The sequence below is a fragment of the Wenzhouxiangella sp. XN24 genome (assembly GCF_011064545.1).
In the GTDB taxonomy this organism is placed as follows: Bacteria; Pseudomonadota; Gammaproteobacteria; order Steroidobacterales; family XN24; genus XN24.
Map to the genome: position 1 here is coordinate 114668 of NZ_JAAMFG010000035.1, position 57671 is coordinate 172338.

Consider the following 57671-nt stretch of genomic DNA (forward strand, 5'->3'; position numbering starts at 1 on the left):
TCGCCATGGCGGGCACGATGTGCTTCAAGACAGCATTCGTCGCAGGAGACCGGGCCGTTTCCGATTGACCTTGCGAGGTGCGCTTGTTATAAATCGCAGTCTTTCACGGCGCTCGATCGAATGGCCCGCCGCATCGGCGGGCCAATCAGTTTAGGGACGAGGAAAAAGGCGCCACCCGGATCCGCAGTGCGACAAGGCAGCGAGATTCCGGCGGGGGGAGAAACGGGGACCGCCATGCGGTTCGTGGTCACACATACAGAATTTGAAGGTAACCTGATGAACAAGGGCGAATTGATCGAGGCCGTGGCGACCGCCGCCGACCTCACCAAGGCTGATGCAACGAAGGCCGTGGAAGCGTTTGTAGACACCGTGACCAAGGCACTGAAGAAGGGCGACCAGGTCGCGATCGTCGGTTTCGGCAGCTTCTCGGTGAAATCCCGCGCAGCCCGCCAGGGCCGCAACCCGAAGACGGGCGATCCCATCAACATCCCCGCGAGTCGCGTCCCCGGTTTCAAGGCTGGCAAAGCCCTGAAGGACGCAGTAAACTAGCGCGCCCTCCCGGGGAGCGCGGGTGCTTAGCTCAGCTGGGAGAGCGTCGCCTTTACACGGCGAAGGTCGAAGGTTCGATCCCTTCAGCACCCACCAGGTTGAGTTCAGGAGCGGTAGTTCAGTTGGTTAGAATACCGGCCTGTCACGCCGGGGGTCGCGGGTTCGAGTCCCGTCCGCTCCGCCAATGAACGAAAGGGCGCCCGCGTGGCGCCCTTTCATTTTCCGGGTCCGGCCGCCGCCGGATCCGACCGGATAGCCGAGACAGTTCATGCTGCAGAAAATCAGAGAGAAGATCACCGGCTGGGTCGCCTGGACGATCGTCATCACCATCGGCCTCGTGTTCGCCGTCTGGGGTATCGACCTGAGTTTCACTCCCCGTCCCGTCGCCGCCAAGGTCGAGGGCGTGGAAGTGCCGGTCGAACCGGTGCGTCGTGCCTACCAGGAGCAGGTGAGCCGTTTTCAGCAGGCGTTCCGCGGCGATGTGCCCGAGGAGATCGCCGGCGAGATCCGCCGCGGCGTGATCGAGCAGTTCGTCAGCCGCACGCTGCTCCAGCAGCGGGTGGAAGCCCAGGGTTATCGCATCGGCGACGGTGCGCTCATGGACTACATCCAGGGCATCGAGTTTTTCCAGGTGGACGGCCAGTTCAGCATGGACGCCTATCGCGCCGCGCTGGCCGGCGCCGGCTACACCGCGCCGATGTTCGAGGCCGAGCAGCGCAGTCTGCTGCAGGTGCAGCAGTTGCAGGATGCCGTCGTGCTGTCTTCTTTCGTCACCAGCGATGAAATCGAGCAGCGCGTGGCGTTGCAGCGCCAGTTGCGCGAGGTCGAATGGGTCGCCTTGCCGCTGGAGCGCTTCCTCGAGGAAGTCGAGGTCACCGACGCCGAGGTCGAAGCCCGCTACGCGGAAAGCAGCGAGCGCTGGATGACGCCGGAGACCGTGGACCTTTCCTATATCGAGGTGAAACTCGACGAGCTCGCCGCGGACATCGCGGTTTCCGACGAGCGGTTACGCGAATTCTACGAGACCGAACGGGCGCGCGAGCCGGAGCGCTACAGCGGCCGCGAGCGCCGCAAGGCGGCGCACATCCTGCTGGGCCCGGGTGACGACGCCGAAGCGCGGCTCGAGGCCCTGCGGGAGCGGCTGGCGGCCGGCGAGGACTTCGCCACGCTGGCGGCCGAAGTGTCGGAGGATCCCGGCTCGGCGCGCGCCGGCGGCGATCTCGGCTGGGTCGAGCGCGGCATGATGGTGCCGGCCTTCGAGGAGGCGCTGTTCGCCCTCGAGGAGGGGACGATCAGCGCGCCGGTGCGCACCGAGTTCGGCTGGCACCTGATCCGTGTCGACGAGATCGAAAAACTCGGCGGCACCACGTTCGAGGAGGCGCGCGAGGAGTTGCTGGCCAACTTCCGGCGTCGCCAGGCGGAAGACCGCTTTTACGACGACGCGGAAGAGCTCGCCCGTATCGCCTTCGAGAATCCCGGCAGCCTGGTGCCGGCGGCGACCGAGCTCGGTTACGAGATCCGCACCGTGGAGGGCGTGAGCCGCGCGGGCGGGCCGGGGATCGCCGCGAGTCCGGAAGTCATCGCCGCGGCCTGGAGCGAGGCGGTGCGCACGGAAGGCGAGAACAGCGAGCTGCTCGAGCTCGCCGACGGGCATGCCGTGGTCCTGCGGGTCGCCGATACGCATCCTGCCGAGCTGCGCCCGCTGCAGGACGTCGCGGAGCAGATCAAGGCCGAATTGCAGCGCGAGAAGGCGGCTGCTGAGGCGCGCGAAACGGGTGAGCAGGCCCGCGCCCGCCTGGCGGCCGGCGAGCCCGTCGCCGACGTGGCGGAGTCGCTGTCGGCCGATTTCGTCGCGGGGATCACCGTGGTGCGCGACGACGCGACCGTCCCGCCGGCTGTCGCCCGCGCTGCGTTCGAAGCGCCCGCGCCGTCCGGCGACGGCGCCGCCGTGGTGGCCACGGAGGGGGCCAATGGCTACTTCGTCGTGAAGGTATTGTCGGTGACCCCGGGCGGGATCGACCTGCTGCGACCGGAGGAGCTCCAGGAGTTGCGCAACCAGGCGCGGGGCGCGCGCGCTTCGCAGGAGCTGCAGTCCTATCTCGAGGACATGCGCGAGAACGCGGACGTCACGATCTTCGAGAGCGCCCTGGAGTAGTCCGGTCGCGCCGCGCGCGCGTCGATCCTGATAACATTCGGCGATGCGCAAGCTGCAGCTTCACTGGCAGATCCTCATCGCGATCCTCGTCGGGATCGCCGCAGGCTGGCTGAGCGGCACGGAGGCCGGGCTGTTCGGCGTCAGCTTCTTCAGCGTCTACGACTTCGTCGGCACGCTGTTCATCAACGCGCTCAAGATGCTGATCGTCCCGCTGATCGTCTCCTCGATCATCGTCGGCGTCGCCGGCATCGGGGGCGGCGGCAACCTCGGCCGGCTCGGCGGCAAGACGCTGGTGTTCTACGGCCTGACGTCGATGTTGGCGATCCTCGTCGGCCTCGTGCTCGTGAATCTCGTGCAACCGGGGATCGTGAACGGCGAGCCGGCGCGCGACCTGCTCGCGCTGGAGAGCAGCACGCGGGCCGTCGCCGAGAGCGTCGGCGCCGCGGCGGGCGCGGGCGGGGGCGGGCAGCTGGCGCAGATGTTCCTCAGCATGGTGCCGCCCAACATCATCGCCGCCGCCGCCAACGGCCAGATGCTGGGGCTGATCTTCTTCAGCATCGTGTTCGGTTATTTCATGACGCGCGTCGGCCACGAGCACGGCGACACGATGTACCGTTTCTGGGACGCCCTGTTCGCGATCATGATGAAGATCACGACCTGGGTGATGGCTTTCGCCCCCATCGGGGTGTTCGGCCTCGTCGCACGCACCGTGGCGCAGACCGGCTTCGACGCCGCGCGGCCCTTGGTCATATTCAGCCTGACGGTGCTGGGCGCGCTGGCGGTGCACGCGCTGCTGACGATCCCGCTGCTGGTGCGACTGGTCGCGCGGGCCAGCCCCGTGGCGCTGTACCGCGCCGCCGCCCCGGCGCTGCTGACCGCGTTTTCCACGGCCTCGTCGTCGGCGACGCTGCCGATCACGATGGACGCCATGGAACGGCGCGCGGGCGTGTCGAACCGCGTGTCGAGTTTCGTCCTCCCGCTGGGCGCCACCATCAACATGAACGGCACTGCGCTCTACGAGTGCGTGGCGGCGATGTTCATCGCCCAGGCCTACGGGCTGGAGCTGTCCTTCGGCATCCAGTTCGTGATCGTCGTCACCGCGCTGGTCACGTCGATCGGCGTCGCGGGCATTCCCTCGGCCTCGCTGGTGGCGATCGCCATCATCCTCGCGGCCGTCGGCCTGCCGGTCGAGGCGATCGGCGTGCTGTTCGTCTTCGACCGCATCCTCGACATGGCGCGCACCGCCATCAACATCCTCGGCGACTGCACCTGCGCCGTGATCGTCGCGACCCTGGAGGGCGAGGAAGGGGTGTTGAAAGGCGAGACGCCGGAGCAGCCGGCCCGGGCCTGAGAGGACGGTAACGAAGATCCCGCGCAGGCTGTCGCGCTGCGTCTCGCCTGCAGATGGACCGTGCGGAGCCTGGCGCCAGCCCGGCCGTCAGATCGCCAGCGCCGCCGGATCGACGGCGGGCTCGGCCGAGGCCGGTGCGGGCCGCGTCCAGTACACGTCATGGGTGGCGCCGCTGGCCAGCAGCGCGGCGCGATCCACCGGCGTCACGCCGCCGTCGCGCAACACCGCGGGCGAGAAGCCCAGTTCCACCAGCAGGTCGAGCATGCCCGCCGGATGCACATCGAGCTGTTCGAGGCGCGCGGGCGAAAACTCGGTGAGCAGCGCCTTGCAGCGCCCGAGAGTCTCCAGCGCCCCGCGCAGGGCGAAATACTCGAATCCCTCGACGCCGATCTTGATGAAGCCGACGGGCTGATGCTCGAGGCCGTGGCTGCGGCAGTAGTCGTCCAGGCTGACCATCTCGATCGGCAGCGGGGCGGTACCCCGGCCGCCGAACAGGGCGGCGCCGGTGCGGCGCCGCGCCCCGTAGCGATGCAGCACGGCGGTGCCCGAGCCTTCGCCTACGGCGGCGCCGACGACCGTCACGGCATCGGCGCGATTGCGGCTCGCGTTCTCCTGCAGCAGCCCCCGCGCCCAGGGATCCGGCTCGAAGGCATGGATGCTCGTGCCGCGGGGCGCGATGCGTGCGAGAAGGAGCGAGTACCAGCCGATGCTCGCGCCGATGTCGAACACCAGCTCGTCGGGCTCCAGTTGCAGGCGGGTCGCCAGGAGGTCGATGACCTCAGGCGCGTGCATCCGGTCGGCATAGAGATGCCGCCCGACCGGGTCGTCCGCCGGCACTCGCAGTTCGAGGTCGAATTCCGGGACCTGGGCCAGCAGCGTGCGCCGCCCGAGCATGAAGCGTTGGACGAGGAAGGCGGCCGAGCGAAGCGGGTTGGACATGGCTGGCGGCAGTTTGCGACGGGAGGCGTGGAGAATCCGGAGTGCGGGAGGGCAGACGCGCGGCCGGCCGCTCAGTCCTCGGGCAGCGACATCCCCACGTGACTGTAGCCGCCGTCCACGTAGAGGATCTCGCCCGTGATGCCCGCGGCGAGATCCGAACAGAGGAATGCGGCGGCGTTGCCCACGTCCTCGATCGTCACGTTCCGCTGCAGGGGGGCGATGCGCGCCACCTGGCCGAGCATCTTGCGGAAGCCACCGATTCCCGCGGCGGCGAGCGTCTTGATCGGGCCGGCCGAGATGCCGTTGACGCGCAGCCCTTCCGCGCCGAGGTCGGCGGCCAGGAAACGCACCGTCGCCTCGAGGCTGGCCTTGGCCGGGCCCATCACGTTGTAGTTTGGCACGGCGCGCACGGCGCCGAGGTAGCTGAGCGTGAGCAGCGATCCGCCGCGCCCCTGCATAAGCGGCAGGCCGGCCTGGGCGAGTGCCGCGAAGCTGTAGGCGCTGATGTCGTGGGCGATCTTGAAGCCCTCGCGGGTGACCGAATCGACGAAGCGACCGCTCAGCTGCTCGCGCGGCGCGAAGCCGACCGAGTGGACGATGCTGTCGAGCCCGTCCCAGTGACTGCCCAGCGCCTCGAAGGCGGAGGCGATCTGGGCGTCCTCGGCCACGTCCATCGGACAGGTGAAGCCGCCGCCGAGCTGTTCGGCCATGGCCTCGACACGCGGCTTGAGCTTGTCGCCTTGGTAGGTGAATGCGAGTTCGGCGCCCTCGCGGTGCATTGCCTGCGCGATGCCCCAGGCGATGGAGCGCTCGCTCGCGAGGCCGACGATCAGTACGCGCTTGCCGTCAAGAAATCCCATCGAAGCTCCTTAACCGCCGGATTGCGCGGTGACGTCAACGTGCAGGACCAGACGTTGGCCCGGCTGGAGATAACGGTCCCGGTCCAACTGGTTCCAGCGGCGGATATCCGCCACAGAAACGCTGAAATTGCTCGCGATTCGCGACAGCGAGTCGCCGCGCCGCACAGTGTAGTGCACGCGGCGGATGGTCGGCTGTGCCTGGGGTACGGCGCCCGCTGCCGCGCCCGTCGCAGCGCCCGCCGCAGCGCTCCTGCCGTCGCCGCGCGCCCAGACGACCAGTTCGCGTCCGACGGACAGCGTGTCGCCCGGCGCCATGCCGTTCCACGCCGCGAGTTCGCGCACGCCCACGCCGTGGCGGCGCGAGATCACCCAGAGCGATTCGCCGTTGCGCACCGTGTGCGTGAGGCGGGTGCGCCCGGGCCGATTGCGTTGCTGCGTGTCGGCGAGGCGGTTGTCGGCGCTCAGCGGATAGTCATTGATGCTGCGCGTGGAGGTCGGGATCATCAGGTGCGCGCCGAGGCGGATGTTCGTGCCGGATAGGCCGTTCACGGACTGCAGCACCGCCACGGTCGTCTTGTAACGTTGCGCGATGCCGCCGAGCGTGTCGCCGGGACGCACTTCATGGCGCTGCCAACGGACTCGCTCCGCGGCCGGCAAGGCGGCGAGTGCGGCGGCGAACGGCGCGGCGCGCTCCACCGGCAGATGCAGGCGATGCGGCCCCGCCGGATCGGTCGCCCAGCGGTTGAAGCCCGGGTTGAAAGCCTGCAGCGCCGCGAGCTCCAGCTCCGCGAGTTCCGCGGCCACGGCCAGGTCGATCTGGCCGTCGAGCTCGATGGTCGTGAAGACGGGTTCGGGCGGGATGAGGGGCAGCGACAGGCCGTGGGCATCGGGATCGGCAAGCACCGCGGCCAGGCCCAGGAGGCGCGGCACGTAGTTGCGGGTCTCCCGGGGCAGCGACAGGTCCCAGAAGGTCGCGGGGCGGCCGGCCCTCAGGTTCTTGTCGATGGCGCGGCCGACCCGGCCCTGCCCGCCGTTGTAGGCCGCCAGCGCCAGCAGCCAGTCGCCGTCGAAGCGCTCGTGCAGTGACTCGAGATAATTCAGCGCCGCCTGCGTGGAGTCCACGACGTCTCGCCGGCCGTCGTACCACCAGTTGCGGCGCAGGCCGATGTGCGTCCCCGTGGCGGGCACGATCTGCCAGAGCCCTGCGGCGCGCCCGTGCGAATAGGCGAAAGGATCGTAGGCGCTCTCGATGACCGGGAGAAACGCGAGTTCTCCCGGCAGGCCGCGCGCCTCGATCTCGGCCGCGACGTGCGCCAGGTAGGGCCGCGCGCGTTCGAGGACCCGCTCGAGGTACGCGGGGTTGCGGGCGAACCATTCGACCTGGGTGGCCACTTTCGGGTGGCTGACCGGGGGCAGGGCGAAGCCGTCGCGGAGGCGGGCCAGCAGGTCCGCGGGCGGGGGCTCGATTGCGGGGGCCGGGGGGAGTGCATCTTCGGTGGGCGCAACTTCGGTGGGCGCAACTCCGGAGGATGGGGTGATCGCGGGAGAGGGGTCTGCGACGGCCAGCTGGCGATCGGCGGCGACGGTCGATAACAGGGCCGCATCGCTGGTGGCGTTTGCGGCCTCGAGCGCGTCGTCCTGCATGGTGTCGCGCGGCACGGCACAGGCCGCGAGCGAGACCGCGAGGAGCATGCCGGCGAGGCGCTGACCCAGGCCGGCGAGCTGACGCAGGCCCGTGAGGCGCTGACCCAGGCCGGTGAGGCGCTGACCCAGGCCGGCGCGTCGCCCGTGCGCCTCAGGAGAAGCCATCTTTCCAGCGACGCACGGCGGCGAAGACTTCGACGCGCGAAGCGAGGTCGTGACCTGCCTGTTCGCGGGCGGCGCTGGCCACCGTCGGCTCGTCGCAGCGCAGGAAGGGATTGATGCGTTTCTCCACGGCGAGCGTGGAGGGCAGGCTGGGGGCGTGCTCGCGGCGCATCGCGGCAACCTGCTCTTCGTGGGCCGCGATGTCGGTGTTGTCGGGCTCGACGGCGCGGGCGAAACGCAGGTTGGCGCCGGTGTATTCATGACCGCAGTAGACATGCGTCTCGTCCGGCAATGCGGCGAGCGCATCGAGGGAGGACAGCATCTGCGCGGGGGTGCCTTCGAAGACGCGGCCGCAGCCGGCGCTGAACAGGGTGTCGCCGCAGAACAGCGCGCCGTGCCCGTGGAAGGCGACGTGGCCCGCGGTGTGACCGGGGATATCGATGACGTCGAAGGCGAGGCCGAGTTCGGGCAGCTCGACGCGGTCTCCGCCGGACACCACCGAGGTCATGCCGGGCACCGGTTCGTCGGCGGGGCCCCAGGCGGGGATATCGAACGCGGCCCGCAGCGCGGGGATGCCGCCCGAGTGATCGGGGTGGTGATGAGTCAGCAGGATCGCCACCGGCGTGAGGTCGCGCTCGGCGAGTGCGGCGATGACCGGCTCTGCATCGCCCGGATCGACGATGGCGACGCGGCTCGGGTCCTCGCCGTGGATGAGCCAGATGTAGTTGTCGCGAAATGCTTCGACAGCGGTAACTTTAAGCATGCGGGGATTCTACGGGCGGAAGTGGCCGGCAGCCAACCCGGTGCGGCGTGGCCCGCGGCCGACGTGGCGCGGCCGATGGGCGACGTGGCGCGGCGCGGCCCTGTTGCCGGGGCGGTGCAGCCGTTATCCTTGCGGCCATGCCGGTATACCCCACTGAGCTGTTGGATTGGCTGGAGACCCCGACGGGCCAGCGCCTGCGGGCCGCCGAGCAGGCGGTGGTGGCCGAGCCGCTGCGCCGCGTGTTCGGGTCGCAGCTGCTGCAGGTGGGCGCGTGGGGCGCGCCGGATGCTTTCATCGGTCTCGCGGGGACCGTGCGCAGGGCGGTGTGTTCCGACATCGCCGCGCCGGGCGTGAGTTTCATCGCCGAGGACTGGCAGTTGCCGGTGGCGAGCCACTCGGTGGATGCCGTGCTGTTGCCCCATACCCATGAGCGCTCCAGCGAGCCGCACCAGTTGCTGCGCGAATGCGAGCGGGTGCTGACCGGCGGCGGGCGGTTGATCGTCATGGGCTTCAATCCCTGGAGTGTGCTGGGCGTGCGTCGCCTTTTGACGCGGGGCGCCTGGCCGCCGCAGGTGCACCAGCTGTATTCCGAGCGGCGCCTGCGCGACTGGCTGTCGCTGCTGAATTTCGACGTCACGTCGGTGTCGCGGTATTTCCCGGCGTTTTCGGAAGCCGACGGGCGGGGGCACCACGCGCGCGGGTTGCCGGGGTATTACGGCGGCTACCTGCTGGTGGCGGTGAAGCGGGTGCACGCCGTCACGCCGTTGCGACGGCTGTGGCGCCGGCCGGAGCGGGTGCCGACCGGGCTTGCGGAGCCGACGCGGCGGAATCCGCTATGAGCGGGGCGGGCGAGGCGGCGGAGGCGGTGGGCGAGTCGGCCGGGGCGATGAGTGCGGTGGAGGCCTGGACCGACGGCGCGTGCCGGGGCAATCCCGGTCCGGGTGGCTGGGGTGCGTTGCTGCGTGCGGGCGGCCGGGAGCGCGAGCTGAAGGGCGGCGAGTTGCTGACGACGAACAATCGCATGGAGCTGATGGCGGCGATCATGGCGCTGGAGGCCTTGAAGCGGCCGTGCAGCGTCGATATCTACACGGATTCGCAATACGTGCGTGGCGGGATCACGCAGTGGATGGCTGCGTGGAAGCGCAATGGCTGGCGCACGTCGGGGCGCCAGGCGGTGAAGAACCAGGACCTGTGGATGGCGCTGGAGGCGGCCGCGGCGCGGCACGAGATTCGCTGGCACTGGGTGAAGGGGCACAGCGGGCATCCGGAGAACGACCGCGCCGATGCGCTGGCGAACGAGGCCATTGATGAACTCATGGAGCGGGCGGCGCCGGGCGCCTGAATCGAGCGGGAGCGGACGGCAATCGAGCGGGAGCGGACGGCATGAGACAGATTGTTCTTGATACGGAAACGACCGGGCTGGAGCCGGCCGAGGGGCACCGGGTGATCGAGATCGGCTGCGTGGAAATCGTCAACCGGCGGCCGACGGACCGGACTTTTCATTACTACCTGAACCCGGAGCGCGAGATCGACCGCGAGGCGGAGAACGTGCATGGCCTGTCCAGCGCGTTTCTCGCGGACAAGCCGAAGTTCAGTGACATTGCGGGCGAGTTTCTCGCGTTCATCGAGGGCGCGGAGCTCGTGATTCACAATGCGGCGTTCGACGTGGGGTTTCTCGACGCGGAGTTCGCCCGGCTCACGCCGCCGGGGCCGGCGGTGGCGGGTGTGTGCGGGGTGCTGGATACCTTGATGCTGGCGCGCCAGTTGCATCCGGGGCAGCGCAACAGCTTGGATGCGCTGTGCAAGCGCTTCCAGATCGACAACTCCAACCGCGAATTGCACGGTGCTCTGCTCGATGCGCAGCTGTTGGCGAACGTCTACCTGCTGATGACGGGCGGGCAGGCGGAGCTTGTGTTGGCCGCGGAGGAGACGACTTCGTCCGGTGCCGAGAGGCGCAAGCCGAAGCAGGTGCGGCGCAAAGGGCTGAAGCTGGTGGTCCAACGCGCCAGCGAGGACGAGCTGGCAGCCCACGAGGCGGCGCTGGACCGGCTGGACAATGCGGTCGGTGGTCCGTGCATGTGGCGCCAGGCGATGCCTGAGGCCCTGGCCAAGTCCTAGTCGCAGCCCGCCAGCCCGGCGATCCACGCGCTGATGAGCGCCAGCCCGTCTTCGTCCACTGCCAGGCTGCCGATCGGTGGCATCGCGTGCGTGTCGCGCAACCCCATGCGCAGCCAGATAAGCGAGCGGCCCGGGTCCCCCGGGCTCAGCAGCCGGGCGTTCTCGATACCCAGGTTGCTGCCCGTAATGCCAGGGACATCGCATGTCGCGGTCTCGCCGAGGGTTACGTCATAGCGCAAGTCCATGGCCGAGGGCGTCGGCCCGCCCGGCCGGTGACAACCCGCGCAATTGGTGTGCAGGTAGGCACGCGCCCGTTCAGCCAGCGCAGCGCTGCCGAAGGGATCCGGCAGGGCCGATAGCTCGGCGGGTTCGGCAGTCAACGGCGGATCGAGCAGTTCGATCGCGTTCAGGGTGAGTAGCTGGTTGGCGCTGCGACCGGTCTGGGGATAGAGCAAGTCGCCGTTGAGCTGCGCGATCTCCAGGCCCAAGGAGCGACCGGCTGCCGCCGTGTGGCATTGCAGGCATTCGACTTCACTCGGGAACAGCCAAGGGCGCCCGGAGATATCGACGAGTGCCCCGCCGACGACCCGTGTCGCATCGGTCTGTGCTTCGTTCCAGGCGTAGGTGTAGCCCGCCCATACGCCGTCGGGATGGCGCATGAAAAGTCGCGTCTCGATCAGCCGGCCCTGGCGCCGGAAGCTCTTCATCAGCACGGCGCCCGGCGGGAAGTCGAAATCACCCTCCGGCGTGAGCGCGACGCGCGTTGCCTCGGGGAGCGCGAGCCAGCGGTCCTTCTCCGCGCCGTCCGACCAGAAGGGCGCGTTCGGCGCATAGGGAATCAATCCGGCGGCAGCTTGGGTGGGCTCGGCGGGCGCCACGCAGCCGGTGTCCGAGAGCCGATCGGGTATCGTGTTCGTGGCGCCGCCGCCCGCTGCCTGCAGCGCGTAGATACCGCCGCCGTAATCGACGATGAAAAGCGTACCGTCCTCCGCCTCGCCGAAGGACGCGATGTTGCGGCCGGTCTCCGCCAGTAGGGTCTTGCCATACTGTCCGGATTCATCCGCCTCGAGCACCCACAGGCGCCCGGAGACGAAGTCACCGAACAGGTAGCGTCCCTGGAACTCGGGCAGCGCCGGCCCGCGATAGACGTAGCCACCGGTCACGGAGCTTCCCTCGCTGTGGGGATAGTCCAGCACAGGATCTATCAGCCCCGCGGAAGGGCAGCCGGTCGCAGGGTTGTAGCAGACGAAACCTTCGCGAAAACGCCAACCGTAGCTGCCGCCGCGCTCGATGATGTCGATCTCCTCGCGCGCGTTCTGGCCGACGTCCCCGGCCCATAGGCGGCCCGTGGCGCGATCGAAGCTGAAGCGCCAGGGATTACGCAGGCCCCAGGCGAAAATCTCCGGGCAGTCCGTTGTGCCCTGGCCGGTGGCGCAGCGCGGATTTCCGGCGAAGGGGTTGTCGGGCGGAATCGTGTAGTCACCGCCGCCGGAGACGTCAATGCGCAATAGGGTGCCGAGCAGGTTAGTCGTGGTCTGGGCATTGTTCAGCGGATCGCCGCCGGAGCCGCCGTCGCCGATGGCGATGTACAGCAAGCCGTCGGGGCCGAAGCTGATGCCGCCGCCGTTGTGGTTGTTGAAGGGTTGGTCGATGGTGAGCAGCACTTGCTCTGATGCGGGGTCCAGAGAAAGTCCGCTATCCGTGCTCTGGAATCGTGAGATCACCGACTGCATTCCGCCCGCGGGGGGCGTGCGTGTATACGAAACGTAAGCGGTGCGGCTGCTGGCGTAATCCTGTGCGAAGGCAAGGCCCAGCAGGCCGCCTTCGGACGCAGTGTTGACGACTCCGGAAAGATCCAGGAACAGGCGGGCGCTCGATGCGTCCGGCTGGTTCTCGAAGCTATATGCACGCCCCGTCTTCTCCAGGACGTACCACCGTGACGCGTCGCCTGGAGCCTGCAGCATGAACAGGGGTTGCTGGAAGCTGAGGGCGGGGAAAGCGCGCTGCACCGAAAGCGCCAGCGTGCTGACCGGGCGGGGCGGCGCGATGCAGGTGGTATTCGCCGGCCGCGCGTCCAGACCGGGTGGTGGTGCCGGATCCGGGTCGTTGTCGTCACCGCCACCATCATCAGGCGGCGGAGGCGGTGGAGGAGGCGGCGGAGGTGGAGGTGGTGGGTTGCCGATGTCGCCCGATGGGGGTTCGCTCGATGATCCGCCGCACCCTGCCAACGGCATCGCCAACGCCAGTAGCAGGGTGATGGCTATACCGCCCTTAACTGATGCGGTTGTACTTTTGAAACTACCCATACCTACCCCTAAATCGGCTACATGGAGCCCTGAGGCCGTCGATCACCAACAAGAATTGTGCTTCGTCGCTGGCCGAGTCAAGGAAAGGTTTCCAACCGGATCGGGTCGGACCGGCTTAAAGCATTGAAAAATATTGGTTTGGGTGTGAGAAGTCGGCTGATTCGGGCCTTAGGTGACACAGAATCCCGAGATTGCTGTCACGTAAAGCTTAGACAGCTGCGCTTACGCGACACGAAATAAGGGCGATCGTGTAACGTAAGGCGCTCGGGATGCTAGGAAACCGCAGTCTAGTTTATTAAAAACAATAACTTAACCCGGTCCGACCCGCCGTCAGGCGTAGCGGGCAATCATGAAGCCGGCGAGCAGGACGGCAACCCAGAGCAGCATACTGCCGGTCGGCCAGGCGCGGGCCAGCACGCCCTCGGCACCGTGGTGGCGCATCAGCTCCCGGTTGATGCGCTGGAGCAGGCCGGTAGAGAGCGCAGCCAGGCCGACGCGCAGGCGGTTCAGCCCGCGCTCGACCAGACGGAACAGCTCCACCCAGGCCACCCGCCAGAACCAGTCGAGATCGAGGCTCACGGTCAAGGTGCGCTTCATCATCGGCAGCATCACGAAGAACGCCAGTCCCGCGAACAGCAGCAACTGTAACTGCGTCACCACGTGGTCCGGCGTGTACGGCACGTACTCCACCGGGTACGGCAGCAGCCCGTACAGCAGTTGCGGGAACACGCCCAGCCCGATGCAGATCACCGACATCAGCACCATCGCCGCCTGCATGTTCCACGGCGGATCCTTCGGCCGCAGCCCTGAATCCTTCTGGAAGAACACGAACCACGGGAACTTGATGCCCGCGTGCAGGAACACCCCGGCCGACGCCGCGACCAGCATGAACCACACGAACGCCATGTGCATGTCAGCCGCCGCCGACACCGTCATCGACTTGCTGATGAAGCCCGAGGTGAGCGGGAACGACGAGATCGCCAGCGCGCCGATGGTGCCGCAGATCGTGGTCAACGGCATGCTCCGGTACAACCCGCCGAGTTCGGAACACTTGTTCTTCCCGGTCTGGTAGATCACCGCGCCCGCGCTCATGAACAGCAGCGCCTTGTAGAAGATGTGCGCAAACGCATGCGCCGCTGCGCCGTTGAGCGCCAGCTCCGTGCCGATGCCCACCGCCACCACCATGAACCCGACCTGGTTGATGATCGAGTACGACAGGATGCGCCGGATGTCGTTCTCCAGCAGCGCGTAAATGATGCCGTAGAACACCATCCACAAGCCGATCCAGATCAGCAGCGGCTGCCCCGGGAACAGCAGCATCATGGCCAGCACGGCCGTCTTGGTGGTGAACGCCGAAAGAAACACCGAGCCCGTCGGCGAGGACTGCGGATAGGCATCCGAAAGCCAGGCGCTGACCGGCGGCGCCGCGGCATTCACCAGGATGCCGATGAACACCAGCCACGTATCGAAGTTGTCGAGCGCCAGCGGACGGATCTCCACGGAGCCCGTGTGCACCATGATGCCCTCGATGCCCACCTTGAGGATGATGCCCCCGAGCAGGTGCATGATGATGTAGCGGATCCCGGCGCGCTTCGAACCGAAGGTCCCCCCGGCCCACACCACGATGACCGAAAACAGCGCCATCAGCTCCCAGAACAGGAACATGACGATCAGGTCGCCCGCGAAGCTCACCCCGATGGCGCCGGCGGCATAGGCCATGGCCGCCGCGAGTTCGTACCACTTCGCCTGGCGGAAGGCGAACAGGATGCCGCCGAAAGCCATCATCGCGAACACGGTGGCGAACAGCCGCCGCTCCGGCCCGCCCTCGACTACCTGGACCTCGTAGCCGAGGAACGTGGCGGTCAGCTGGATGCCGTCGGGAACCTGCCAGATGGCATACAACGTGACCAGCGGCGCCGCCAGCGCGATGACCGGCCGCAATCCCCGCCGCGAGACCGCGACGAGGAACGCCCCGATGAGCATCACGAAGGCCGGCGGCAGGACGAACTCAAACATTGCGGTCCTCGTAATAGGACTCGGGCCGCTTGACGAGATAACCCAGCAGTTTCGCCACCACGACCATCACGACGCAGGCGAGAAACCCGAACCACGCGTTGAAGCCGAAGGTGCCGTCCACCCCGAAGTAGCCGTGCGGCTCGATGAACCACTGCGCCGCCACGGTCAGGGCGAGCACCACGCCGAAGATCCGCCACAGCCAGCGGATCGTCGCCGGGCGCACCAGCCAGTGCTGCGCCTGGTCTTTGTCCTGGGGTTCGTTCATCCGGGCCCCTTGAGAATGCCGTACTCGAGATCCACCACCGGCCCGTTGAAGACGAAGAACAACAGCGTCAACGAGGCCGTGGTGACGAGCGCCACGACCATCGGCCACGGCGCTTCACGATGGTCCTTCTTCGGCGGCACGTCCTCCGTGTCGAAGAAGGCGCGGAAAATGATCGGCAGGAAATACCCCGCGTTCAAGGCCGTGGCGATGATCAGCACGGCGAGCACGAAGTAATTGTCGTTCTGGAAGGCCCCCGCGATCATGTACCACTTGGAGACGAAGCCCGCGGTCGGCGGCACGCCCACCATCGACAAGCCCCCGATGGCGAAGGCCGTCATGGTCCAGGGCATGCGCCGGCCGATGCCGGACAGTTGCGGGATGTCGGTCTTCTTCGACGCCACGTAGATCGCCCCGGCGGCGAAGAACAGCGTGATCTTGCCGAAGGCGTGCGCCACGATGTGCACCGCCGCGCCGATCTCCGACAACGGCGCGAGCACCAGGGCCGCCAGCACGATGTAGGACAACTGGCTGATCGTCGAATACGCCAGCATGCGCTTGAGGTTGGTCTGGCGCAGCGCGACCACCGACGCCACGATGATGGTGAAGCCGACCAGGTACACCAGGATGCGCTCTTCCGGCACCTCCACGAGGAAGTCGAGCCCGAAGATGTAGATGATGATCTTGGTGATGGCGAACACGCCGGCCTTCACCACCGCCACGGCATGTAGCAGCGCGGACACCGGCGTGGGCGCCACCATCGCCGCCGGCAGCCAGCGGTGCATCGGCATCACCGCCGCCTTGCCGATGCCGAGCACGAACATCAGCAGCATCAGCGTCGCCAGCCCGCCGCTCATGTGACCCTCGAGGATCCCGCCGGGGGTGAAATCGGTCGTGCCCGCCACCGACCAGGTCCAGATGATCGCCGGCAGGAACAGCCCGATGGAGGTCGCGATCAGAATGCCGAGGTAGGTGCGCGCGCCTTTTTTCGCCGCCTCGTCACCCTTGTGCGCGACCAGCGGGTAGGTGGACAGCGTCAGCACCTCGTAGAACACGAACAGCGTCAGCAGGTTCGCCGAGAACGCCACGCCCATGGCCGCCGACAGCGCGATGGCGAAGCAGGCATAGAAGCGCGTCTGGTGCTGCTCGTTGTTGCCGCGCATGTAGCCGATCGAGTAGACCGAGGTGACGATCCACAGGAAGCTCGCGATCAGCGCGAACAGGATCGACAGCGGCTCGGTGTGGAACGCGATGCTCAGCCCGGGCAGCATCTCGATGAGGGTGATCTCGATGATCTCCTCGCGCGTCAGGCTCCACAGGATGCGCAGCACCACCGCGAACAGCGCGATGGCGGTCGTGAGGGTGATGGCCTCGCGCAGGTTCGGCCAGCGCCCCGCCAGCACGATCAGCACCGCGCCGACCAGGGGGACGAGGATCGCGATCTCGAGGGCCGTGGAGGCGCTGAGGATCATGGCGCCACCCCGGTGAGCAGCGCCGCCGCCTGTTCGGCGAGGCCGACCGTGAGCCGCGTGTCGATGCCGAACCAGAAGTTCGCCAGCACCAGCACCCAGGTCGGCAGCAGCAGCGACAGCGGCGCCTCGCAACGCGTCATGTTATCGGCCTGCTGGAAATAGGCGACCTCGACGACCCGCCAGATGTAGATCACCGCCAGCAGCGAGCCGATGATGATCACCGCGACGATCGGCCACCAGCCGAGCTCGATGGCGGCCAGCACCAGGTGCCACTTGCTGATGAAGCCGACCGTCAGCGGCACCCCGATCAGGCTGAGCCCGCCGGCGACGAACGCCGCCATGGTGAACGGCATGCGCCGCCCCAGGCCGCGGAACACATCGATGCGCGACGTGCCGAGCCGATAGGCGATGCAACCCAGCGCCATGAACAAGGCACCCTTCATCATCGCGTGGTTGAACACGTGCAACAGCGCCGCGGTCAGCCCGGCGCTGGTGGCCATGCCGATGCCCAGCACCATGTAGCCGATCTGCGCCACGGAGGAATAGGCCAGCATGCGCTTGATCTTGTCCTGGCCGATGGCCACCACCGAGGTGCTCAAGAGGCCGACCACCGCCAGCGGCACCAGCAGGTACAGCGTCGGCATCTCGCCGAAGGAAAACTCGGGCCCGAACACCGTGTAGACGAAGCGCACCAAGACGTAGATCGCCACCTTGGTGGCGGTAGCGGCGATCAGCACCGTCACGGCGCTGGGCGCGTAGGTGTAGGCGTTCGGCAGCCACAGGTGCAGCGGGAACAGCGCCAGCTTCAGGCAGATACCCACCACGATGAAGGCGTAGGCCGTGTGCACGGTGCGCGTCTGTGCGACGTCCGGGATGCGCGCGGCGAGGTCCGCCATGTTCAGCGTGCCGGTCATGGCATACAGCAGGCCGACGCCGATGAGAAAGAAGGTCGCGCCGACCGTGCCCATGATCAGGTAGGAGAACGACGCGGTCAGCGCGCGGCGGTCGCGGCCGAGCGCGATCAGCGTGTAGGTCGCCAGCGACGAGATCTCGAGGAACACGAACACGTTGAACGCGTCGCCGGTGACGGCGATGCCCATCTGTCCGGAGAGAAACAGCAGCATCGCGGCATACAGCCAGGGCGTCTTCTCGACCGGGATTTCGTGGCCGAGGCTGCGGCCCGCGAAAGGCATCACCACCGCGGCCAGCCCCGCGATCAGCAGCGCCAGCAGCGCGTTCGCCGCGTCGAGCCGGTACTCGATGCCGATGGGCGGCATCCAGGCGCCCATCCAGTAGCTCAGCACGCCGAGTTCCAGCACGTCCGCCGCCAGCGCGGCGGCCGCGAACAACATGAACCAGCTGACCGCCGTCGCCCACAGCCAGGGCAGCCGGCCGGCCGGCAGCAATGCCGCCACGGCCGCGCCCAGCAGGGGCGCGACCACGATCAGCGGGAGCATGTTGGAGGCGGCGTTCAGGGCAGGTCGTCCTGTGCCTGGACTTCGTCCTCCTCGACCGTGCCGTAGGCCTCGCGGATGCGGACCACCAGCGCGAGGCCCAGCGCCGTGGTGGCCACGCCGACCACGATGGCCGTGAGGATCAGCACGTGAGGCAGGGGATTCGAGTAGTTCTCCTGGCCCGCCTCGAGAATCGGCACGGTGCCGCCGTCCAGCACGCCGATGCTGATGAACAGGATGAACACCGAGACCTGGAAGATGTTCAGCCCCGCGATCTTCTTCACCAGGTTGGTGCGCGAGATCATCGTGTAAAAGCCGATCATCGAGAGCACGATGGCGAGGTGGTAGTTGTAATGCTCGAAGAAGCTCATGCGCCGGCCTCTTCGTCGCCGGTGCGCCGCCCGCGCCCCCGCTCCGCGAAGCTGAAATAGAACACCAGCATCGAGGACGCGACGGTCACGCCGACCCCGATCTCCACGAGGATGATGCCGATCTGCTGGGCGAACTTCGGGTCCTCGGCGAGCTGGTTGTAATCCAGGTAGTTGCCGCCCAGCAGCATGGTCGCGAGGCCCACCCCGCCGAAGATGAGTGCACCGATCGCCGGGAGGCGGTTCAGCCACGCCGGCGGGATCACCTTGCGCGCGGCCTCCAGGTCGAACACCAGCGCATAGAGAATGATCGCCGCCGCGAAGATCACGCCCGCCTGGAACCCCCCGCCCGGGCTGTACTCGCCGTGGAACTGCACGTACAGGCCGAACAGCAGGATCACGGGGACCACCATCTTGGCGATGATCTTGAGCACGTCGTGCTGCTCCATCGCCACCGACCCCGCCGTGACCCCGGGCGGGCGGCGCCGCAGGCCGATCAGCGACGTCACGCCCACCACCGCGGCGAACACCACGAGGACCTCGCCGAGCGTATCGAAGCCGCGATAGCTGGCGAGCACGGCGGCGACGATGTTCGGGATGCCGATCTCGTCCGGGGATTCCTGCAGGTAGTGCGGCGCCACGTGGTTGTGCGCGGGGGCGTCCGGGTCGCCGAAGGCCGGCAGGTCCGCCGTGCCGTAGATCAGCACCGCGCCCGTGACCCACACCACCGCGAGGGGCAACAGCACGCTGCGCTTCGGTCGATGCACCTCGCGCCGCGCCGTCTGGGCGAGGGTCGTGAGGATCAGGATCGTCGAGATGCCGGCGCCGACCGCGGCCTCGGTGAAAGCCACGTCGGGGGCGTCCATCGTGGTGAACAGGCCGGCGGTGATCAGGCTGAACAGGCCGAACATCATGGCCATGGCGAACAGGTCGCGCAGCCGCAGGATCGAGATCGCGCAGACCGCGAGCAAGGCCAGCAGCACGATATCGACGAGCACATCCATCAGCCCTGGCGCTCCTTGCCGGTATTCCCGTCGTAATGCTTGCCCGGCTCGAGGCCGCTGTGCAGCGCCGCCTTGGCGAGCGCATGCGAGGCCGTCGGGCTGGTGAGGAACAGGAACACGATGAGGAACAGGAGCTTGACGGTGACCAGCGTGAAGCCCGACTGCAGCATGAATCCGGCGATGATGCAGGGCGCGCACATCGAGTCGGTCACGCTCGCCGCATGGATGCGGCTGAAGAAATCCGGCAGGCGCAGCAGGCCGATCCCCCCGATGATGCCGAAGGCGCCGCCGACGAGGATCAGCACCCAGCTGAGCAGGTCGATCGCGACGGCCATCACTCGCCCTCCGGGCGCGTCGCCGCGTCGCCGTCGTACTCGAAGAAGCGCAGCACCGCGATCACGCCGATGAAGTTGATCAGCGCGTAGGCGAGGGCGATGTCGAGAATGTCCGGCCGGCCGCTGAGAAAAGCCAGCGCCGCGATCAGCAGCACGGTCTTCGTGCCGAACACGTTCACGGCGAGGATCCGGTCGTAGACCGTCTTGCCGAGCAGGGCCCGCGTCACCGCGAGCGCCATGGTGATGAGGATCGAGAGAATCGCGGCGACGATCATGACGCCCCCGCTTCGCCGGGCCGGGGCACAGGCAGGCGCCGCTCCGCACGGCTCACCCGCCGGTCCATCTCGCCCTCCAGCAGCGCCTCGACGGTGTCGCGCGACAGCGCATGCACGCGCAGGCGCTGTCCTTCCACGTCCAGCGTCACGGTGCCGGGGGTCAGGGTGATCGAATTGGCATACACGACCCGCCCCACGGTGGTCGTCTGGCTCGCATCGAGCTCGAACACCGTCGGGCTGATCGGCATCGAGGGCGACAGCACGCGGCGCGCCACGTCGAAGCTCGACTTGACGATCTCGATGCTCAGCCACGGCCAGTAGGGGACATAGCGGATGCCCGCCCAGATGGGGTTGGTGTACGCATCGAGGATGTTCATGCGCCACGTGAGCAGCAGCGTCAGCAGCACCGAGGCGGTGCCGAGACCCAGCAGGATGGGCTTGTACAGGCCGGACAACAGCAGCCAGATGGCCGCCAGCAGCAGGCCCATCAGCAGGAAATTCACGAGTGGCTTGTACACCGGCTGTCCTGTTTCCTTGGGCCCGGGGGATCGGATCTCGGCCAGAAAAAACCCGGGCAGGGCGCCTTGCGCGACCCGCGACGGGATTTTCGGGCAGCGGCAATAATAGACGGCCGGGCGAGCCGCGCCAACAACGGGCCGGCTGGTAATGGCTAATGTGACGGTGTTCGAGTCATTCCGGGGCGCCGGCTCACATATAATGTCGCGTTGACGCTTTGTCGTGGCCGCGCCCGTGGCGGGCCGGGGCGAACCGCAGGGCATCCAGCTCGTTTTGCGCGAGCGCCACCGGAACCGAGGAGAAGACATTGAAGCTGCCCACCATGGACGAGGTGAAGATCGGCATCATCGGCCTGGGATACGTCGGCCTGCCGCTGGCCGTCGCGTTCGGCCGCCGTTTCGCGACGGTCGGTTTCGATCTCAAGGCCGAACGGATCGCCGAGCTCGAGTCCGGCCGCGATTCGACCCTCGAGACCTCGCCCGAGGAGCTCGCCTCGGCCGTCCACCTCGGCTTCACCGCCGAACCCGACGGGCTGGCCGGTTGCAACGTCTATATCGTCACGGTCCCGACGCCGATCGATTCGGCCAAGATCCCCGACCTCTCGCCGCTGAGGAGCGCCAGCCGCACGCTGGGCCAGCTCGTGAAGCCGGGCGACACCGTGATTTTCGAATCCACGGTGTACCCCGGCGCCACCGAGGAGGTGTGCATCCCGATCATCGAGAAACTGACCGGCCTCGAGTACAACAAGGATTTCTTCGCCGGCTACAGCCCGGAGCGCATCAACCCGGGCGACAAGGAGCACCGCGTCGAGAACATCCTCAAGGTGACCTCCGGCTCGACGCCCGAGGTGGCGGATTTCGTCGATGCGCTGTATGGCAGCGTGATCACGGCCGGCACCTACAAGGCCTCGTCGATCCGCGTCGCGGAAGCGGCCAAGGTCATCGAGAACACCCAGCGCGACGTCAACATCGCGTTGATCAACGAGCTGGCGATGATTTTCAACCGGCTCGGCATCGACACCCTCGAGGTGCTCGAGGCCGCCGGGACCAAGTGGAATTTCCTGCCCTTCCGGCCCGGCCTGGTCGGCGGACACTGCATCGGCGTGGACCCCTATTACCTGACGCACAAGAGCCAGGAGATCGGCTACCACCCCGCCATGATCCTCGCGGGGCGCCGGCTCAACGACAACATGGCGATTTACGTGGCCAACCGGATCATTCGCCTGATGATCAAGGCGGGCCAGACGGTCAGGGGCAGCCGCATCCTGGTGCTCGGGCTGACCTTCAAGGAAAACTGCCCGGATATCCGCAACACCAAGGTCGTGGACATGGTCCGCGAGCTCGAGGACGTCGGCGCCCGGGTGGATATCTGTGATCCGTGGGTGGATGCGGACGAGGCCCGCCACGAGTACGGCATCGAGCTGGCGGCCGAACCGCAGCACGGGGCGTACGACGCCGTGGTGCTGGCGGTGGCCCACGACCAGTTCCGGGCCCTGGGGGCCGCCGGGGTGCGCGGCTATGGCCGGGCCGACGCCGTGGTCTACGATATCAAGCATGTCTTGCCGGCCGATGCGGTGGACGGGCGACTCTAGGGACTGGGACTGCGCGCGCCAAGAGCTGCTCCGAAGCAGCCGCGCCTGACAAGAAGGAAGAAAACAATGAAAGTGCTAGTCACCGGCGCGGCCGGGTTCATCGGTTCCCACGTGGCGAAGAAGCTGCTGGCCCGGGGCGACGAGGTCGTGGGGCTCGACAATCTCAACGAGTACTACGATCCCACCCTCAAGCGCGCCCGGCTCAGCCGGCTGCAGAACGAACCGGAATGGCGCTTCCGCAAGCTCGACCTGGTCGATCGCAGCGGCATGATGGAGCTGTTCAAGACCGAGCGCTTCGACCGGGTCGTGCACCTCGCGGCCCAGGCGGGGGTGCGCTACTCCATGGAAAACCCGATGGCCTACGTCGAGAGCAACCTGGTCGGCCAGACCAACCTGCTCGAGGGCTGCCGCCACGGCGGGGTGCAGCACCTGGTCTATGCCTCGACCAGCTCCGTGTACGGCGCCAACACGAAGATGCCGTTCTCGGTGCACCAGAACGTCGATCACCCGCTGTCGTTCTACGCCGCGACGAAGAAAGCCAACGAGCTGATGGCGCACACCTACTCGGCGCTCTACCAGCTGCCGACCACGGGCCTGCGCTTTTTCACCGTGTACGGGCCCTGGGGAAGGCCCGACATGGCGCTGTTCAAGTTCACCAAGGCGATCCTCGAGGGCCAGCCGATCGACGTGTTCAACTACGGCAACCACCGGCGCGATTTCACCTACATCGACGACATCGTCGAGGGCGTGGTCCGCTGCCTGGACAAGGTCGCGACGCCGAATCCCGACTGGGACGCCGACGCGCCCGACCCCGGCACCAGCTTCGCGCCGTATCGGCTTTACAATATCGGCAACCAGGGCCCCATCGAGTTGATGCGCTACATCGAGGTGCTCGAGGAGCGCCTCGGCAAGACCGCGGAAAAGCGCATGCTGCCGATGCAGCCCGGCGACGTGCCCGATACCTGGGCCGACGTGGAGGCGCTGGTGAATGATGTCGGCTATCGCCCCGCGACCCCGGTCGAGGAGGGCATCGCGCAGTTCGTGGACTGGTACGTGTCTTATTATCGTAACGGGCAGGGATGATGATGCAGGGCTGTCGATCCTTTACAGGACATCGCGCATGGGGAGCAGGGACGTGAGCTGGCCCAAGGGCCTGAAGTCCTGGCGGGCGCTCAGGACGCACTACCGCGAGGATCTCGCGAAGCGTCACCTGCGCAGCATGTTCCGGCGCGACCCCGAGCGCTACACGCGGTTCTCCGCCGAGTTCGAGGGGATCCTGGTCGATTACTCGCGCAACCAGGTGACGCGCAAGACGATGCGCCTGCTCAAGCGCCTCGCCCGCGAGACGGGCGTCGAGGCGATGCGCGAGCGGATGTTCGCCGGCGAGCACATCAACAACACCGAAGACCGCGCCGTGCTCCATCCCGCTCTAAGAGCCGATCGAGACGACCCTTATTTCGACGGCGATTTCGACGCGACGGCCGCCGTCCACGAGGTGCTCGACCGCATGGACGCTTTCGTGCGCGCGGTGCACTCCGGCCAGTACGCGGGCCACGCCACCGGGCGCAAGTTCACCGACGTGGTGAACATCGGCATCGGCGGCTCCGACCTGGGCATCGCCATGGCCGTGGACGCGCTGGCCGGATATGCGGTGCCGGGCATGAAAGTCCACTGCGTCTCGAACATCGACGGCGTCGGGCTCGCCGACGTGCTCGAACAGGTCGAGCCGGGCACCACCCTGTTCGTCATCTGTTCCAAGACCTTCACCACCCTCGAGACGCTCACCAACGCCCATGCCGCGCGCGAGTGGTTCACCGAGCGGATGGGGGCCGAAGCCGTGGCGACACACTTCGTCGGCGTGTCCACCAACCACGACGCCATGGACGCTTTCGGCATCTCGCCGACCAACCGCTTCGGCTTCTGGGACTTCGTCGGGGGGCGCTACTCGCTGTGGTCCGCCGTGGGGCTGTCGATCGCGCTGGCCGTGGGCATGGACAACTTCCGCGCGCTGCTGGCCGGCGGACGGATCATGGACCGCCATTTCCGCGATGCGCCGCTCGACGACAACCTGCCCGTGCTGCTCGGCCTGCTCGGGGTCTGGAACACCGCCTTCCTCGGCTACGAGAGCCTCGCGGTGCTGCCCTATGACAGCCGCCTCGCGCGCTTCCCCGCCTACCTGCAGCAGCTGCACATGGAATCCAACGGCAAGCGCGTCCGGCGCGACGGCAGCCGCGTGAGCGTCGGGACCGAGCCGGTGCTGTGGGGCGAGCCGGGCTCCAACGCACAGCACAGCTTCTACCAGTTGCTCCACCAGGGCACGCGCAAGGCCTCCGTGGATTTCCTCGCCCCGGTCCAGGCCTCCGGTCCCTCGCAGGTCCAGCACGATCTCGCCCTCGCCAACCTCCTCGCGCAGGCCCGCGCGCTGTCCGAGGGGCTCGACGAGGACACGCTCAAGGCGGAACTGGGCGACGACCACCCGCTGGTGCCCCACAAGGTGCACCCGGGCAACCGGCCCAGCACCACGATCCTGTTCCAGAAGCTCGACCCCGCGACGCTCGGCAAGCTGATTGCGCTTTACGAGCACAAGGTGTTCGTCGAGAGCGTGATCTGGGGCATCAATGCCTTCGACCAGTGGGGCGTCGAGCTCGGCAAGAAGCTGGCCGGCGAACTCGCCGGGGCCGTGAGCGATCCCGACGGTTTCCAGGGCGGAGATGCGTCAACGCGCGGGTTGCTGGACGCGATCGCGCGCTGGCGTTGAGCGGGGTTTGCGGGCCGCGCTCTCGGCGGGAAGCCGGGTAATAAAGAATAAAACGGGCGATCCCGCCTTTCGCGGGATCAGCCCGTACTTACCGGATCAGCCCGTAATTACCCGTAATTAAAGTAATTCCGGTAATTACTCGCCGGCGACCCAGCTTTCGACGACCTCGGAACCGTGTTCCGCCTTCCAGGCCTTGAGCACGCGGTGGTTGCCGCCGCGCGTCTCGACTTTCTCGCCGGTGTGCGGGTTCAGGTAGACCTTCAGCTTGCGGCGCCGGCGCTTGCGCACGGGGGCTTTGGCCGCCTTGGCGCCGGCGCGCTTGCGCCCGCGGGCCGGGGCCGGGCGCAGGTCGAACAACACGGCGAGATGTGAGACCGGGCGACCATGTTTTTTCAACAGCGCCTCGATCTCGTCGCGCAACTTGATATCGCTCTTGAGTTCCTTGTCGTTCTCCAACGCCTTCAACTCCTCCGTGAGCTTGGCGAGCAACGCTTCCTTGTTGCGCAATTCCTTTAATTTTGCAGACATGTTTAATAGGCCTTGTTATGTCGATCAAATATAAGAAGCAGGCCGTTAAACCATAACTCCCGAATTAATAAGTTGCAATAATAAATTAATAATACATTCGCCGGATATTCAGCGCGGACGAAAAATATCGTGCCGGAATAATTGGAAAACCCATCAAGTTGCGCCTGGATCGAAGCGGCGGGTCGCGCCGGGTGCGGGTCGCAATCTCCCGCGCGGAACCGATTGATAATCGCTCGCGTCGGTTATGCTGCAATGCGATAAACTCGGAGGGAGCCCAGCGAACCGGGACCATCGTGAACATGCACAGGATCGTCATTGTCGGGGGCGGCGCGGGCGGCATCGGCACGGCCACCCGCCTCGGGCGCAAGCTCGGGCGCAAGGGAAGTGCGCACGTCACCCTCGTGGACCGGGTCGAGAGCCACGTGTGGAAACCGCTGTTGCACGAGGTCGCGACCGGCGCGCTCGACACGGGCATCGATGCGGTCAGCTACCGCGGCCATGCGGCGGCCAACGGCTACCATTTCCAGCAGGGCCGGCTCGCGGGGCTCGACCGGGCCAACCGCCGCGTCGTGCTGGCGCCGATCTATGACGGGGCCACGGAGTTGTTGCCGGCGCGCGACCTCGAGTACGACTACCTCGTGATCGCCATCGGCAGCGTGGCAAATGACTTTGGCATCCCGGGCGTGAAGCGCCATTGCCTGTTCCTCGACGACACCGAGCAGGCGATGGGGATCCGCAAGATCCTGCTCAATCGCTTCCTGCGCTACGCCAGCCACGAGCAACGCCAGGAACGCATCAAGGTGGCGATCGTCGGCGCGGGGGCCACGGGCACCGAGATGGCGGCGGAGATGCACCATGCGGTGGACCAGTTGCGTGGCTACGGCTACAAGATCGACACATCGCTGCTCGACGTCACGCTGATCGAGGCGGATGAACGGATCCTGCCCAAGGTCGGCCGCGACAAGATCTCGGACTCCGTGGCGCGGGAACTCGAACGGATCGGTGTGCAGGTGCTGACCAACACGCGCGTCGTCGAAGTCACCGACCGCAATATTACGTTCCAGGGCGGCTATGTCGTGGCGGCGGACATCGTCATCTGGTCGGCCGGGATCCGCGGGCCCGACGTGCTGAGGGAGCTGGGCGGTCTCGAGACCAACCGCATCAACCAGCTGGTGGTGCGGCCCACGGCCCAGACCACGCGGGACGACCGGGTGTTCGCCATCGGCGACTGCTGTGCCTGTCCGCAGGATGACGGCAGCTGGGTCCCGCCGCGCGGCCAGGCTGCCCGCCAGCTGGGGCACGTGGCGGCCGACAACATCATGTCCATGATGCGGGGCGAGGCGCCGGACAACGTTTATGTTTACAAGGACCTGGGGTCGCTGGTGAACCTGTCCAGGTTCCATACCGTGGGGAACCTGTTTTCGTTCCTCGGCGGCGGGGTGATGGTCGAGGGGCGCATTGCGCGGTTCACTTATTTGAGCCTTTACCGGCGGCATCTCATCGAGTTGTATGGGCCGGTGCGGGGGGTGTTGATGATCCTGTTGAAGAGTTTGCACCGGGTGATCCGGCCGCATTTGAAGTTGCATTGATAGAGGCGGTGGCATCGCCTGTACCGGGTTGCCAATGTCGCCGGAAAGGCATACATTAGGCATCCATACGATGAGGCTGGCTCATGAAATTGGTTGCATGGGACCCGGACAAGAATCTCAGGCTGAAGCTGGAACGCGGAGTCTCTTTCGAGGAGGTTCTTTTTCACCTCGAGGCGGGCGATGTGTTGGATGTGGTGGATCACCCGAATCCGGAACGCTACCCGGGTCAGAAGATCTACGTCGTCCTGGTCGACGGGTACGTGTACCTTGTGCCGTTCGTGGAGTCCGAGGGTGAAATCTTCCTGAAAACCATCATCCCGAGCCGTAAAGCCACGCGATTATTCCGAGGTGTGCACGATGAATGAATTGAGCCGCGAAGAACAAGACATCCTGGAGGCATTCGAGGCCGGTAAGCTCAAGTCTACGCGCGGAGCGAAGGAGTTGATCGCCCGGCATCAGGGATATGCGCGCGCCGCCTTGAAAAAAGATGCGCGTATCAATATCCGGATTTCCTCCCAGGACCTGCGCTCCCTGCAGAAGCGCGCATTGGAAGAGGGCATGCCGTACCAGACCCTGATCGCGAGTGTGCTGCACAAGTACGTGGAAGGCCGTCTTCGGGACACAACGGCTGCGCCTGAGAATCAGACCCAGGGGACCGGTCGACGATAGCGCGAGCTTGGTTTTACGCTAGCTGTGTCGGCTCCTAGGCCGCCGATTCGCGATCGACGTCCCAGCCCGGAAACACCAACACCGCCGGATGGCAATGAAGTGCCCGCGCCAGGGTCTTCGCCCGCTCGACGCCGAGATTGATCCGGTCGCGCTCGATGGCCGAGATGGTCGATTGCGGAATCCCTGTGATTGCTGCCAGCTCGTTCTGGCTGAGCTCCTGGAGTTCGCGCATGATGCGGACGGACTCACCGATCGAGACTGAAATGCGCTGTCGGGCCCTCCGATAATCACTCATCTTATTTCCTCCGGTAGTCATGTGCATTTATGTCCACGACTTCTACGATCACTTGGTCCCGCACAATCCTGTAGATGATTCTATATTGCTCGTTAAGGCGCGAAGAGCGATGCCCATTCCAGATCCCTGACAGGGATTCGTCTCGGAATCCCCTGATCGCCCGAAGCCCGAATGGCCCCGACATGCGAACCACGTCTTTCCATTTTTCATATCGTTTCAGGATTCTTGGAGGGAGCTTATCCAGCTGGCGTGCCGCGCGACGATGCTCAAGTATTTCCCACATTCCGAGAGCATAGATATACTAAATATAGTATGTCAAAGGCAGTTTATGGGCAATGCCCTCGGATTCTCAAGCCGATGGCAAGTCACATTCGAGCGAACGGTGAGATGCCAGTCAGTGTCTCTGAGTGAGGGCAAAGAAACCGGCTTAGCTGCCGCGCGACAACTTATGTGTCACCAGCCGATTCAGACTGATCCCCGATTCCGCGGCCTGGGTCGCGAGGCTGCGGTGCAGATCGGGAGGCACGCGCACAACGAACCTCCCGCTAAAACGCCGGGTCGATAAAGGCTCCGGCAGGGGCTCCCCTGATCGCTCCATGTCGGCGACACTGTCTTGCACAAGCTTGCGTATGCCACCAAGAGCCCGCTCGGGCGCCGCGTCCAGCCAGCTCAGGGCCTGAAATTCTGCGCAGGTAGCGACGAACTCGTGATCTTCGTCGGACCAGCTGACCCGATAAGTGTAAAGATCAATGTGGCTCATTTGGTCTGTCCAACCTCTCAATCGAGGAAAGCGGCGGGCCGAATGATATCACTATTAGTGTCATATAGCTCAGGCCCTGAGCCAACGCGATCTAGCCACGCCGCCGCCCCAACCGGCAGATCCCATTCCCCGTCACACCGCGCGAATATCCGCCTGCTTGTCCCCACCGTCCCCGCCCCCTATCATGCGTGAGTCGCGGCTCGGCCCGACTTATTTGGCACTGCACGACCACGGGGAGCAGAAGCGCTTACGGAAGGATCCAGGCGCGATGCACATGCCTGAAACCATGAGACTTATTATTGGCGCAGCGGCCATCATCCTGGCCCTTGCGGCGACCCCGCTTTGCGCCGATCCGTGGGTGAAACCGGGCGACCTCGCCTTGCGTCACGACATCCAGCTGCTGGCCGACGCCGGCGTCATCAAGTCTCCCGTCACGACCTGGCCGCTCCCCTGGGCGACCATCGCCGCGGACCTCGCGAGCGACCCGGCGCCAGGGACCCTCTCGCCGGCGGTCCTCGCGGCGCGCGCCCGGGTCCAGCAGCGCTTCGATACGGTGCGCGGGCTACGCGGGCTGCAACCCAATTCGAAACTCTCCGCGCGGACCGACAGTTTCTGGACGCGGACTTTCGAGGACACGCCGCGTGAAGAATCGGAGGTACGGGTCGGCGCGTCCTGGCTGGGCGACCGGTTTGCCGCCAGGGCCCAGGTCAGCTTCGTGGCCGACCCGCTGCCGGGCGACCAGGAATGGCGCGGCGACGGTTCCTACCTCGCGGCCGTGATCGGTAACCACATTCTCCACGCCGGGGCGCTGGACCGCTGGTGGGGACCGTCCCACGACGATGCCCTGGTGATGTCCTCCAACGCGCGGCCGATCCCGGGGCTCGGGCTCGAGCGCAACGTGGCAAAACCCTTCGAGACGCGCTGGCTGTCGTGGCTCGGACCCTGGACCTACTCCTTTTTCTGGGGGTTTCTCGAGACCAACCGGGCGGTGCCGGATGCGCGCCTCGTGGCGTTTCGCGTCAACTTCCGGCCCTTCAACGATCTCGAGATCGGCCTGACGCGTTCCGCGCAGTGGTGCGGGCGAGGGCGGCCGTGCGGTTTCAGCACCTTCACGGACCTGGTGCTGGGACAGGACAACCGCGGCGACGACGACCTCACGGCGGACACGGAGCCCGGCAACCAGCTGGGGGCCTTCGACGTGCGCTGGAGCTCGCCGTTCGGTGACGGGCCTTGGGCGCTCTATGCCCAGGCGGTAGGCGAGGACGAGGCGGGCGGCCTGCCATCGCGCTACTTCGCCCAGTTCGGTGGCGAGACCTGGGGCACGATGAGCAACCGCCTGTTCACCGGCCAATGGCGGGCGCATCTCGAGTACACCAACACCACGGTGGAGTTCTGGCAGAGCGAGCCGCGCTACGGCACCGCCTATAACCATTCGATCTACACGACCGGCTACCGTTTCGAGGGTCGCGCCATCGGCGCCGGGGTGGATGGCGACAGCGAGGTGCTGACCGCCGGGCTGATGCTCAGCGATGCGCGGCAGCGGACGTGGAACGGCTTGTTGCGCACCGGGACAATCAACGAACGGGGTAACGGCGCCGGGCTCAGCGCGTTGCATACCGTTTCGCCGGATGAGCTGGACTTCGTCGGCCTGCAGCTGAGCCATCGCCGTGCGATCAAGCACGAATCGCTGGATCTAGGTACGCTCAGCCTCGGGCTTGGCGTACAGTACGCGGATAACCGCGTGACGGACGAGAGCGAAACCGATGTGCAGGCCTTCGTGCAATGGACGTGGGATTACTCCGGGCTGTGAACGCACCCGGCGCAACTGGATTCTCGAGTGACTCAATGAACAGACTGTTGACTCTTTCGGCCGTGCTGGCGGTGCTGCTCTTGTCGCTGTTGTCCGTCGGCCCTGCTTTAGCCCAGACGCCGACGCCCGCGCAGCTGGAAATGTTCCGGCAGTTGCCGCAAGCCGAACAGCAGCGGTTGATGCGCCAGTACGGCATCCAGCCGAGCCAGCTGCAGCCGGGCCGCCAGCCGCAGGCACTTGACGATACCCGGGACGAGCGTGCCTTCCGGGACGGGCGTAACGGCGAGGCGATGGGTGACGGGCAGAACGGCGAGAACGGTCAGAACGGACGGGGCGAGGGTGCGGAGCGCGGACCGGCGCAGGTGATCGATCCGGCGACCGGGCTGCCCTTGTTTGGCTACGACCTGTTCAGCGATGTGCCGAGCACCTTTGCGCCGGTGACCGATGTGCCGGTGCCGGTGGACTATGTCCTCGGGCCGGGCGACGTGGTCAATGTCCAGCTGATGGGCGCGACGCCGGGCAGTTTTACCCTCGCGGTCAACCGTGATGGGGCGATCAATTTCCCGGAACTCGGCCCGATCACCGTGGCCGGGATGACGTTCGACGAGGCCCGCCGGATCCTCCAGGAACGGGTCTCGCAGCAGATGATCGGCGCGACCGCCAGCGTCACCATGGGTGAGCTGCGCTCGATCCGTGTCTTCGTCCTCGGCGACGCGCAACGGCCGGGCTCGTATACCGTGAGCAGCCTCTCGACCATCACCAATGCGCTGTTTGCCAGCGGCGGGGTGAAGCCGATCGGCTCGCTGCGCAACATCGAGCTGAAGCGTAATGGCGCGTTGGTGACGCGGCTGGATCTCTATGACCTGCTGTTGCGCGGCGATACCCGCGGCGATGTGCGGCTCATGCCGGGTGACGTGATCTTCATTCCGCCGGTGGGTACCCAGGTCGCGGTGGACGGCGAAGTGCGCCGGCCGGCCGTTTACGAGATCAAGGGTGCGACGACGACGGCGGAGCTGGTCGAACTGGCTGGCGGTCTCACCGCGGGAGCTTATCCGCAGGGCGGGAGGCTCGCGCGGATCAGCGAAGACCAGGCGCGGATCCTGCTGGATGTCGATTTGAAGAGCGCCGCGGGCCAGGGCCTGCGGTTGCGTGGCGGGGATCTTCTCGAAGTGCCCTCGGTGCTCGAGCGGGTAGACAACACTGTGCAACTCCTCGGTCATGTCTACCGGCCGATGCGGATGCAGTACCGGCCTGGCCTGCGCATCAGCGACCTAGTGCCGTCGCTGTCGGCGCTGAAGCCATTGGCCGACGCGAACTACGTGCTGATCCGCCGCGAGCGCGCGCCCGACCGCCGCATCATGGCGGTTTCGGTGGACCTGGAAGCGGCGTTGCGCGCGAAGGGTTCGGCTGCGGACATCGAGCTGCAACCGCGCGACCGGGTGACGGTGTTCAGCCGGGTGCCGCTTGAACTCGAGGAGCAGGGACAGAACGGGCAGAATGGATCCGCCCGGTCCCGGAACGGCGTGGCACAAAATGGCCAGGCGCGGCCCGGGGTGTTGAACGGGATGGCGCTTGGCGCCGAGGGTCCAGAGGAGCTCCAGGCCTTGCTGGAGGCAGACCGCCGGATCGTGGTGGATGAACTGCTGGACGAGTTGCGCCTGCAGGCGGATTTCGATTCGGCGGCGGAAGTCGTGCGGGTCGGTGGGCGAGTGCGTGCGCCGGGTCTTTACCCGCTCGAACCGGGGATGCGCGTGAGCGATCTGCTGCGCGCGGGCGGGAGCCTCGCGGAGAGCGCCTATATCACCGAGGCCGAGGTGACGCGTTACGAGGTGGTCAACGGCGAGTATCGCGAGGCGGAGTTGATCAGTATTGACCTGGCTGCGGTCCGCGCGGGCATCCCGGGAGCGGATCTGTTACTGGGTTCCTATGATTTTCTCCACGTGAAAGAAGTCACGAATTGGACCGAACAGCACTCGGTGGAGTTGCGCGGCGAGGTCCGTTTCCCGGGGACTTACCCGATCCGCGTGGACGAGACATTGCTGTCGGTGATCCAGCGTGCCGGGGGGCTCACGGAGCGAGCGTTTATCAACGGCGCGGTGTTCACGCGGGTCAAGTTGCGCGAGCGCGAGGCGCAGCAGCTTCGCGAGCTTGCGGAGCGTATGGAAGCCGATATGTCGGCGTTGGCCCTCCAGCAGGCGCAGGAGGGCGGCGCCCAGACCACTGAGGCACTGGCAACGGGACGCGGGCTGCTCAGTGAGCTCAACCAGGCGACTGCGGTGGGGCGGCTCGCGATGGATCTTCGGCGAGTGCTTGCAGCCGAGCCCGGTTCGCGTGACGACATCATCCTCGAGGACGGCGACGTCTTGATGGTGCCGGGTCCGATGCAGTCGGTTACCGTGCTTGGCGAAGTGCAAAGCCCGACGTCGATTCTGTTCGAGGAGAGGCTCAGTCGCGATGATTACATCAACCTGAGCGGCGGAACCACGCGTCGGGCAGACAGCGCGCGGATTTACATCGTGCGCGCTAATGGCCATGTGACGGCCAGTGGCTCGCGCAAGTGGTTCCAGGCGACGAATATGCAGATCGAGCCGGGCGACACGATCGTTGTGCCGACGGATATCGAGCGAATGAGGCCGCTGTCGCTTTGGAGTGCCGTGACGACGATTATCTTCAACCTCGCTGTCGCGGTGGCGGCGGTGAATTCGTTCTAGAGCGCAGGCGAATGGCCGACAAACCCCCCGAGGAAAGAGTTGCCGCCATTAATGCACCGGCAGGAGCTAGCGAGCGCCTCGTCTACGTGATGCCAGAGCATTTGATGCGAGATTCATCCGACGACGAGATCGATCTGCGTGAGCTTTGGGGGATCATATGGGCGGGCAAGTGGCGGATCATTGCTGTGACCGTTCTTTTCGCGACCGCATCAGTCGCGTACGCCTTGCTCGCGACGGAGTGGTACCGAGCCGAGGCCCTATTGGCGCCTGCGGAAGAAAAGAGTGCGCCTTCGCTCGGCGGCCAGCTGGGTGGTTTGGCCGCGCTCGCTGGCTTGAGTATCGGGGGTGGAGATTCTGTAGACGCGATCGCGACGCTCAAGTCTCGCGAGCTTGCAAAAGAGTTTATTTCGGACAATCAATTGCTGCCCATACTCTTCCGTGAGCGCTGGGATGCATCTAACAGCCGTTGGATCGGGGATGACCCGGATACCTACCCTGACGAACGGGACGCAGTGCGCTTTTTTCATCAACATATTCTCCAGGTCAGTGAGGATAGAAAGTCGGGTCTTACGACCGTTGCCATCGAGTGGCATGACCCGGATCTCGCGGCCGCATGGGCAACGCAACTTGTTGAGATGGTGAATGACAAGCTTAGGGAGAGAGCGTTGGCTCAGGCAGAGGCTAATGTTGCCTATCTTCAACTTGAATTGGCTAAGACCTCCGTGGTGACCCTCCAGCATGCGATCGGGCGCTTGCTGGAAACCGAACTCCAGAAGGTGATGCTCGCTCGCGGCAATAACGAATTCGCATTCCGTGTGATTGACGCGGCTCAGTCGCCAAAATATAGGGCCAGTCCGAAGCGCTCGTTGATTGCGATCGTGGGCACCTTGGTCGGAGGTCTTCTCGGGCTTTTGTGGGTGTTCGTCGCCAACGCGTTCAGATCTCATTAGCTCGAAACCCGGCTTCCGCCCCCCCGCGTCAAGTCGGCTCGCGCTTGTAGTTAATACAGGATTGAAGAACTGACGTGACGTCCCACTTTTCGACCCCACTTTAGAATTGGACTAGGCAGGCGTTTGGGACCCTCCAGCCGGAGATTAGGAAGTGAAGAAGTCGAGGTTTAGGGGAGATGTGAGGTACGTACCGCGCCAGCCCGAATGCGGCACGGGGGTAGCGGAAGTATCCCGGCGGTTTGTAAGTTAGCGGGGCACGTTGCCACATTTGTAAGGAGACTTGCGCCAAGCTGGATCTGACGGAGTTGCGAGAGCTACGAGATCCGCGCGACGAGAGCATTCCGCGGAAGCGAGTGGTGGCTTGGCTGACGCTGGACAAGCGCATCCTGAGCGAGTTTGTGCGGAAAAAGCTCTGGAGCTGGCCATGAGCCGTGCGGTGGTCGGTTGGATCAAGGAGGGTTATCAGTTGAGCAGCTGCAAGACCTGCCGCCAGGCACAGTTCTACGGCTCGACGTATAGCCGTAAAAGTCAGGCGATAGACGAACCGCCTTGCAGCGAAAGAGATCTGGGAGATCGCCTCGGTGCGACCTCGCTTCGGCTTTCAGCGAATCCATGTGATGCGACGGCGGGAGGGCTGGGAGTTGAACAAGAAGCGCGTTCTGCGCCTGTACCGCCTCGAGCGGCTGCAGCTCAGGATGCAGCGGGCGGCGCAAGTACACACGTGCCTGCATCGGGTCCGGTCGATTATGGACAACTCCGCTAAGCAAAAGATCCAACCGTTCGATTTGCGTCCGAAAATGGCATCGCTATGGAGATTTCGCGGAGGATAAATGAGTAAACGGAAGAAGGTCATGCTGGTTTTTGGGACGCGACCAGAAGCTATCAAAATGGCTCCGCTTGTGCACAAGTTCAAAGCCGAGCCCGAGACGTTTGATGTGCAGGTGTGTGTGACAGCACAGCATCGTCAAATGCTGGACCAAGTATTGAAGATTTTTGAGATCGTCCCGGATATTGATCTAGACGTCATGAAGCCAGGTCAGGATCTATTTGATGTTACGACGAAGGTTCTCCAAGGTATGAAGGACATTTTTAGATATGACAAGCCGGATATTATTTTGGTGCATGGTGACACCACAACAACACTAGCTACCGCGGTGGCTGGCTTCTATGAAGGCATAGCTGTTGGCCACGTAGAGGCAGGCCTTCGAACGTATGATCTTTCCGCACCTTTCCCGGAGGAGTTCAATCGCCAAGTCGCCAGCAAGGTCACACGTTGGCATTTTACTCCCACTGAAAATGGTCGTGCCAACTTGATCGCCGAACGCGTGGCAGATGAATTCATAACCGTGACCGGCAATACTGTGATTGATGCACTGCATTGGGTGTTGAACCGTATTGACGCCGACGATGAACGATCAACGAGACTCGAGGAGTCTCTTGATCTAACTCTGCCATTTAACTGGCGGATAGACCGTTTTGTGCTTATTACGGGACACAGACGAGAGAACTTTGGTGAGGGTTTCCTTCAGATATGCGAGGCATTATGTGAGCTGGCATCGAGATTTCCCAAGGTGCATTTCGTCTATCCCGTGCACTTAAATCCAAATGTCCAGAATCCTGTCCGTAAGATTCTGGGCGGCCTATCCAATGTGCATTTGATTGAGCCCCTGGGGTATGAGCCGTTTTTGTGGCTGCTTAAGCAGAGCCATGTGGTATTGACGGACAGTGGTGGTATCCAAGAAGAAGCACCAAGCTTGGGAAAGCCAGTTTTGGTGATGCGCGATGTGACTGAGAGGCCGGAGGCCGTGGAGGCGGGAACCGTGGAGTTGGTTGGCGCGGACAAGGCACGTATTGTCGCAGGCGTTTCCCGCCTTCTCGAAGATGACGTTCACTACGCAAAAGTTTCACGTGCTCACAATCCCTATGGAGACGGTAAGGCTTGTGATCGAATTATGGATGTGCTCAGAAATAGTTAAAGAAAGGTGTTTTCTTGTGAAGAATAAGTTAATAAGCGTTTTTGGGCTTGGCTACATTGGCTTACCGACCGCGGCCCTACTGGCAAGCGAGGGCTATACCGTTTTAGGTACGGATATTAGTCAGCACGCCGTCGAAACAATTAATCAGGGCAAGGTTCATATTGTCGAGCCTGACTTGGATGAGTTCGTTCGTTCGGCGGTAGCGGTAGGGCGCCTAAAGGCATCGACATTCCCGCAAGCGGGCGATGTATACATGATTTGCGTGCCCACTCCGTTTCACGAAGCTGGCGAAGTCCCACAGCCCAACATTGATTACGTGCTTGCCGCAACGCGAAGTATTGCAGCTTTCGTCAAGACAGGTGACTTGGTAATTTTGGAGTCCACCTCGCCCGTGGGAACTACTGAGCAGATGCAAGCCGTGCTGCGTGAATTTGGCGTCAACGTCGAGGGCATTCACATGGCGTATTGTCCGGAGAGAGTTCTTCCGGGCAGAATCATGACCGAGTTGGTCGAAAATGACCGCATTGTCGGTGGGTTGACACCGGAGGCGACCACAGCAGTGGCGGACTTTTACAGGACATTTGTGCGGGGTGCTGTTCTGGAGACGGATGCCAAAACGGCAGAAATGTGTAAGCTGACTGAAAATAGCTTTCGAGATGTCAATATTGCTTTTGCGAACGAACTCTCGCTGATTTGCGATGCAGAGGGTATAAATGTTTGGAATCTGATCCAGCTAGCCAATCGACACCCAAGGGTCAATATTTTACAGCCCGGCGCCGGTGTTGGTGGTCATTGCATCGCAGTAGATCCATGGTTTATTGTTGCGCGTGATTTAAAAAATACTCGTCTAATCCGAACAGCACGTGAGGTCAACGATTACAAGACTAGGTGGGTAATTGAGAAGATTGAGATTATTGCAGGCAATATGGAAGCGGCCACGGGAAAATGCCCCACGATCGCGTGCTTGGGGTTGGCGTTTAAACCGGATATTGATGACCTGCGCGAATCTCCGGCCTTGCATGTTGCGTCAGTGCTAAAATCGCAGGGTTACGATGTGATTGCCGTAGAACCCAACATTGAGTCGCACGAAGAGTTTTCTTTGGTCGGGATCGAGCAGGCGATAAGCCAGGCAGACGTTATTGCCGTGTTGGTGAGGCACCGTCAGTTTTTCGATCCTGCTATACAGAAACAGCTAGTCGCACACTCGGCATTGGACTTTTGCGGCGCACTCAAATAGTCATAAGCACCGGCTGGTGTATCCCGGGAAGTGCACATTCTCTTTCTGACAGATGAATTCCGCCCTCAGTTGAATGCATTGCGTATTTGAGTCTTTGCGCGCCGCGGTCATCCGGTTAACTGTAGATCGTCTCCCTGATAGCTGAGCCAAAAATACCGGGGAAAATCTCGTTAAGATCTCCCTTCGTGCGCGGTGGGCGATTGACCCGAGTTTATCTGAACGTAGCTTGACCTTAGGTTCTACCTCTGGTCGGTGGGAATGTTTGATTTAGCGTTGGTTCTTGTCGCTGGAAGATGTTAGGGCAAAGATCGAGAATTGGCAGCAAGACCACAAACATGAACAACCGCACGGTATGGTCGGGCACATGGCGAATCAGTACACCCCAAGCGCGGCTGGAACGGCGCACCCCTGGCATTCAACAAGGCTGATTGTTTTCAGACTACATCTGAAGACGCCCCATATGCTCAAGTCCCGAGATCCTAGCCGGCCCCGTCTAAGGAGTGCAGTCTCCAGAAGGGATACCTACGACGGCTTAAAGAGGAGACTTCTCCCAACAATAATTCGTCCGAAGAAGCTCGGCAGGCCACACCATCCAAAAGCGCAAGCGCTACCATAACCCTAAGAACCACAAATGGCGACGCACCAATTAACGACCATCACGAAATCGTATGTCAAGCATGTCCAGTACAGCATAGAAGACAAAATATTTCCATCCGGGATCCGCCTTGATTGGGTCCGCGACAATAACTTTGGGGACGTGCTAAATCCAATATTAATCAACTGGATCACTAACCGACGGGTGTTACATACCAACCCCGCTTACTATGATGGAGTTTATCTCTCCGCAATAGGCTCGATTTGCCAGCGCGCACGTCCAAACACAATCATCTGGGGCAGCGGATTTATCTCCGAATCCGCTGCTCCATTAGGCGCGCCTCGCAAGATTCATGCTGTACGGGGGCCGAGGTCACGCCAAATATTCGATGATTTAGGTGTCTCTTGTCCCGAAATATATGGGGATCCGGCGCTTCTAACCCCGAAATTCTACAAGCCACCATCCACAAAAAGTCACAAGTATGGAGTGGTTCCGCACTACACTGATCTGACATCCAAGTTTATCCAAGAGTGCATAAGATATCCGAATATAAAAGTAATAAACCCGCTAAGAAAAAATCCATTAGAGGTCATCAGTGACATCGTCGCCTGTGAAAAGATCGCATCCTCTTCTTTGCATGGGTTGATAATCGGTGATGCCTATGGCGTCGAGACCATGTGGATTGAAATTGGACAAATGTTAAGCGGCGGGGCGTTTAAGTTCCATGATTATTATGAAAGTATTGGGATAAAAGGGGAAGCGCCCTTACCAGTATCTCGCGCCAAAGAAATCTCGGCCCTGTCGACCGATTTCCGAGTGAAGCCAATCAACTTAGATCTTGAGAAACTGTTACAAGCGTTTCCGACGCATGCCGAGTAAATTGAAAGCTGTCGTCGCGCTTTTCTTAAGTCGTGCCTTGTTCGCTGTTTCTTCAGCCGCCACGACCTTGCTCATCGCACGAACCTTGGGTGCAGACCAAAATGGCATATATGCATCTATCGTGTTGATTGCGAATATGATCGCAGTGTTGGCTTCTTTCGGGCTGCCAGTAGCAGCAACCTACACTTTAGCCAAGGGTGGTTCCGATGACACAAATTTCTTGTTACTTTGCTATCAATTCTTCGGGTATTTTATTTCGGCGATCCTTGTACTTGGTGCGGTAAAACTCCTCAATGAGGATTTCGCCTTAACCACACTCGCCCTCGCGGGAGGACTCGGTTTTGCCCGGACTATGAATGCCCTTTTTCAGGGGATGGCTTTAGGGAAAGACCAATTCATCTACGCTTCTAAAGTGCTGGGGTTTGTTGCCTGTTCTTCACTAGTTTCCGTTTTCCTTTATGGGTATTATTGGACTCCTACCGTAAGTGGCTTCTCGTTAATATCGATTTTTTACGCAGTCGTGCCGTCGTTGCTTTTTCTGCGGCTTTTCCATTTAGAGCCCAAAATACCGTGGGTCCACCGACCGTTACTTTCCTATGGCCTGAAGTCCTACGCGAATAACGTGATTGCCTTCCTGGTTTATCGCATCGACCTTTTGGTTATTGGCTATTTTCTAGGAACTAAGGCTCTAGGTATATATTCGATCGCAATTTCTATTATTGAAATGCTAATGTTACTCACGTCCTCTGCTATGACCGTCTACTTCAACTGGGCCGCAGCTGGTAAATCCAAGAAAAGCAGCTTGACGGCCTTAGTTGCTCTAGCCTTGACGCAAGGAGTAGCGTTATGCATCTTATTATATTCGTGGTTTTCCGAATCTCTTGTAGCATTCTTAGGCGCGGAGTACGCGCAGTTATCAGAAGTGCTCCCTGTCTTGGCTCTTTCATTGGTGGTGGCGAACATAACAAAGGTGCTAGCAACGCACTACTCAGCGATAGGGCGGCCGAGCCTTAATACCATCGCCTCATTGGCGATGCTGTCGTCAAGCATAATAGTTAGTGTTTCGCTCGTTCCAGAATACGGCCTCGTTGGAGCGGCTTACGCAAGCGTATTCGCATACCTTGTCAACTTGACTGTAAAAGCGATCCAGTACAGGCGATTGGGAAAATGGGAATCATCCAATTAATAAGAAGCAAGAATAAGCCATTAGTTATTGGGCCAACGCCGCCCCCTTGGGGAGGCGTTTCCGTTTTTATCGACCGCCTAAAATCGGCGACGGGCGCTGAAGTATTTCGGACGGGCGAACTGGGGTTTGCAAAGTACTTAATGTTAGCACTAAAGCTTATGTTTGGGAAACATGACTTAATACACCTCAATGTAGTCACAGTCAAGTATTTAACGATTTGTTTTTTGTTTTTTCGAGGGAAGCGATATGTCATGGATCATAACTCAAGGGCGTTTGATAAAAGAGGGTTAAGGGCTCAAGTTCTTGTGACTATTCTAAATAAGTTCGATGGTATTATTGTGGTAAGTGGGACGATTCGGGATGCCTACTTGGACCAGGGGGTGAAAGCACCAATAACGGTAGAAAGTTCCTTCCTAGCTCCTAACGAGAGCCGTGCGGCAGCCATTTTAGCTGGTTATCCGAGCAGCCTTTTTGAATTTTTTGGCTCAGGGAAAGTGATCGTTGTTAGCGGATATCGGCTGACGTTCGTTGGCGGGCGTGATCTTTACGGCTTTGATACGGCGCTTCGAGTGTTCAAGGCGATCTCTCACAGAGCCCCCTTGGCGCGGCTCTTAATCATTATTCCAGAATGTCCCTCGAACACGCTTGAGTACTTAAATGGATTGATCTCACGCTTCGAAATTGACAGCGAGCTAGTTTACATCTTCGGGAGGCAAGGTGAGATTTGGCCGCTATTCAAATTGGCCAGCGTTCTGATTCGCCCTACCATATCCGATGGTTTCGGAATTAGCGTAGCGGAAGCGGTGCATTTGGGCTGTCCGGCGATTGCTTCGGACGTTTGCGAAAGGTATCCGGGGGTTATCAAATACCGTGTGTTCGATGATAGGGACCTCGAGACTAAGCTTTTCCAAGTGCTGGAGGGTGACAGTTAGAATACACAAGTGATCCTAGGCGCTTAATGGCCCTGGAGGTTCCGCACGGGTTGAGTCCCTGTTATCGGCGGTTTGGTCGCGAAAGCCTCATTCGGGGCATCTCCGCACGGAATTGGATTCAGGCGGCAATCATCCCATGGGAATTACACGTAAACACGAAACTAACGGATCATGACAATGAGTCGGTTACGTTACATGTGGGCTAGAGCGTTAGAAGCGGGGCCGGCGGGTGTCTCAATTAAAATTTGGCAGAAAATATCGCCATTGATTTATTTTTTTTGTTACTTTCCGCGGCGGCTCCCGCGAACGGGGTTGGCGGAGCGAGTGCAGTTACGGCGTTTCGGAGCGCTCTGCGCCCAGGCATTTCTCGATGCCAGTAGTAAAGATGCCTCTCGTGGGGAAAGAACGCTGAGACGCCGTGATGACGCTCTAAATCGTGTTCATCGGGTGCTTGGATACGGTCCCGTCGGTGCGTGGACAGAGGGTTCCTGGCATTCCGACCCATTGCACGGCTATTCGTGGCCTTTGGTTTATTTCCCGTTCTGTGACTTTGTGGCCAATAATGTTCGTTCAGACGTGAAAATTCCCTGGGAAATGAACAGACTTCAAAATTTGGTCTGGCTTGCCGAAGCAGCAATTGCAGCATCTCCTTCGGAACGTTTGAGGCTGGAAACTGAATTTCTCGATGTCGTCAACAGTTGGTCCGAATCTAACCCTGCAGGGTTCGGTGTCAACTGGACATGCGGAATGGAGGTAGCGATTCGTGGATCCAATTTGGCGTTAGCAGCCGCCGTGTTCTCCATATGGCTCGATGACTCCGCGACAGATAAAGTTTGTAGGCTTTTGCGCGCTCATCAGAGGTTTGTCGCTAGGTTCCGGGAAGTCAGCGACGTGCCGGGTAATCACTATCTGGCGGATTTATTGGGCGAGGTTGTATTGCACGCTGCGTTGGATGGATTGGAATCTTCGGCGACAAGCGATGCGTTGATACGTTTTGCCGCAGCTGCAGATGAGCAGTTTGAGCTAGGCGGTTGCCATATCGAACGCGCTACTGGATATCATCGCCTGACAGTCGATATGGTGGCGATTTCGCTTGCGATAGCACGGAGGGCAAGCCATCGATCTGTGGAAATACTGGAGCGAGTGATGGGACGGGCCTTGTCATTCTTGGCACAGATCACAGACTGTGGCGGTAACTTGCCTGCTTTCGGTGATCACGACAGCGGCTTCGTTTGGTGGTTCGGAGAAAAACCACTCTACATCGATAAAAGGTTGTGCGGAGCCCCTGCCGCACCCCTGACTGACCTGTACTCTTTTCTTTGTGAATTAGCCGGCCAATCAGGCAGTTTTTTGCCGCAAGTCGTGAGACAGGATGGTTGCCGTAGTGGCTTTGCAACCTTGTCGGCTTCGGATTTTCGGCTAACGATAAAAACAGGCCCGACTGGCCTAGCCGGCCGAGCGCCACATGATCACGACGACGCGCTCGCGGTTGTTGTTAGTTATCGCGGGAAACCCCTGATTGTCGATCCAGGCTGTCATTCATATACACTGGATCCAAACATCCGACGCGAAGCGCTTTTATCCTCAAGACACAACGCTCCTCGGCCCGCAATGCGTGAACGCCATTTCCCAGTGAGGGGTTCTATTAATCTGACTATGCGGGGCGTGCCGACTGCGAAAATTGTTTCTAGAAACGAAAGCACCGTTGCTGCTCGAATTGAGAATCAAAATAGCCTCGGCATGGAAATTGAGCGGCAAGTTACTAGGCATATGGATTCTCTTGTGATCCGAGACCAATGGCGGTTCGAAAGGCCGGAGGGTGCCCGCTTATTCTGGCTGCTGAATTCCGATTGGGTCGTAGGGCAAGCCCGAGAAAAGATTCAGGGCAATGTTATAGAATTTGGCTTACGTTGCGATGACATGGTTGTCAAAGCAATCATTACTGTCCCGGACGGTTCAAACGTGACAACCCGTAGAGACCACTACTTCCCAGATTATGGCGCTTGTGTGTCGTGCTCGGCGATTTCCATTTTGACCCCCCCTAGTATTGAAGGATACGCACAATTGGAAGTCGCCCTTCGATGAGATTTTCTGCTGCCTATCTTTGACTGATTCGAGTCAAGACGACACGGCCGTTGGTGTCGGTAGTCCCATCACCGCGGCCACACCGACCGCCAACGGGCCGGAATCGTGACCGCCGACCGGAATCAGAGACCGGCAGGGCCGGAGTACGCATTCCGTGGCCCGCCCCGATCCACCTTCTGCGACAACGGCAGCGAGTACGAGGAATTTGCGATTGTAGCCTGTGTGCACAGACGCAAAAGTTTCAGCTGGAATGCTCAAGTGGAGTGGCCCCCTTTTCGACCGGACACCAGGCTGACCGTTAGGAGATAGGTGTATGCCTGGTTCTATGACTAGTGCTTCGGGGTTTGAACGAATCGAGGTTGTGACGGGCGTGCAGCGTCGGCGCCGCTGGAGTCTCGATGAGAAGATTCGGGCGGTGGAGGAATCCAGCATCCCCGGCATGACGGTGTCCTTCGTGGCCCGCAAGTATGGTATTTCTCCCTCCCAGTTGTTCCGCTGGAGGAAGCTGATGGCCGAGGGAGACAAAGTGGCGGTGGGCGCCGATGATGCGGTGGTCAGCGCGCAGGAGAAGCGCGAGCTGATGCGTCGTATCCGCGATCTCGAGCGTGCCCTGGGCCGCAAGACCCTGGAGGTGGAAATCCTCAAGGAAGCCATTGAGGTCGGGCGCGAAAAAAAACTGATATCGCGTGTGCCGTTGCTGCCGGAGGACGATTCACGATGAAACCGATCGCTGAGACCCTCGGGGTATCGCGCTCTCAGCTGGCTTGCCGGGTCGCAGGCAGTGCTCCCCGCCGTGGTCGCTACACCAAGGCCGACGACGCCTGGCTGCTGCCCATGATCCGCCGGATCGCCGATGGCCGGGCCAGCTACGGCTACCGGCGCGTGACGGCGCTGCTGAACCGCGAGTTGCGCCAGGAAGGCCGCGACCTCGTCAACCACAAGCGGGTTTACCGCCTGATGTCGCAGAACGGCTTGCTGCTGGCGCGACATACCGGCCGTGGACGACAGGTCAATCACGACGGCAAGTTGATCACGTTGCGTTCCAACCTGCGCTGGTGCTCGGACACCTTCGAGATCCCGTGCTGGAACGGTGAGAAGGTGCGAGTTGGCTTCGTGCTGGATACTTGCGACCGGGAGGCTATCCGGTATGTCGGCACGACCGCGGGCATCTCCGGTGAGATGATAAGGGACCTGATGGTCGAGGCCGTGGAGGTGCGCTTCGGCGCTACAGAGACCTCTCATGCGGTGGAGTGGCTGACCGACAACGGCAGCTGCTACACGGCCAATGAGACGGTTGAGCAGGCCTATGCGCTGGGCATGATCCCGTGCTTCACGCCGATCCGCAGCCCAGAGTCCAATGGCATGGCCGAGGCGTTCGTGAAAACCTTCAAGCGTGATTACGTGTATCTGCACGATCGTCCCGATGCCAAAACCGTCCTCGCCCAGTTCCATGAGTGGTTCGAGGACTACAACGAGGTTCATCCTCACAAGGGGCTGAAGATGCGCTTCCCAAGGGAGTTCATCCGCACCCAATCAGCAACCGCCTCTTTTCCGGTCAATTAGGGGCAACTCCATTCCGACACGCTCATTTTCGTAAATGACTCCTCTGAGCACGCTGGCCGCTAAATAGTGTCAATTAGCCTCCGCATCCCCATGAGCGAGAAGATATTAACGTGCATCTAAGGAACCCATACGGCAAGCTTGGTTTTCTAATAGGCCTCGCAATCTCCGCTTGGCTTACATATAAGAAATTTGAAGCGGCTCGATTAGTCGGCTTGGAGATCAGCCTAACCCTTAGCGATGGTTTCGACTATGGGGCACATGCAGATCAACTGATTCTTTATAACGATGAGTTAAAGTATTTGACATGGTTTGTTTTTCGTTCGGATCATATTTTTAACTTTTCCCTACCCGAGGGCCTTTTTAATATAAACCTGTATGGTTACTTCTTGTCTGGTTTATATATCTCGTTAGGCGATTGGCGACCGCTTTTCGCCTTAGGCATCTTGTATTATTTTTATTTTTTAGTGTCCGTCAGGCGTTTGGCAGAGCGACTCTTCCCAGCGCGATATCGCGATTTTCTGCTATTTTTTATCGCGATTTCTCCCACTGTGATTGAGTTATCCTCAGGTTTTATGAGAGATCTTTTACTGCACGCATTCATTGCTCGTGCAATTCTAGCATTAATTGACAGAAGGCTTGTTGCTTTTTTGTGTTTCGCGGTGTTAATTGCGTCTATGCGGAGCTTCTATCTAATTCTGCTTATGCCCGTTTTCTATTATGCATATTCAAAGAGTCTTAGCAGGGCGGTCGTATTAGCCTGTGTTTGTCTCGCGTTATCGGTTGTTTTAATTATCAATATCGATTTCGGTAGGCGTGATTTCCTTGAGGTAGGATATCGGATTGTTGAGCTCTTTTTCGGGGTTTCACAAGTGCTCCTTGATCCGGGAGGACACCCGCCATTCTCGCCGGGGGCGTTCGAGTTTTATTCGGCGGTGCAGTATTTTGTGGTTTGTCAAGTGTTTTTTATGCTTGTTTTGTGGCGAAAGTTTCGAGTCAATAGAGAGTTCTCCCTGATTCTCATCACTGGCCTGACCTTGGCGTTATTCTACGGATATTCTCTCGGGTTTTTCGTGCCGCGAACGAAACTAATATTTTACTTGGCTATGTTGTTTGGGCTTACTAAACTCGTGCTCGGGGAAAGAAGCCGGCGTTGGAAGAGATGGAGAATAGATGAGCATTAGACAGAAAGGCCCAATAGGGGACGCGGTTTTTGTCCGCCTTGGGAGTAGACCGATTCCCCGGGTGACAAGGATGATGGAGGTTGCAAAAAAGCTCGGGTATGGGGCGGTATTTCTTGGGGCCCGCCGGGAGATGGGGTTGCCGGATGATGAAATTTATAGAGGGCAAGAAATTAAACGAATTGGCCCTTTTTTTCCGTTATTAAATGGCAGGAATCCTGCATTATATTTGTCCTCCTTGGTTAGGTTTAATATCAGCCTAATCGGGAAGTTAAAAGAAATGAGGCCCGTGGTTTTACATTGCTCGGATATTGAGACTATGCCGGCAGGTGTGATCTACAAATGGATCTTCGGTGCTCATGTGATATTTAATATTCACGATAATCTAGCGCAAAGGTACAATGTTTGGGGTTGGTTGAGAGTGGTTCTCAACCTAATTGAGGGCTCTGCGGTGCTTTTCTCAGATGTGGCTATTGTGCCTGAGCAGTTCCGGAGGGACGCATTGCCGCGGTGGTGCAGGCGCCATGTAACTGTTGTTCGGAATACGCCGAAGGACAGAGGGATGGCCCCACCATATGAACTAACTGGCAGAATTAGGATTTTTTTCGGGGGGTGGCTCGATGAAGGGCGTGGCCTTAGACAGCTGATGGAGTTGGTCAGAACCAACGAGGATCTCGAACTCACAGTGGCTGGGGAAGGATCATGTGAATTGGTTATGGAGCTTTCAAGCCTTGAACGCGTCCGCTATCTCGGATTCATTACTCATGAAGAAATAATGGCCGAGACAGCGCGGGCTCACGTTGTAGCAGCGCTTTATGATCCTGGGAGGTTAATAAATCGCTATGCAGCGTCTAATAAATTGGCCGAAGCGTTAGCGTGTGGGCGCCCCGTCTTAGTTAATAGCGAAATGTTGATTGCTAGAGAGTTGGAAGGATTTGGGTGCCTTTTCGAGGTAAATTATCGTAACGTTGTTTCGAATGGGGCTTTATTGTTGCGAACGATTAAGGAGAATAATGGGATCGCTTATGTGGAAAAATGTAAATCAGCGCGTAGCGCATACGAAAATTTGTATAGTTGGGCAGATGCGGAGGCGGCGATGGAACGGGCATTTCGACTGAAGCAGTAATCATTTCCGCCTGAACCGCATCAGGATTGTCGGACAGTTTTTCTCTTTGTGAATAGCTCCTTGCCGGGGAGCGAACAGCCGTGGAGAAGTCGAGGTTTAGGGGAGATGTGAGGTTTGTACCGCGGCAGTCCGAACGCGGCACGGGGTAGCGGAAGTATCCCGGCGGTTTGGAAGTTAACGGGGCACGTTGCCACGTTTGTAAGGAGACTTGCGCCAAGGTGGATCTGACGGAGTTGCGAGAGCTACGAGATCCGCGCGACGAGAGCATTCCGCGGAAGCGAGTGGTGGCTTGGCTGACGCTGGACAAGCGCATCCTGAGCGAGTTTGTGCGGAAAAAGCTCTGGAGCTGGCCATGAGCCGTGCGGTGGTCGGTTGGATCAAGGAGGGTTATCAGTTGAGCAGCTGCAAGACCTGCCGCTAGGCACAGTTCTACGGCTCGATGTACAGCCACAAAAGTCAGGCGACGGACGAACCGCCTTGCAGATCTGGGAGATCGCCTCGGTGCGACCTCGCTTCGGCTTTCAGCGAATCCATGTGATGCGATGGCGGGAGGGCTGGGGTTGAACAAGTAGCGCGTTCTGCGCCTGTACCGCCTCCAGCGGCTGCAGCTCAGGAGGCGGCGGGCGGCACAAACACACGTGTGCCTGCATCGGTCGGTTCCGGTATCGTAACCAGCGACTTCCGGGCAGCGCGGGAGTATGGATTTCGTGCATGATCTAGTCTCGGACGGCAGGCCGTTTCGGATACTCACGGTGGTCGAGCAGTTGAGTCACTGGTCACAAGGTCTCATTGGCCCTCAAACGGGCGCTTGGCTTTTGGCCCAGTGCTCATGTCAATAACAGGTCGGTCACGGCACGGAGTCCACGTCGAAGAGGTTGGAGGAAATGGACTGGGTTGGGTGGGAACCTGCTCAATTTCGTACGACCGGGAAAGCGGACAGAAAATGGTACAACTCCAGGCAATTCTTCCAACGGCAGGTGGCGGGAGGCGAAAATCGAGGCTTGGCGGCTGGACTAAAATTACGACCGGCCATTTAGTTAACTCGGGCACCTGAGACCGGAGGAATTTATCCAAGGCCGTCAGGGCAAGCTGACCTTGGAGGCGGCGGAAGTCCAGTTATAGGTGGCACAAAATCGGACAAGAAGCAGGGGAAACTGCAGGAAGGACAAAGGTAAGGCACACTAATGGCAACAGAATCTTATTTGGATCAGCCGCTTTCCTATAAGTTGCGTAAGGTCGCAAGGTACGCGAACCTTTACGGCATAGGTCGCACGATTGAGAAGGTACGGGCGCAGTATCATATGGGTGCCCAACTTGGGTTTGACGGCGTCCGCTATGAAAACAGGGAGTGCAACTCCCCCGATGATCCTAACCGCACGATCGGCCTAATGGGCTGCGGGTCCTTCGCCTACTCGACTATCGCCTTTTATTTGAATAAATTTGATCCTGGTTGCATTCGTGCTGCCATGGATACTGACAGCGCTCGAGCGCGTTCGCTGGTCGACCGGTACGGTGCCGCTTATGCGACGACGGATCCAGCCGTTATTGTCAACGATCCACGCATCGATCTGGTCTTTGTTGCCTCAAATCATGCATCCCATGCTCCGTATGCCGTGATGGCTCTCGATGCGGGCAAGGATGTCCATATCGAGAAGCCTCATGTGGTGACGTCGCAGCAACTTTCCGAGTTGGTCTCGGCGATCCAGCGTAACCCGGACCGAAAGGTCTATCTTGGTTTCAATCGGCCTCGCTCAAATCATTTCGTGCGTCTCCAGCGAGTGCTCTTGGAGGAAGAAGGTCCGGCGATGATCAACTGGTTCATCGCGGGACACGAGATCGCAGAGGGGCATTGGTACTTTGACGAGGCTGAGGGCGGGAGAATTCTTGGCAATTTGTGCCATTGGAGCGATCTGACACTTCAAATCGTCGGCCTCGAAAAAGCGTTCCCATGTCGGATTGTGCCGTGTTCTCCGGTTGGTGCGAAATCCGATTTCGTCACTTCGATCGAGTTTGCGGACGGTTCGATGGCTGCGCTGACCTTTTCCGCAAAGGGTCATACCTTTGAGGGTGTGAGGGAAGTGCTTAATCTCCATAAGGGACAGGTTCTTGCTGAGATCAAGGATTTCAAGTCGCTCTCCCTTATGCGGGGTGCGACCCGATGGACGCATAGCAGTTGGTGGCGCGATCACGGGCACAGAGCCAACATATTGAATAGCCATAAGGGATCTAGATATGGCGAGCCGAAAAGTGCTGCCGATCTGGCTTATTTGGTCGCCACTGCCGAGCTGTTCTTGAAGATCCGTGAGGCTCATGACCAACGACGTGAGATCATTGTTGAGCGGCCATTGTGAGCCGAGGTTCGTACTGGTTGGCGCCGTACCACAAGAAGGAAGTAGCTAAGTGAAACAACTCCTCCAATCCCTCAAGGATGGGCGCACGACTGTGACGGATGTGCCTGCACCTCGTTGTAGTGCGGGGCAGGTTCTGATTAGAACTTCTGTCAGCCTGGTCTCAGCGGGAACGGAGAGGATGTTGGTCGAGTTCGGCAAAGGCAACCTGATTCAGAAGGCTCGCTCGCAGCCGGACAAAGTGAAGATGGTTTTGGAGAAGATGCGTACGGATGGGGTCGCCGCAACGCTCGACGCCGTTCAGTCCAAGCTTGATCAGCCCTTGGCTCTTGGGTACTGCAACGTTGGCCAGGCAATAGAGAGTTGTTCAGATGGCTTTGACATCGGAGATCGAGTTGTATCAAACGGCAAACATGCCGAAATCGTTGCGGTTCCACAGAACTTGTGTGCGCGTATTCCTGACGCTGTTTCCGACGAGGCCGCCAGCTTTACTGTCCTTGCTGCCATCGGCTTGCAGGGTATTCGCCTGGTGCAGCCCACGCTTGGCGAGTGTGTGGTAGTGACCGGACTCGGATTGATTGGCCTGATGACCGTACAGATGCTCCGGGCGCAAGGATGCCGCGTCCTCGGAGTTGATTTCGATCCCCGCCGGCTTGAATTGGCAAAAAACCTGGGCGCGGAGGTCGTCAATCCAGGCGTGGGCGAAGACCTGCTTGCGCGTGCAGTGGCGTTTTCCCGCGGCCGTGGGGTCGACGCGGTCCTGATTACCGCGGCGACCAAGAGTAATGAGCCCGTCAGCCAGGCGGCGAGGATGTGTCGCAAGCGGGGGCGTATTGTGCTGGTCGGGGTAGTCGGTCTCGGGCTAAACCGTGATGAATTTTATGAGAAGGAGCTGACGTTCCAGGTTTCCTGTTCATATGGGCCTGGTCGTTACGACCCGAGTTATGAAGAGGGTGGTCAAGATTACCCGATCGGATTCGTCCGCTGGACGGAGCAGCGCAACTTTGAGGCCGTACTGGATCTCATGGCCTCAGGTGCGCTGAATGTGGATCAGCTTATTTCGCATCGGTTCCTGATCGAAGAGGGCGAAATGGCCATGACCCTTTTAACTTCCGGGGAGCCTTCGCTGGGCATATTGCTCAAGTATCCTACTGCAGCGTCTTCTGAACCGGTCGCCCGACGTGTGCGCCTGCAATCAACGCCGATTGCGGGTCAAGGTGTAGTTGCCTTTTTCGGGGCCGGCAACTACGCGGGACGCGTGTTGATTCCAGCCTTCAAGGCCGCCGGAGCGAAGCTACATACCGTAGTGAGCGGTGGAGGTGTCAGCGCCGTCCATTTTGGCAGGAAGTTCGGTTTTGAGGAGGCCGCAACGGAGATTGATCCCGTACTCCAAGACTCGGATATCGACACTGTGGTCATTGCAACGCGCCATGACGCGCATGCCAGCCAAGTGCTGGCCTCTCTACAGTCAGGAAAGCACGTCTTCTGTGAGAAACCGCTATGCCTCACGCACGATCAGCTGACGCAAATCGAGACCGAGGTTGGAGCGCGCCCGGAGCAGCAGCTCATGGTCGGATTTAACCGCCGCTTTGCACCTCACGTGGCCAAGATGAAGTCTTTGCTGGACCCGATTGGAGAACCGAAGAGTATCGTCATAACCATTAACGCCGGTGAGATTCCGCCCGATCATTGGACACAGGATCCGGCAGTCGGCGGTGGGCGAATCATCGGCGAGGCCTGTCATTTCATTGACCTGGCGCGCCATCTTGTTGGTTATCCCAGTACTTCACTGCACGCTGCGGCCATTGGGCGCCACCCAGCGATCGCCGTCCGTAGCGACAAGGTCAGCTTGACGCTCGAATTCGAGGATGGGTCCGTGGCTACAATTCATTACCTTGCTAATGGCCATAAGAGCTTTCCCAAGGAACGCGTTGAAGTGTTCACTGCCGGCCGTGTGCTCCAGTTGGATAATTTTCTGAAGCTTCGCGGTTGGGGTTGGCCGGGATTCTCAAGGATGAGGCTCTGGCAACAAGATAAGGGTCAGGCCGCCTGCGCCCGGCAGTTCTTGCGGGCGGTGACTGAGGGGGGGGGATCCGCAATACCTCTGGCGGAAGTCATCGAAGTCTCGAGGATCACCATTGATGCGGCCGAAGCCGTACAGTCTGGGTGAGACCCGGGATGTCACGGTGTGGATCTACTTGCGGGCTGATGCTGCGAGGCCATTGCGTCCGCAGCTCACTTTCCAGAATCAAGAGACCGGAATCGCTGCGCAGCATACATCTCCCGTGGTGACTCGCTACTGGCACACGCTTCGCCATCTGCGTCCCATTCAGCTATATGGCCGAGTGTGGTTCAGGTTTTACCGGCCGCGGCTACACCTCGCTCCCCCTCCATCCGTGAGGGTCCGCACCGGAACGTGGGTTCCATGTGCCAGGCGATGCGCTTCTCTGGTTGGCCCTGGGCATTTCCAGTTTCTAGGTGTAGCGGGTGCGCTCGAGGAATTTGGCTGGGACGGACCCCAGCGCGAGAAGCTGTGGCGATATAACCAGCACTACTTCGATGACCTCAATGCTTCGAAAGCGGAGTCTCGGCGCGTGTGGCACGAATACTTGCTGGAGGACTGGGTTGCGAAAAACCCTCCGCCGCATGGTAGCGGATGGGAGCCCTACCCCACGTCGCTGCGCATCGTGAACTGGATCAAGTGGATTCTTTCCGGGAACGATTTGCCGAAGGCATGTGAGCATAGCCTGGCGGTCCAGGCTCGCTGGCTGGTCAGGCGCTTGGAGTTTCACCTGCTCGGCAACCACCTCTTCGCGAATGCGAAGGCGCTTGTCTTCGCTGGGCTCTACTTCGACGGCGCGGAGGCGCAACGATGGCTTAAGACCGGGCTGCGAATCCTGCGCCGGGAGGTGCAGGAGCAGGTTCTCGATGATGGAGGGCACTTCGAGCGAAGCACGATGTACCACGCGTTGGCGGTCGAAGATATCCTGGACTTGTGTAACCTGGCGAGCTGCTTTAGCGATGTTCTGGATGCCGAGCAGCAAGCGCAGGCAGAGGAGTGGCGTGGAACTGTTCCCCGGATGCTGCGCTGGTTACGTGCTATGTGCCATCCGGACGGTGAGATAGCGTTTTTTAATGATGCTGCATTAGGTATTGCTCCTACGCCGGCTGAGTTGTACGGCTACTCGGACAGACTTGGATTTCCTTCGAGTTTGGCCGTCGAAAGATCGGTCTGGCTTCCGGACAGTGGCTATGCCCGTTTGTCGTCAGGCGATGCGGTTGTCTTGCTGGATGTCGCGCCTGTCGGCCCGGACTACCTTCCTGGGCACGCTCACGCGGACACCTTGAGTTTCGAGATGTCTCTGGGGGAGCAGCGCGTACTCGTTAATTCTGGAACTTCCTGCTATGGCGCGAGTGCGGAAAGACTTCGACAGAGGGGAACGGCGGCCCACAACACCGTTCTGGTGAATGGCGAGGACTCGTCCGAAGTATGGAGCGGTTTCCGTGTCGCTCGTCGTGCATACCCGATAGATGCTGAATTCAACGACGAGAACGGCATTGAGGTTTCGAGCGCGCACGACGGATTCGAGCGTTTGCCGGGCGGTCCAGTGCATCGCCGAGCATGGAGATTGGAGTCTAAGTGCCTGATAGTCTCGGATTCGGTCGAAGGACCGCACACGAGCGCTGAGGCGCGATATCACTTGCATCCCGCTGTCGAGGTGTCTCCAGAGACTAACGAAGGTGGTGGACGCGGTGTGTTGCCTGACGGGCGGGTCATTTCCTGGCGCGTTGACAAGGGCGATAGCCGTATCGAGCCGACGACCTGGCATCCTCGCTTTGGGGCTAGCGAGTCGAATCTCTGTATCGTGTTGAGCTTGGACAAAGGTCAGGGCCGGATATGTTTTTTCTGGGACTAACACGTTAAGCAGCCGGCAATGCACATCCTGTTCATTAGTGACAACTTTCCACCGGAGGTCAATGCACCGGCAAGCCGCACGTTCGAGCACTGTAGAGAATGGGTTCGAGCGGGGTGCCGGGTCACGGTAGTTACGTGCGCGCCGAATTTTCCACGGGGCCGTGTGTTCGAGGGGTACAAGAATCGATTGTGGCAACGTGAGGATATCTCCGGAATTCAGGTGGTTCGGGTTTGGACATACATCACCGCAAACGAGGGCTTCACCAGGCGGATTCTTGATTACCTTAGCTTTATGTTCTCGGCCGTGATCGCATCGTGTTTTGTTCGCAGGGTTGACGTGGTGGTCGGCACATCGCCGCAGTTCTTCGCCGCCTTCGCGGCTTATGTCGCCGCGGCGATGAAGCGCGTGCCGTGGGTTTTCGAGCTCCGCGATATTTGGCCTGAATCCATTCGGGCCGTTGGAGCTATGAAGGAATCCAGGGTTCTGGACTGGTTAGAAAAGGTCGAGATGTTTCTCTATCGAAAGGCCGCCGCGATTGTCTCGGTTACGCATGCCTTCCGGGATACGCTGATTCGTAGGGGGGTCGATGCAGGAAAGATTCATGTTGTTACCAATGGCGTGGACACCGACAGATTCTCGCCACTGCCCAAAGACGCAGCATTGGTCGAGCAGCTTGGGTTAGCTGGAAAATTTGTGGGCGGCTACATCGGGACGCATGGCATGGCGCACGCTCTCGACACGTTGCTGGATGCCGCGGAGATCATTTCAAAAGAGCCAGGGGGTGATCGGTACCGGTTTTTGCTGCTTGGTGATGGGGCAAACAAGAAGGCCCTGATGGAAAGAGCAACCAAAGAGGGCTTGTCAAACGTTGTTTTTGTAGATTCCGTGCCTAAAGATGAAGTCGTTCGCTATTGGTCCGCGCTCGATGTGGCAATCATCCACCTGAAGCGGACAGAGTTGTTCACGACAGTTATTCCATCGAAGCTGTTCGAGTGTATGGGTATGGCCATCCCTGTGCTTCACGGCGTGGCAGGCGAGTCGGCAGATATCGTCGCGCGGGAGGAGGTTGGCCTGGCTTTCGAGCCAGAAAACCCTGCGGCGCTGTGTGAGGGCATGCGTCGGCTGAGCAGGGATCAGGCGCTGTATGATCGGTTTCGGGGCAATGGACCGCAAGCTGCCAAGCGCTATGATCGATCAGTCCTTGCCCATGAGATGCTCGATATCATATCCGGAGTTGTTGTGCGCTAGGCATCTGATAGCGCCGATCGCTGGTTGAGCAGGGCAATTACTCTCTCGGCCGACTGATTCGGCTCGAGTTGGCCGGATGCGATTATCAGCTCGGCTTGTTCCGGCTTCTCATACGGTGCATCCACTCCCGTAAAGTTCTTCAGCTCCCCGCGCCGCGCCTTCTTGTAAAGCCCCTTCGGGTCGCGTTCCTCGGCCACTTCCAGCGGAGTATCCATAAACACCTCGATGAACTCGCCCTCGGGAAAAAGCTGCCGGGCCATCCGGCGCTCGGATCTATAGGGCGAGATGAAGGCTGTCAGAACGATCAGGCCTGCGTCCACCATCAGCTTCGCCACCTCCGCGACGCGACGTATATTCTCGACCCGGTCCTCCTCGGTAAAACCCAGGTCGCGGTTCAGCCTGTGACGGACGTTGTCGCCGTCCAGCAAATACGTGTGATAGCCCATGGCATGCAGCTTCTTTTCGACCAGGTTCGCTACGGTCGACTTACCTGACCCTGACAAGCCCGTGAACCACAAGACACATGGCTTCTGGCCCTTAGCAGCAGCGCGCGCGGCCTTGTCGATGTCGGTGTGCTGCAGGTGGATGTTCTGCGAACGGCGCAGAGCGAAGTCGAGCATCCCCGCGCCGACGGTGTTGTTGTTGAGCCGGTCGATGAGGATGAAGCTGCCCGTGTCCCGGTTTTCCTCATAGGGATCGAAGGGCATCGATCGATCGAGACTCAGGTTGCAATAAGCGATCTCGTTGAGCTCGAGCTTCTTAGCCGCGATATGCTCCAGCGTGTTCACGTTGACCTGGTACTTGATGTCGGTGATCGAGCAGGGCACGAGGTTGGCGCCGATCTTCATCAGGTAGCCACGGCCGGGCAACAGCGCTTCTTCGGCCATCCACACGACCTTCGCTTCGAACTGGTCGGCGACCTGGGCGGGCGAGTCCACGCCCGAAATCACCGCGCCCCGCGAAATATCGATCTCGTCGTTGAGCATCAATGTGACCGACTGCCCGGCCACAGCCTGTTCGAGATCGCCGTCGAAGCTGACGATGCGCTTGACCGTGCTTTCCTTGCCGCTCGGTTGCACGCGGATCCGCTCGCCCGGGCGAATCACGCCGCTGGAGATCATCCCGGCGAAACCACGGAACGACGAGTCCGGCCGATTGACCCACTGCACCGGCAGACGGAACGGCGACTGCTGCATGATCCGTTCGTCCACCTCGACGGTCTCGAGATAGCCGATCAACGTCGGACCGTGATGCCAGCCCATTTCCACGCTGGGCTTGACTATGTTCTCGCCCTTCAACGCAGACACCGGAATCGCCGTAAATTCCTCGATCCCGATCTTCTTCGCGAACTCCGCGTACTCCGCGCGAATCTCCTCGAACCGATCCTGCGAGTATCCCACCAAATCCATTTTATTGACCGCCAGTGCCACATGCCGGATGCCCAGCAGCGACACCAGGTAGCTGTGCCGTCGCGTCTGCGTCAACACGCCTTGCCGTGCATCCACCAGGATCACCGCCGCATCCGCCGTGGACGCCCCGGTGACCATGTTGCGCGTGTACTGTTCGTGGCCCGGCGTGTCCGCGACGATGAACTTGCGATGCTCAGTCGCAAAAAACCGATACGCTACGTCGATCGTGATGCCCTGTTCGCGCTCGGCGGCGAGGCCATCCACCAGCAGCGCGAAGTCGATCTCTTCGCCCTGCGTGCCCCACTTCTTCGAGTCCTTCTCGATGATGCTGAGCTGGTCCTCGAACAGCAGCTTGGAGTCGTAGAGCATCCGCCCGATCAACGTGCTCTTGCCGTCGTCCACGCTGCCGCAAGTGATGAACCGCAGCAGGGTCTTGTGCTCGTGCTGGCGCAGGTAGTCCTCGACGCTGGCCGGGAGCAGTCCGGTCGTGACCTCGTCCATCAGAAATACCCCTCCTGCTTCTTGCGCTCCATGGACGCGCCGCCATCGTCGTAGTCGATGACCCGCCCCTGGCGCTCGGAGGCCGTCGCGAGGAGGATCTCACCGAAGATCTCGGGCAGACTCGTGGCATCCGATTCCACCGCGCCGGTCAGCGGATAGCAGCCCATGGTGCGGAACCGGACACGCTTGATCATCGGCTTCTCGCCCGGGTTCAGCGGCATGCGCTCGTCATCCACCATGATCAGCATGCCGTTGCGCTCCACCACCGGCTGCTCGGCCGCGAAATACAGCGGCACGATCGGCACGTTGTGCAGCCAGATGTATTGCCAGATGTCGGTCTCGGTCCAGTTCGACAACGGGAACACGCGGATGGTTTCGTCCTTGCGTTTGCGGGTGTTGTAGAGCTTCCACAGCTCGGGCCGCTGGTTCTTCGGGTCCCAGCGATGCTGGGCCGTGCGGAACGAGAAGATGCGTTCCTTGGCGCGTGACTTTTCCTCGTCGCGCCGCCCGCCGCCGAAGGCCGCATCGAAGCGGTACTTGTCGAGCGCCTGCTTCAGCGCGACGGTGTTCATGACGTCGGTGTACAACGCCGAGCCGTGCGTGAAAGGATTGATCCCCTGCGCCACGCCTTCCTCGTTGATGTGGACAAGCAGCTCCATCCCGACCTCTTCGACCATTTCCGACCGGAACGCGTAGAGGGCGCGGAAATTCCAGGTGGTGTCGATGTGCAGCAGAGGGAACGGCGGCTTGCCGGGATAGAAGGCCTTCTGCGCGATATGGAGCATCACGGCGCTGTCCTTGCCGACCGAGTAGAGCATCACCGGGTTCTCGGTTTCGGCAACCACTTCGCGCATGATGTGGATGCTTTCCGCCTCGAGTTGCTCGAGGTGGGTGAGGGTGCGGGTATCAGTCACCTGGGTTTCCTGCGCGAACGAGGTTCGGTGGCTGGCAATTGTACCGGAGTAGCATTAGGCTATGCGCCACCTGAGATGGTCTGGCCTGGATTCTTTGTGGGAATTCATGACCACATTTGGGCCGAATGGCTTGTGAGGCGCCGCTTGGATAGGTATAAATACGTATCAATTTTTCGGGGTTCATATCTGCATGTCATGGATTGACGCAGCCCTCATCGGATTCCTCGTCACCGCCGTCTTCATCCTCGCATTGCGTCCCGTCGCTTTCGCGATCGGTTTCGTCGACCGCCCCGGGGGGCGCAAGGGCCACCAGGGGATCGTGCCCGTCATTGGCGGCGTCGGTATGTACCTCGGACTGGTCACGACG

Annotated in this window: 49 protein-coding genes and 2 tRNA genes (1 of these 51 cut by a window edge); 31 read left to right on the forward strand and 20 right to left on the reverse strand. The window is 61.4% G+C overall.

The window, feature by feature from the left end:
* Positions 1 to 276 precede the first annotated feature (276 nt).
* From G6032_RS11520 to G6032_RS11540, 5 genes are all read left to right on the forward strand, one after another.
* Positions 277 to 549 (forward strand): HU family DNA-binding protein, encoded by a 273-nt coding sequence (locus G6032_RS11520; protein WP_165282294.1) that lies wholly within the window; start codon positions 277 to 279, stop codon positions 547 to 549.
* A gap of 20 nt (positions 550 to 569) precedes the next feature.
* A tRNA-Val gene (locus tag G6032_RS11525) sits at positions 570 to 645 on the forward strand.
* Positions 646 to 656: 11 nt separating this feature from the next.
* A tRNA-Asp gene (locus G6032_RS11530) sits at positions 657 to 733 on the forward strand.
* An 84-nt stretch (positions 734 to 817) separates the two neighbouring features.
* Positions 818 to 2704: a SurA N-terminal domain-containing protein gene (locus tag G6032_RS11535; RefSeq protein WP_165282295.1), complete on the forward strand. Its 1887-nt coding sequence runs from the start codon at positions 818 to 820 to the stop codon at positions 2702 to 2704.
* 43 nt (positions 2705 to 2747) lie between these two features.
* Entirely contained in the window at positions 2748 to 4055 is a 1308-nt protein-coding gene (locus G6032_RS11540) for a dicarboxylate/amino acid:cation symporter (RefSeq protein ID WP_206211949.1), read from the forward strand.
* 87 nt (positions 4056 to 4142) lie between these two features.
* Here G6032_RS11540 and G6032_RS11545 read toward each other — a convergent pair whose 3' ends face one another.
* From G6032_RS11545 to gloB, 4 genes are all read right to left on the reverse strand, one after another.
* Positions 4143 to 4994: an FkbM family methyltransferase gene (locus G6032_RS11545; protein ID WP_165282296.1), complete on the reverse strand. Its 852-nt coding sequence runs from the start codon at positions 4992 to 4994 to the stop codon at positions 4143 to 4145.
* Between the two features lie 71 nt (positions 4995 to 5065).
* A complete protein-coding gene (locus G6032_RS11550; RefSeq protein ID WP_165282297.1) occupies positions 5066 to 5854 on the reverse strand; it encodes an enoyl-ACP reductase in 789 nt (262 codons plus the stop codon).
* A 9-nt stretch (positions 5855 to 5863) separates the two neighbouring features.
* On the reverse strand, positions 5864 to 7663 hold the full coding sequence (locus G6032_RS11555) for a LysM peptidoglycan-binding domain-containing protein (RefSeq protein WP_165282298.1): 1800 nt from the start codon (positions 7661 to 7663) through the stop codon (positions 5864 to 5866).
* Positions 7650 to 8423, reverse strand: a complete 774-nt coding sequence (gloB, locus tag G6032_RS11560; protein WP_165282299.1) for a hydroxyacylglutathione hydrolase — start codon at positions 8421 to 8423, stop codon at positions 7650 to 7652. Before gloB ends, G6032_RS11555 begins: the two co-directional genes overlap by 14 nt.
* 161 nt (positions 8424 to 8584) lie before the next feature.
* On the opposite strand from gloB, the gene G6032_RS11565 reads away from it, so the two are divergent.
* Genes G6032_RS11565 through dnaQ form a run of 3 tightly spaced genes read left to right on the forward strand, consistent with a single transcriptional unit; the run spans position 8585 to position 10541 of the window.
* Complete coding sequence (locus G6032_RS11565) at positions 8585 to 9262, forward strand: methyltransferase domain-containing protein (RefSeq protein ID WP_165282300.1); 678 nt, start codon at positions 8585 to 8587, stop codon at positions 9260 to 9262.
* Entirely contained in the window at positions 9259 to 9765 is a 507-nt protein-coding gene (gene rnhA / locus G6032_RS11570; protein WP_240902246.1) for a ribonuclease HI, read from the forward strand. The genes G6032_RS11565 and rnhA overlap by 4 nt, the downstream gene beginning before the upstream one ends.
* Before the next feature lie 41 nt (positions 9766 to 9806).
* On the forward strand, positions 9807 to 10541 hold the full coding sequence (gene dnaQ, locus G6032_RS11575) for a DNA polymerase III subunit epsilon (RefSeq protein ID WP_165282301.1): 735 nt from the start codon (positions 9807 to 9809) through the stop codon (positions 10539 to 10541).
* Here dnaQ and G6032_RS11580 read toward each other — a convergent pair.
* The 10 genes from G6032_RS11580 to G6032_RS11625 all read right to left on the reverse strand — a co-directional run bounded on the left by G6032_RS11580 (position 10538) and on the right by G6032_RS11625 (position 20551).
* A complete protein-coding gene (locus tag G6032_RS11580) occupies positions 10538 to 12550 on the reverse strand; it encodes a PQQ-dependent sugar dehydrogenase (protein WP_206211950.1) in 2013 nt (670 codons plus the stop codon). The two genes, dnaQ and G6032_RS11580, sit on opposite strands and share 4 nt — an antisense overlap.
* A gap of 627 nt (positions 12551 to 13177) precedes the next feature.
* Entirely contained in the window at positions 13178 to 14863 is a 1686-nt protein-coding gene (locus G6032_RS11585; protein WP_165282303.1) for a Na(+)/H(+) antiporter subunit D, read from the reverse strand.
* A complete protein-coding gene (locus tag G6032_RS11590; RefSeq protein ID WP_206211951.1) occupies positions 14856 to 15128 on the reverse strand; it encodes a hypothetical protein in 273 nt (90 codons plus the stop codon). Before G6032_RS11590 ends, G6032_RS11585 begins: the two co-directional genes overlap by 8 nt.
* The gene (locus tag G6032_RS11595; RefSeq protein ID WP_165282304.1) at positions 15125 to 16597 is read right to left on the reverse strand and encodes a monovalent cation/H+ antiporter subunit D family protein; all 1473 of its coding nucleotides are present in this window, start codon (positions 16595 to 16597) and stop codon (positions 15125 to 15127) included. Before G6032_RS11595 ends, G6032_RS11590 begins: the two co-directional genes overlap by 4 nt.
* The gene (locus tag G6032_RS11600) at positions 16594 to 18054 is read right to left on the reverse strand and encodes a monovalent cation/H+ antiporter subunit D family protein (RefSeq protein WP_165282305.1); all 1461 of its coding nucleotides are present in this window, start codon (positions 18052 to 18054) and stop codon (positions 16594 to 16596) included. Before G6032_RS11600 ends, G6032_RS11595 begins: the two co-directional genes overlap by 4 nt.
* Before the next feature lie 14 nt (positions 18055 to 18068).
* On the reverse strand, positions 18069 to 18422 hold the full coding sequence (locus G6032_RS11605; RefSeq protein WP_165282306.1) for a cation:proton antiporter subunit C: 354 nt from the start codon (positions 18420 to 18422) through the stop codon (positions 18069 to 18071).
* On the reverse strand, positions 18419 to 19423 hold the full coding sequence (locus G6032_RS11610) for a DUF4040 domain-containing protein (protein ID WP_165282307.1): 1005 nt from the start codon (positions 19421 to 19423) through the stop codon (positions 18419 to 18421). Before G6032_RS11610 ends, G6032_RS11605 begins: the two co-directional genes overlap by 4 nt.
* The gene (gene mnhG, locus G6032_RS11615) at positions 19423 to 19758 is read right to left on the reverse strand and encodes a monovalent cation/H(+) antiporter subunit G (RefSeq protein ID WP_206211952.1); all 336 of its coding nucleotides are present in this window, start codon (positions 19756 to 19758) and stop codon (positions 19423 to 19425) included. Before mnhG ends, G6032_RS11610 begins: the two co-directional genes overlap by 1 nt.
* On the reverse strand, positions 19758 to 20033 hold the full coding sequence (locus G6032_RS11620) for a monovalent cation/H+ antiporter complex subunit F (protein WP_165282309.1): 276 nt from the start codon (positions 20031 to 20033) through the stop codon (positions 19758 to 19760). The genes mnhG and G6032_RS11620 overlap by 1 nt, the downstream gene beginning before the upstream one ends.
* Entirely contained in the window at positions 20030 to 20551 is a 522-nt protein-coding gene (locus G6032_RS11625) for a Na+/H+ antiporter subunit E (protein ID WP_165282310.1), read from the reverse strand. Before G6032_RS11625 ends, G6032_RS11620 begins: the two co-directional genes overlap by 4 nt.
* 311 nt (positions 20552 to 20862) lie before the next feature.
* On the opposite strand from G6032_RS11625, the gene tviB reads away from it, so the two are divergent.
* The 3 genes from tviB to pgi all read left to right on the forward strand — a co-directional run bounded on the left by tviB (position 20863) and on the right by pgi (position 24898).
* Positions 20863 to 22140 (forward strand): Vi polysaccharide biosynthesis UDP-N-acetylglucosamine C-6 dehydrogenase TviB, encoded by a 1278-nt coding sequence (tviB, locus tag G6032_RS11630; protein WP_165282407.1) that lies wholly within the window; start codon positions 20863 to 20865, stop codon positions 22138 to 22140.
* 66 nt (positions 22141 to 22206) lie between these two features.
* Positions 22207 to 23223 (forward strand): NAD-dependent epimerase, encoded by a 1017-nt coding sequence (locus G6032_RS11635; protein ID WP_165282311.1) that lies wholly within the window; start codon positions 22207 to 22209, stop codon positions 23221 to 23223.
* A gap of 52 nt (positions 23224 to 23275) precedes the next feature.
* Positions 23276 to 24898 (forward strand): glucose-6-phosphate isomerase, encoded by a 1623-nt coding sequence (pgi, locus tag G6032_RS11640; RefSeq protein WP_346763813.1) that lies wholly within the window; start codon positions 23276 to 23278, stop codon positions 24896 to 24898.
* A gap of 135 nt (positions 24899 to 25033) precedes the next feature.
* Here pgi and G6032_RS11645 read toward each other — a convergent pair whose 3' ends face one another.
* A complete protein-coding gene (locus tag G6032_RS11645) occupies positions 25034 to 25426 on the reverse strand; it encodes a histone-like nucleoid-structuring protein, MvaT/MvaU family (RefSeq protein ID WP_165282313.1) in 393 nt (130 codons plus the stop codon).
* 299 nt (positions 25427 to 25725) lie between these two features.
* Between G6032_RS11645 and G6032_RS11650 the strand changes: the two genes are divergently transcribed.
* From G6032_RS11650 to G6032_RS11660, 3 genes are all read left to right on the forward strand, one after another.
* Positions 25726 to 27015: an NAD(P)/FAD-dependent oxidoreductase gene (locus tag G6032_RS11650; protein ID WP_165282314.1), complete on the forward strand. Its 1290-nt coding sequence runs from the start codon at positions 25726 to 25728 to the stop codon at positions 27013 to 27015.
* Positions 27016 to 27098: 83 nt separating this feature from the next.
* Positions 27099 to 27380, forward strand: coding sequence for a BrnT family toxin (locus tag G6032_RS11655; RefSeq protein WP_165282315.1), 282 nt, complete (start codon positions 27099 to 27101; stop codon positions 27378 to 27380).
* Positions 27373 to 27684, forward strand: coding sequence for an antitoxin (locus tag G6032_RS11660; RefSeq protein WP_165282316.1), 312 nt, complete (start codon positions 27373 to 27375; stop codon positions 27682 to 27684). The genes G6032_RS11655 and G6032_RS11660 overlap by 8 nt, the downstream gene beginning before the upstream one ends.
* 34 nt (positions 27685 to 27718) lie before the next feature.
* On the opposite strand, the gene G6032_RS11665 is transcribed toward G6032_RS11660, so the two are convergent.
* The 3 genes from G6032_RS11665 to G6032_RS11675 form a co-directional block, all read right to left on the reverse strand.
* Positions 27719 to 27979: a helix-turn-helix transcriptional regulator gene (locus G6032_RS11665; protein ID WP_165282317.1), complete on the reverse strand. Its 261-nt coding sequence runs from the start codon at positions 27977 to 27979 to the stop codon at positions 27719 to 27721.
* Between the two features lies 1 nt (position 27980).
* The gene (locus G6032_RS11670; RefSeq protein WP_165282318.1) at positions 27981 to 28262 is read right to left on the reverse strand and encodes a type II toxin-antitoxin system mRNA interferase toxin, RelE/StbE family; all 282 of its coding nucleotides are present in this window, start codon (positions 28260 to 28262) and stop codon (positions 27981 to 27983) included.
* 144 nt (positions 28263 to 28406) lie between these two features.
* Positions 28407 to 28739 (reverse strand): type II toxin-antitoxin system HicB family antitoxin, encoded by a 333-nt coding sequence (locus G6032_RS11675; protein ID WP_165282319.1) that lies wholly within the window; start codon positions 28737 to 28739, stop codon positions 28407 to 28409.
* Positions 28740 to 29025: 286 nt separating this feature from the next.
* Between G6032_RS11675 and G6032_RS11680 the strand changes: the two genes are divergently transcribed.
* From G6032_RS11680 to G6032_RS11760, 16 genes are all read left to right on the forward strand, one after another.
* On the forward strand, positions 29026 to 30549 hold the full coding sequence (locus G6032_RS11680) for a capsule assembly Wzi family protein (protein ID WP_165282320.1): 1524 nt from the start codon (positions 29026 to 29028) through the stop codon (positions 30547 to 30549).
* 35 nt (positions 30550 to 30584) lie between these two features.
* Complete coding sequence (locus tag G6032_RS11685; RefSeq protein WP_165282321.1) at positions 30585 to 33260, forward strand: SLBB domain-containing protein; 2676 nt, start codon at positions 30585 to 30587, stop codon at positions 33258 to 33260.
* 11 nt (positions 33261 to 33271) lie between these two features.
* Positions 33272 to 34210, forward strand: a complete 939-nt coding sequence (locus G6032_RS11690) for a Wzz/FepE/Etk N-terminal domain-containing protein (RefSeq protein ID WP_165282322.1) — start codon at positions 33272 to 33274, stop codon at positions 34208 to 34210.
* 830 nt (positions 34211 to 35040) lie between these two features.
* A complete protein-coding gene (gene wecB, locus G6032_RS11700) occupies positions 35041 to 36186 on the forward strand; it encodes a UDP-N-acetylglucosamine 2-epimerase (non-hydrolyzing) (RefSeq protein WP_165282324.1) in 1146 nt (381 codons plus the stop codon).
* A 16-nt stretch (positions 36187 to 36202) separates the two neighbouring features.
* Positions 36203 to 37423 carry a UDP-N-acetyl-D-mannosamine dehydrogenase gene (gene wecC, locus G6032_RS11705; protein ID WP_346763814.1) on the forward strand — a complete coding sequence of 407 codons (1221 nt, stop codon included), beginning with the start codon at positions 36203 to 36205 and terminating at the stop codon, positions 37421 to 37423.
* A gap of 631 nt (positions 37424 to 38054) precedes the next feature.
* Positions 38055 to 38897, forward strand: a complete 843-nt coding sequence (locus tag G6032_RS11710) for a polysaccharide pyruvyl transferase family protein (RefSeq protein WP_165282325.1) — start codon at positions 38055 to 38057, stop codon at positions 38895 to 38897.
* 1 nt (position 38898) lies between these two features.
* The gene (locus G6032_RS11715; RefSeq protein ID WP_165282326.1) at positions 38899 to 40083 is read left to right on the forward strand and encodes an oligosaccharide flippase family protein; all 1185 of its coding nucleotides are present in this window, start codon (positions 38899 to 38901) and stop codon (positions 40081 to 40083) included.
* Complete coding sequence (locus G6032_RS11720) at positions 40065 to 41015, forward strand: glycosyltransferase (protein WP_165282327.1); 951 nt, start codon at positions 40065 to 40067, stop codon at positions 41013 to 41015. Before G6032_RS11715 ends, G6032_RS11720 begins: the two co-directional genes overlap by 19 nt.
* 177 nt (positions 41016 to 41192) lie before the next feature.
* Positions 41193 to 43100 (forward strand): heparinase II/III family protein, encoded by a 1908-nt coding sequence (locus G6032_RS11725; protein WP_165282328.1) that lies wholly within the window; start codon positions 41193 to 41195, stop codon positions 43098 to 43100.
* Positions 43101 to 43413: 313 nt separating this feature from the next.
* Positions 43414 to 44663, forward strand: a protein-coding gene (locus tag G6032_RS11730) for an IS3 family transposase (protein ID WP_165282329.1) whose coding sequence is annotated in 2 segments (ribosomal slippage) — positions 43414 to 43765 and positions 43765 to 44663 — 1251 coding nt in all. Because the reading frame shifts where the segments join, the coding sequence is not laid out codon by codon here.
* A 110-nt stretch (positions 44664 to 44773) separates the two neighbouring features.
* Positions 44774 to 45844, forward strand: a complete 1071-nt coding sequence (locus G6032_RS11735; protein WP_165282330.1) for a hypothetical protein — start codon at positions 44774 to 44776, stop codon at positions 45842 to 45844.
* Entirely contained in the window at positions 45834 to 46967 is a 1134-nt protein-coding gene (locus G6032_RS11740) for a glycosyltransferase (RefSeq protein ID WP_165282331.1), read from the forward strand. The genes G6032_RS11735 and G6032_RS11740 overlap by 11 nt, the downstream gene beginning before the upstream one ends.
* A gap of 1184 nt (positions 46968 to 48151) precedes the next feature.
* A complete protein-coding gene (locus G6032_RS11745) occupies positions 48152 to 49318 on the forward strand; it encodes a Gfo/Idh/MocA family oxidoreductase (protein ID WP_165282332.1) in 1167 nt (388 codons plus the stop codon).
* 178 nt (positions 49319 to 49496) lie between these two features.
* Positions 49497 to 51485, forward strand: coding sequence for a bi-domain-containing oxidoreductase (locus tag G6032_RS11750; protein WP_240902247.1), 1989 nt, complete (start codon positions 49497 to 49499; stop codon positions 51483 to 51485).
* 226 nt (positions 51486 to 51711) lie between these two features.
* Positions 51712 to 53232: an alginate lyase family protein gene (locus G6032_RS11755; protein ID WP_346763817.1), complete on the forward strand. Its 1521-nt coding sequence runs from the start codon at positions 51712 to 51714 to the stop codon at positions 53230 to 53232.
* Positions 53233 to 53250: 18 nt separating this feature from the next.
* On the forward strand, positions 53251 to 54480 hold the full coding sequence (locus G6032_RS11760; protein WP_165282335.1) for a glycosyltransferase family 4 protein: 1230 nt from the start codon (positions 53251 to 53253) through the stop codon (positions 54478 to 54480).
* Here the strand turns inward: G6032_RS11760 and cysN are convergent.
* Positions 54477 to 56390 (reverse strand): sulfate adenylyltransferase subunit CysN, encoded by a 1914-nt coding sequence (gene cysN, locus G6032_RS11765; protein WP_165282336.1) that lies wholly within the window; start codon positions 56388 to 56390, stop codon positions 54477 to 54479. The two genes, G6032_RS11760 and cysN, sit on opposite strands and share 4 nt — an antisense overlap.
* Positions 56390 to 57343, reverse strand: coding sequence for a sulfate adenylyltransferase subunit CysD (gene cysD, locus G6032_RS11770; protein WP_165282409.1), 954 nt, complete (start codon positions 57341 to 57343; stop codon positions 56390 to 56392). Before cysD ends, cysN begins: the two co-directional genes overlap by 1 nt.
* A 151-nt stretch (positions 57344 to 57494) precedes the next feature.
* Here cysD and G6032_RS11775 point away from each other — a divergent pair, with 151 nt between their 5' ends.
* Positions 57495 to 57671: the 5' end (the start) of a hypothetical protein gene (locus G6032_RS11775; protein WP_165282337.1), read on the forward strand. 897 nt of this gene lie beyond the right edge of the window; 177 of the gene's 1074 nt are visible here — the first part of the coding sequence; it begins with the start codon at positions 57495 to 57497; its stop codon lies beyond the right edge, outside the window.

Coding starts and splice junctions, on each gene's coding strand:
- G6032_RS11645 (WP_165282313.1), bottom strand. CDS start 25,426: ATGTCTGCAAAATTAAAGGAATTGCGCAACAAGGAAGCGTTGCTCGCC.
- G6032_RS11585 (WP_165282303.1), bottom strand. CDS start 14,863: ATGTTTGAGTTCGTCCTGCCGCCGGCCTTCGTGATGCTCATCGGGGCG.
- G6032_RS11655 (WP_165282315.1), top strand. CDS start 27,099: ATGAAATTGGTTGCATGGGACCCGGACAAGAATCTCAGGCTGAAGCTG.
- G6032_RS11660 (WP_165282316.1), top strand. CDS start 27,373: ATGAATGAATTGAGCCGCGAAGAACAAGACATCCTGGAGGCATTCGAG.
- mnhG (WP_206211952.1), bottom strand. CDS start 19,758: ATGGCCGTCGCGATCGACCTGCTCAGCTGGGTGCTGATCCTCGTCGGC.
- G6032_RS11665 (WP_165282317.1), bottom strand. CDS start 27,979: ATGAGTGATTATCGGAGGGCCCGACAGCGCATTTCAGTCTCGATCGGT.
- G6032_RS11720 (WP_165282327.1), top strand. CDS start 40,065: ATGGGAATCATCCAATTAATAAGAAGCAAGAATAAGCCATTAGTTATT.
- G6032_RS11685 (WP_165282321.1), top strand. CDS start 30,585: ATGAACAGACTGTTGACTCTTTCGGCCGTGCTGGCGGTGCTGCTCTTG.
- gloB (WP_165282299.1), bottom strand. CDS start 8,423: ATGCTTAAAGTTACCGCTGTCGAAGCATTTCGCGACAACTACATCTGG.
- G6032_RS11690 (WP_165282322.1), top strand. CDS start 33,272: ATGGCCGACAAACCCCCCGAGGAAAGAGTTGCCGCCATTAATGCACCG.
- rnhA (WP_240902246.1), top strand. CDS start 9,259: ATGAGCGGGGCGGGCGAGGCGGCGGAGGCGGTGGGCGAGTCGGCCGGG.
- G6032_RS11675 (WP_165282319.1), bottom strand. CDS start 28,739: ATGAGCCACATTGATCTTTACACTTATCGGGTCAGCTGGTCCGACGAA.
- G6032_RS11605 (WP_165282306.1), bottom strand. CDS start 18,422: ATGAGCTTCTTCGAGCATTACAACTACCACCTCGCCATCGTGCTCTCG.
- G6032_RS11725 (WP_165282328.1), top strand. CDS start 41,193: ATGAGTCGGTTACGTTACATGTGGGCTAGAGCGTTAGAAGCGGGGCCG.
- G6032_RS11540 (WP_206211949.1), top strand. CDS start 2,748: ATGCGCAAGCTGCAGCTTCACTGGCAGATCCTCATCGCGATCCTCGTC.
- G6032_RS11590 (WP_206211951.1), bottom strand. CDS start 15,128: ATGAACGAACCCCAGGACAAAGACCAGGCGCAGCACTGGCTGGTGCGC.
- G6032_RS11710 (WP_165282325.1), top strand. CDS start 38,055: ATGGCGACGCACCAATTAACGACCATCACGAAATCGTATGTCAAGCAT.
- G6032_RS11545 (WP_165282296.1), bottom strand. CDS start 4,994: ATGTCCAACCCGCTTCGCTCGGCCGCCTTCCTCGTCCAACGCTTCATG.
- G6032_RS11750 (WP_240902247.1), top strand. CDS start 49,497: ATGTTGGTCGAGTTCGGCAAAGGCAACCTGATTCAGAAGGCTCGCTCG.
- cysN (WP_165282336.1), bottom strand. CDS start 56,390: ATGGACGAGGTCACGACCGGACTGCTCCCGGCCAGCGTCGAGGACTAC.
- G6032_RS11740 (WP_165282331.1), top strand. CDS start 45,834: ATGAGCATTAGACAGAAAGGCCCAATAGGGGACGCGGTTTTTGTCCGC.
- dnaQ (WP_165282301.1), top strand. CDS start 9,807: ATGAGACAGATTGTTCTTGATACGGAAACGACCGGGCTGGAGCCGGCC.
- G6032_RS11610 (WP_165282307.1), bottom strand. CDS start 19,423: ATGGATGTGCTCGTCGATATCGTGCTGCTGGCCTTGCTCGCGGTCTGC.
- G6032_RS11650 (WP_165282314.1), top strand. CDS start 25,726: ATGCACAGGATCGTCATTGTCGGGGGCGGCGCGGGCGGCATCGGCACG.
- G6032_RS11760 (WP_165282335.1), top strand. CDS start 53,251: ATGCACATCCTGTTCATTAGTGACAACTTTCCACCGGAGGTCAATGCA.
- G6032_RS11745 (WP_165282332.1), top strand. CDS start 48,152: ATGGCAACAGAATCTTATTTGGATCAGCCGCTTTCCTATAAGTTGCGT.
- G6032_RS11595 (WP_165282304.1), bottom strand. CDS start 16,597: ATGATCCTCAGCGCCTCCACGGCCCTCGAGATCGCGATCCTCGTCCCC.
- G6032_RS11535 (WP_165282295.1), top strand. CDS start 818: ATGCTGCAGAAAATCAGAGAGAAGATCACCGGCTGGGTCGCCTGGACG.
- G6032_RS11635 (WP_165282311.1), top strand. CDS start 22,207: ATGAAAGTGCTAGTCACCGGCGCGGCCGGGTTCATCGGTTCCCACGTG.
- G6032_RS11555 (WP_165282298.1), bottom strand. CDS start 7,663: ATGGCTTCTCCTGAGGCGCACGGGCGACGCGCCGGCCTGGGTCAGCGC.
- wecB (WP_165282324.1), top strand. CDS start 35,041: ATGAGTAAACGGAAGAAGGTCATGCTGGTTTTTGGGACGCGACCAGAA.
- G6032_RS11600 (WP_165282305.1), bottom strand. CDS start 18,054: ATGCTCCCGCTGATCGTGGTCGCGCCCCTGCTGGGCGCGGCCGTGGCG.
- G6032_RS11550 (WP_165282297.1), bottom strand. CDS start 5,854: ATGGGATTTCTTGACGGCAAGCGCGTACTGATCGTCGGCCTCGCGAGC.
- G6032_RS11520 (WP_165282294.1), top strand. CDS start 277: ATGAACAAGGGCGAATTGATCGAGGCCGTGGCGACCGCCGCCGACCTC.
- G6032_RS11620 (WP_165282309.1), bottom strand. CDS start 20,033: ATGATCGTCGCCGCGATTCTCTCGATCCTCATCACCATGGCGCTCGCG.
- G6032_RS11680 (WP_165282320.1), top strand. CDS start 29,026: ATGAGACTTATTATTGGCGCAGCGGCCATCATCCTGGCCCTTGCGGCG.
- G6032_RS11670 (WP_165282318.1), bottom strand. CDS start 28,262: ATGTGGGAAATACTTGAGCATCGTCGCGCGGCACGCCAGCTGGATAAG.